This window comes from Pseudomonas sp. IT-196MI5 (assembly GCF_949767415.1).
Classification (GTDB): domain Bacteria; phylum Pseudomonadota; class Gammaproteobacteria; order Pseudomonadales; family Pseudomonadaceae; genus Aquipseudomonas.
Genome location: NZ_CATKPZ010000033.1, coordinates 225325 through 280723 on the forward strand (window position 1 = coordinate 225325; position 55399 = coordinate 280723).

The 55399-nt window shown below is 60.2% G+C and carries 55 protein-coding genes and 1 pseudogene (1 of these 56 cut by a window edge); 29 read left to right on the forward strand and 27 right to left on the reverse strand.

The window, feature by feature from the left end; translation table 11 throughout:
* Positions 1-1416, forward strand: partial view of a phospholipase D family protein gene (locus tag ACM6IK_RS19450; RefSeq protein WP_414875630.1) — the 3' portion only. The gene continues 159 nt to the left of window position 1, outside the view; the window shows 1416 of its 1575 coding nt (coding positions 160-1575); its start codon lies beyond the left edge, outside the window; it ends in the stop codon at positions 1414-1416.
* Positions 1417-1508: 92 nt separating this feature from the next.
* Here ACM6IK_RS19450 and ACM6IK_RS19455 read toward each other — a convergent pair whose 3' ends face one another.
* Both ACM6IK_RS19455 and ACM6IK_RS19460 read right to left on the reverse strand, forming a co-directional pair.
* Entirely contained in the window at positions 1509-2651 is a 1143-nt protein-coding gene (locus ACM6IK_RS19455; protein ID WP_414875631.1) for an MFS transporter, read from the reverse strand.
* Between the two features lie 187 nt (positions 2652-2838).
* On the reverse strand, positions 2839-4332 hold the full coding sequence (locus tag ACM6IK_RS19460; protein WP_007996504.1) for an aldehyde dehydrogenase: 1494 nt from the start codon (positions 4330-4332) through the stop codon (positions 2839-2841).
* A gap of 234 nt (positions 4333-4566) precedes the next feature.
* Here ACM6IK_RS19460 and ACM6IK_RS19465 point away from each other — a divergent pair, with 234 nt between their 5' ends.
* Together ACM6IK_RS19465 and ACM6IK_RS19470 are read left to right on the forward strand one after the other, a co-directional pair.
* Entirely contained in the window at positions 4567-4929 is a 363-nt protein-coding gene (locus ACM6IK_RS19465) for a cupin domain-containing protein (RefSeq protein WP_223544733.1), read from the forward strand.
* A gap of 152 nt (positions 4930-5081) precedes the next feature.
* Entirely contained in the window at positions 5082-5300 is a 219-nt protein-coding gene (locus tag ACM6IK_RS19470; RefSeq protein ID WP_414875632.1) for a peptidase inhibitor, read from the forward strand.
* Positions 5301-5374: 74 nt separating this feature from the next.
* On the opposite strand, the gene rpmG is transcribed toward ACM6IK_RS19470, so the two are convergent.
* Together rpmG and rpmB are read right to left on the reverse strand one after the other, a co-directional pair.
* A complete protein-coding gene (gene rpmG, locus ACM6IK_RS19475) occupies positions 5375-5530 on the reverse strand; it encodes a 50S ribosomal protein L33 (RefSeq protein ID WP_003177274.1) in 156 nt (51 codons plus the stop codon).
* Between the two features lie 11 nt (positions 5531-5541).
* Positions 5542-5775: a 50S ribosomal protein L28 gene (gene rpmB, locus ACM6IK_RS19480; RefSeq protein ID WP_007975166.1), complete on the reverse strand. Its 234-nt coding sequence runs from the start codon at positions 5773-5775 to the stop codon at positions 5542-5544.
* A 446-nt stretch (positions 5776-6221) separates the two neighbouring features.
* Here rpmB and ACM6IK_RS19485 point away from each other — a divergent pair, with 446 nt between their 5' ends.
* Entirely contained in the window at positions 6222-7808 is a 1587-nt protein-coding gene (locus ACM6IK_RS19485) for an ABC transporter substrate-binding protein (RefSeq protein WP_414875633.1), read from the forward strand.
* Between the two features lie 130 nt (positions 7809-7938).
* Here the strand turns inward: ACM6IK_RS19485 and radC are convergent, their stop codons facing one another.
* Positions 7939-8613: a RadC family protein gene (radC, locus tag ACM6IK_RS19490; protein WP_218431783.1), complete on the reverse strand. Its 675-nt coding sequence runs from the start codon at positions 8611-8613 to the stop codon at positions 7939-7941.
* Between the two features lie 135 nt (positions 8614-8748).
* Here radC and coaBC point away from each other — a divergent pair, with 135 nt between their 5' ends.
* The 4 genes and pseudogenes from coaBC (at position 8749) to argB (ending at position 12984) form a co-directional block, all read left to right on the forward strand.
* The gene (gene coaBC / locus ACM6IK_RS19495; RefSeq protein ID WP_414875634.1) at positions 8749-9957 is read left to right on the forward strand and encodes a bifunctional phosphopantothenoylcysteine decarboxylase/phosphopantothenate--cysteine ligase CoaBC; all 1209 of its coding nucleotides are present in this window, start codon (positions 8749-8751) and stop codon (positions 9955-9957) included.
* Between the two features lie 5 nt (positions 9958-9962).
* A complete protein-coding gene (gene dut / locus ACM6IK_RS19500; protein WP_007975171.1) occupies positions 9963-10418 on the forward strand; it encodes a dUTP diphosphatase in 456 nt (151 codons plus the stop codon).
* Between the two features lie 266 nt (positions 10419-10684).
* A pseudogene (locus tag ACM6IK_RS19505) lies at positions 10685-12061 on the forward strand (phosphomannomutase/phosphoglucomutase); the annotation flags it as partial.
* 17 nt (positions 12062-12078) lie between these two features.
* Positions 12079-12984, forward strand: a complete 906-nt coding sequence (argB, locus tag ACM6IK_RS19510; protein WP_008047078.1) for an acetylglutamate kinase — start codon at positions 12079-12081, stop codon at positions 12982-12984.
* Between the two features lie 185 nt (positions 12985-13169).
* Here the strand turns inward: argB and pyrE are convergent, their stop codons facing one another.
* Positions 13170-13814, reverse strand: a complete 645-nt coding sequence (pyrE, locus tag ACM6IK_RS19515; protein ID WP_008047079.1) for an orotate phosphoribosyltransferase — start codon at positions 13812-13814, stop codon at positions 13170-13172.
* Positions 13815-13895: 81 nt separating this feature from the next.
* Here pyrE and ACM6IK_RS19520 point away from each other — a divergent pair, with 81 nt between their 5' ends.
* On the forward strand, positions 13896-14675 hold the full coding sequence (locus ACM6IK_RS19520) for an exodeoxyribonuclease III (protein WP_003176915.1): 780 nt from the start codon (positions 13896-13898) through the stop codon (positions 14673-14675).
* A 107-nt stretch (positions 14676-14782) separates the two neighbouring features.
* Here ACM6IK_RS19520 and gltS read toward each other — a convergent pair whose 3' ends face one another.
* From gltS to rph, 3 genes are all read right to left on the reverse strand, one after another.
* The gene (gene gltS / locus ACM6IK_RS19525; protein ID WP_414875635.1) at positions 14783-15991 is read right to left on the reverse strand and encodes a sodium/glutamate symporter; all 1209 of its coding nucleotides are present in this window, start codon (positions 15989-15991) and stop codon (positions 14783-14785) included.
* Positions 15992-16374: 383 nt separating this feature from the next.
* On the reverse strand, positions 16375-16743 hold the full coding sequence (locus tag ACM6IK_RS19530) for a DUF4870 domain-containing protein (RefSeq protein ID WP_007996522.1): 369 nt from the start codon (positions 16741-16743) through the stop codon (positions 16375-16377).
* 28 nt (positions 16744-16771) lie between these two features.
* Entirely contained in the window at positions 16772-17494 is a 723-nt protein-coding gene (rph, locus tag ACM6IK_RS19535) for a ribonuclease PH (RefSeq protein ID WP_414875636.1), read from the reverse strand.
* A gap of 268 nt (positions 17495-17762) precedes the next feature.
* Between rph and ACM6IK_RS19540 the strand changes: the two genes are divergently transcribed.
* The 6 genes from ACM6IK_RS19540 to ACM6IK_RS19565 all read left to right on the forward strand — a co-directional run bounded on the left by ACM6IK_RS19540 (position 17763) and on the right by ACM6IK_RS19565 (position 23070).
* Complete coding sequence (locus ACM6IK_RS19540; protein WP_115948392.1) at positions 17763-18626, forward strand: YicC/YloC family endoribonuclease; 864 nt, start codon at positions 17763-17765, stop codon at positions 18624-18626.
* Positions 18627-18638: 12 nt separating this feature from the next.
* Complete coding sequence (gene gmk, locus ACM6IK_RS19545; protein WP_414875637.1) at positions 18639-19259, forward strand: guanylate kinase; 621 nt, start codon at positions 18639-18641, stop codon at positions 19257-19259.
* A 167-nt stretch (positions 19260-19426) separates the two neighbouring features.
* A complete protein-coding gene (gene rpoZ, locus ACM6IK_RS19550) occupies positions 19427-19690 on the forward strand; it encodes a DNA-directed RNA polymerase subunit omega (protein ID WP_007921129.1) in 264 nt (87 codons plus the stop codon).
* A 57-nt stretch (positions 19691-19747) separates the two neighbouring features.
* Positions 19748-21853, forward strand: a complete 2106-nt coding sequence (spoT, locus tag ACM6IK_RS19555) for a bifunctional GTP diphosphokinase/guanosine-3',5'-bis pyrophosphate 3'-pyrophosphohydrolase (protein WP_414875638.1) — start codon at positions 19748-19750, stop codon at positions 21851-21853.
* A 28-nt stretch (positions 21854-21881) separates the two neighbouring features.
* Positions 21882-22262 carry a RidA family protein gene (locus tag ACM6IK_RS19560; RefSeq protein ID WP_003229509.1) on the forward strand — a complete coding sequence of 127 codons (381 nt, stop codon included), beginning with the start codon at positions 21882-21884 and terminating at the stop codon, positions 22260-22262.
* A gap of 67 nt (positions 22263-22329) precedes the next feature.
* The gene (locus tag ACM6IK_RS19565) at positions 22330-23070 is read left to right on the forward strand and encodes a hypothetical protein (RefSeq protein WP_414875639.1); all 741 of its coding nucleotides are present in this window, start codon (positions 22330-22332) and stop codon (positions 23068-23070) included.
* Between the two features lie 73 nt (positions 23071-23143).
* On the opposite strand, the gene ACM6IK_RS19570 is transcribed toward ACM6IK_RS19565, so the two are convergent.
* Positions 23144-24001 (reverse strand): SDR family oxidoreductase, encoded by an 858-nt coding sequence (locus ACM6IK_RS19570; RefSeq protein WP_414875640.1) that lies wholly within the window; start codon positions 23999-24001, stop codon positions 23144-23146.
* A 188-nt stretch (positions 24002-24189) separates the two neighbouring features.
* Between ACM6IK_RS19570 and exbB the strand changes: the two genes are divergently transcribed.
* From exbB to ACM6IK_RS19600, 6 genes are all read left to right on the forward strand, one after another.
* A complete protein-coding gene (gene exbB, locus ACM6IK_RS19575) occupies positions 24190-25134 on the forward strand; it encodes a tonB-system energizer ExbB (RefSeq protein WP_414875641.1) in 945 nt (314 codons plus the stop codon).
* 6 nt (positions 25135-25140) lie between these two features.
* Positions 25141-25569, forward strand: coding sequence for a TonB system transport protein ExbD (exbD, locus tag ACM6IK_RS19580; protein WP_108217242.1), 429 nt, complete (start codon positions 25141-25143; stop codon positions 25567-25569).
* Positions 25566-26315, forward strand: a complete 750-nt coding sequence (locus ACM6IK_RS19585) for an energy transducer TonB family protein (protein ID WP_414875642.1) — start codon at positions 25566-25568, stop codon at positions 26313-26315. Before exbD ends, ACM6IK_RS19585 begins: the two co-directional genes overlap by 4 nt.
* A gap of 288 nt (positions 26316-26603) precedes the next feature.
* Positions 26604-27533 carry a hydrogen peroxide-inducible genes activator gene (locus tag ACM6IK_RS19590; RefSeq protein ID WP_108218876.1) on the forward strand — a complete coding sequence of 310 codons (930 nt, stop codon included), beginning with the start codon at positions 26604-26606 and terminating at the stop codon, positions 27531-27533.
* A gap of 9 nt (positions 27534-27542) precedes the next feature.
* A complete protein-coding gene (gene recG / locus ACM6IK_RS19595) occupies positions 27543-29618 on the forward strand; it encodes an ATP-dependent DNA helicase RecG (protein ID WP_414875643.1) in 2076 nt (691 codons plus the stop codon).
* A 78-nt stretch (positions 29619-29696) separates the two neighbouring features.
* Positions 29697-31097: an aminoacyl-tRNA deacylase and HDOD domain-containing protein gene (locus tag ACM6IK_RS19600; RefSeq protein WP_414875644.1), complete on the forward strand. Its 1401-nt coding sequence runs from the start codon at positions 29697-29699 to the stop codon at positions 31095-31097.
* A gap of 83 nt (positions 31098-31180) precedes the next feature.
* Here the strand turns inward: ACM6IK_RS19600 and ACM6IK_RS19605 are convergent, their stop codons facing one another.
* Complete coding sequence (locus tag ACM6IK_RS19605) at positions 31181-31564, reverse strand: helicase (protein WP_414875645.1); 384 nt, start codon at positions 31562-31564, stop codon at positions 31181-31183.
* Between the two features lie 382 nt (positions 31565-31946).
* Between ACM6IK_RS19605 and ACM6IK_RS19610 the strand changes: the two genes are divergently transcribed.
* Entirely contained in the window at positions 31947-32339 is a 393-nt protein-coding gene (locus ACM6IK_RS19610) for a DUF6124 family protein (RefSeq protein WP_414875646.1), read from the forward strand.
* 89 nt (positions 32340-32428) lie between these two features.
* On the opposite strand, the gene ACM6IK_RS19615 is transcribed toward ACM6IK_RS19610, so the two are convergent.
* From ACM6IK_RS19615 to ACM6IK_RS19625, 3 genes are all read right to left on the reverse strand, one after another.
* Positions 32429-32704, reverse strand: coding sequence for an HU family DNA-binding protein (locus tag ACM6IK_RS19615; RefSeq protein ID WP_003195589.1), 276 nt, complete (start codon positions 32702-32704; stop codon positions 32429-32431).
* Between the two features lie 194 nt (positions 32705-32898).
* Positions 32899-34047: an NAD(P)/FAD-dependent oxidoreductase gene (locus ACM6IK_RS19620; protein WP_414875647.1), complete on the reverse strand. Its 1149-nt coding sequence runs from the start codon at positions 34045-34047 to the stop codon at positions 32899-32901.
* A gap of 18 nt (positions 34048-34065) precedes the next feature.
* Positions 34066-34236, reverse strand: coding sequence for a rubredoxin (locus ACM6IK_RS19625; protein WP_007995385.1), 171 nt, complete (start codon positions 34234-34236; stop codon positions 34066-34068).
* Between the two features lie 200 nt (positions 34237-34436).
* Between ACM6IK_RS19625 and ACM6IK_RS19630 the strand changes: the two genes are divergently transcribed.
* Both ACM6IK_RS19630 and ubiA read left to right on the forward strand, forming a co-directional pair.
* The gene (locus ACM6IK_RS19630) at positions 34437-35000 is read left to right on the forward strand and encodes a chorismate--pyruvate lyase family protein (protein WP_108218870.1); all 564 of its coding nucleotides are present in this window, start codon (positions 34437-34439) and stop codon (positions 34998-35000) included.
* A complete protein-coding gene (ubiA, locus tag ACM6IK_RS19635; RefSeq protein ID WP_414875648.1) occupies positions 35000-35890 on the forward strand; it encodes a 4-hydroxybenzoate octaprenyltransferase in 891 nt (296 codons plus the stop codon). The genes ACM6IK_RS19630 and ubiA overlap by 1 nt, the downstream gene beginning before the upstream one ends.
* 60 nt (positions 35891-35950) lie before the next feature.
* On the opposite strand, the gene ACM6IK_RS19640 is transcribed toward ubiA, so the two are convergent.
* Complete coding sequence (locus tag ACM6IK_RS19640; protein ID WP_414875649.1) at positions 35951-36334, reverse strand: hypothetical protein; 384 nt, start codon at positions 36332-36334, stop codon at positions 35951-35953.
* A 155-nt stretch (positions 36335-36489) separates the two neighbouring features.
* Between ACM6IK_RS19640 and phoB the strand changes: the two genes are divergently transcribed.
* From phoB to ACM6IK_RS19655, 3 genes are all read left to right on the forward strand, one after another.
* Positions 36490-37179, forward strand: coding sequence for a phosphate regulon transcriptional regulator PhoB (gene phoB / locus ACM6IK_RS19645; protein ID WP_003229608.1), 690 nt, complete (start codon positions 36490-36492; stop codon positions 37177-37179).
* 75 nt (positions 37180-37254) lie between these two features.
* A complete protein-coding gene (phoR, locus tag ACM6IK_RS19650; RefSeq protein WP_414875786.1) occupies positions 37255-38541 on the forward strand; it encodes a phosphate regulon sensor histidine kinase PhoR in 1287 nt (428 codons plus the stop codon).
* Between the two features lie 123 nt (positions 38542-38664).
* Positions 38665-40005, forward strand: coding sequence for a hemolysin family protein (locus ACM6IK_RS19655; protein WP_218431557.1), 1341 nt, complete (start codon positions 38665-38667; stop codon positions 40003-40005).
* Positions 40006-40115: 110 nt separating this feature from the next.
* Here the strand turns inward: ACM6IK_RS19655 and ACM6IK_RS19660 are convergent, their stop codons facing one another.
* From ACM6IK_RS19660 to ACM6IK_RS19695, 8 genes are all read right to left on the reverse strand, one after another.
* On the reverse strand, positions 40116-41012 hold the full coding sequence (locus ACM6IK_RS19660; protein WP_414875650.1) for a peptidoglycan DD-metalloendopeptidase family protein: 897 nt from the start codon (positions 41010-41012) through the stop codon (positions 40116-40118).
* A gap of 207 nt (positions 41013-41219) precedes the next feature.
* Positions 41220-42122, reverse strand: coding sequence for a response regulator (locus ACM6IK_RS19665; RefSeq protein ID WP_414875651.1), 903 nt, complete (start codon positions 42120-42122; stop codon positions 41220-41222).
* Positions 42123-42289: 167 nt separating this feature from the next.
* A complete protein-coding gene (phoU, locus tag ACM6IK_RS19670; RefSeq protein ID WP_007992846.1) occupies positions 42290-43051 on the reverse strand; it encodes a phosphate signaling complex protein PhoU in 762 nt (253 codons plus the stop codon).
* Positions 43052-43162: 111 nt separating this feature from the next.
* Positions 43163-43996 (reverse strand): phosphate ABC transporter ATP-binding protein PstB, encoded by an 834-nt coding sequence (pstB, locus tag ACM6IK_RS19675; RefSeq protein WP_111283054.1) that lies wholly within the window; start codon positions 43994-43996, stop codon positions 43163-43165.
* 162 nt (positions 43997-44158) lie between these two features.
* Positions 44159-45829, reverse strand: a complete 1671-nt coding sequence (pstA, locus tag ACM6IK_RS19680; RefSeq protein WP_218431554.1) for a phosphate ABC transporter permease PstA — start codon at positions 45827-45829, stop codon at positions 44159-44161.
* Positions 45830-45844: 15 nt separating this feature from the next.
* On the reverse strand, positions 45845-47878 hold the full coding sequence (locus tag ACM6IK_RS19685) for an ABC transporter permease subunit (protein WP_414875787.1): 2034 nt from the start codon (positions 47876-47878) through the stop codon (positions 45845-45847).
* Between the two features lie 411 nt (positions 47879-48289).
* Positions 48290-49291 carry a phosphate ABC transporter substrate-binding protein PstS gene (locus tag ACM6IK_RS19690; RefSeq protein WP_019580399.1) on the reverse strand — a complete coding sequence of 334 codons (1002 nt, stop codon included), beginning with the start codon at positions 49289-49291 and terminating at the stop codon, positions 48290-48292.
* A 243-nt stretch (positions 49292-49534) separates the two neighbouring features.
* Positions 49535-50833: an MFS transporter gene (locus ACM6IK_RS19695; RefSeq protein WP_414875652.1), complete on the reverse strand. Its 1299-nt coding sequence runs from the start codon at positions 50831-50833 to the stop codon at positions 49535-49537.
* Positions 50834-51197: 364 nt separating this feature from the next.
* On the opposite strand from ACM6IK_RS19695, the gene ACM6IK_RS19700 reads away from it, so the two are divergent.
* Positions 51198-51602, forward strand: coding sequence for an acyl-CoA thioesterase (locus ACM6IK_RS19700; RefSeq protein WP_007942704.1), 405 nt, complete (start codon positions 51198-51200; stop codon positions 51600-51602).
* Positions 51603-51659: 57 nt separating this feature from the next.
* On the forward strand, positions 51660-52559 hold the full coding sequence (locus ACM6IK_RS19705) for a D-hexose-6-phosphate mutarotase (RefSeq protein ID WP_414875653.1): 900 nt from the start codon (positions 51660-51662) through the stop codon (positions 52557-52559).
* Positions 52560-52622: 63 nt separating this feature from the next.
* On the opposite strand, the gene ACM6IK_RS19710 is transcribed toward ACM6IK_RS19705, so the two are convergent.
* The 4 genes from ACM6IK_RS19710 to purE form a co-directional block, all read right to left on the reverse strand.
* Complete coding sequence (locus ACM6IK_RS19710; protein ID WP_414875654.1) at positions 52623-53159, reverse strand: DUF3299 domain-containing protein; 537 nt, start codon at positions 53157-53159, stop codon at positions 52623-52625.
* An 87-nt stretch (positions 53160-53246) separates the two neighbouring features.
* The gene (locus ACM6IK_RS19715; protein WP_008018299.1) at positions 53247-53492 is read right to left on the reverse strand and encodes a GlsB/YeaQ/YmgE family stress response membrane protein; all 246 of its coding nucleotides are present in this window, start codon (positions 53490-53492) and stop codon (positions 53247-53249) included.
* A gap of 106 nt (positions 53493-53598) precedes the next feature.
* Complete coding sequence (locus ACM6IK_RS19720) at positions 53599-54681, reverse strand: 5-(carboxyamino)imidazole ribonucleotide synthase (protein ID WP_108218858.1); 1083 nt, start codon at positions 54679-54681, stop codon at positions 53599-53601.
* Positions 54682-54692: 11 nt separating this feature from the next.
* The gene (gene purE, locus ACM6IK_RS19725; protein WP_046038893.1) at positions 54693-55184 is read right to left on the reverse strand and encodes a 5-(carboxyamino)imidazole ribonucleotide mutase; all 492 of its coding nucleotides are present in this window, start codon (positions 55182-55184) and stop codon (positions 54693-54695) included.
* Between the last annotated feature and the right edge of the window lie 215 nt (positions 55185-55399).

Here is a 55399-nt window from a genome sequence, read left to right on the forward strand (position 1 = left end):
CAATCGGGTTTTCGCCTGCTATCGGACAGCACCGAGGCCTTCACCGCCCGTGCCGAACTGATCCGCAACGCCCAAAGCAGCCTCGACTTGCAGTACTACATCGTGCACGACGGCATCAGCACGCGCATGTTGATCGAGGAATTGCTAAAGGCCGCCGACCGGGGCGTGCGGGTGCGGGTACTGCTCGACGATACCGCCAGCGACGGCCTGGACCGCGTCATCGCCACCCTCGCCGCGCACCCGAAAATTCAGATCCGCGTGTTCAATCCGCTGAATCTTGGTCGCAGCACCGGCGTGACCCGTACCGTGGGCCGGCTGTTCAATCTGTCGCAACAACATCGACGCATGCACAACAAGCTGTTGCTGGCGGACAACAGCATGGCCATCGTCGGCGGACGCAATCTGGGTGACGAGTATTACGATGCCAAGCCCAACATGAATTTCACTGACATCGACATGCTCAGTGTCGGTCCGGTTGCCGAGCAACTCGGGCACAGTTTCGACCAGTACTGGAACAGCGCCCTGAGTAAACCGATCGACGAATTCCTGTCGCGCAAACCTACCCCCCAGGACCTGGAAAACACCCGCGCCCGACTGGAAGAGTCCCTGGCGCAAGCACGCAAACAGAATCACGCGCTGTACAAACACTTGATGACCTTCACCACGCACCCGCGCCTGGACATCTGGCGCCGCGAACTGATCTGGGCCTGGAACCAGGCATTGTGGGACGCGCCGAGCAAGGTACTGGCCAAGGGCGAGCCCGATCCGCAGTTGCTCCTGACCACGCAACTTGCACCTGAACTCAATAACGTCAGCAAAGAGCTGATCTTGATCTCAGCCTACTTCGTTCCCGGCCAACCGGGGCTGGTGTACCTGACCGGGCGCGCCGACGCTGGCGTTTCGGTGAGTTTGCTGACCAATTCACTGGAAGCCACGGACGTACCCGCTGTACACGGTGGTTACGCACCCTATCGCAGGGCGCTGCTGGAGCACGGCGTGAAGCTGTACGAATTGCGTCGCCAACCGGGCGAGGAAGGCGGCAGCGGTAGCGGGCCGCATCTGTTTTCCAGCAACGCCCATTACGGCTCTGAATCCAGTCTGCACAGCAAGGCGATGATCTTCGACCAGCAGAAATCCTTTATCGGCTCATTCAATTTCGACCCGCGCTCGGTACTGTGGAACACCGAAGTCGGCGTGCTGGTGGACAGTCCGGAGTTAGCCGTACGGGTCCGTGAACTGGCGCTGCAGGGTATGGCGCCGCCCCTGAGTTATCAGGTGGCGCTGGAAAACGGTCAGATCGTCTGGACCACCGAAGACGATGGAAAAATGCACACCCTGACCAAGGAGCCAGGGAGTTCGTGGCGGCGATTCAATGCGTGGCTGAGCAATACGGTTGGGCTGGAGCGGATGCTGTAGAACCCTCAAAAGATCGCAGCCTTCGGCAGCTCTTACATTGAATTGCGATCCCCTGTGAGCTGCCGAAGGCTGCGATCTTTTTATCTTTTGAGCTATGCCGGTTGCGCGACACCAAACGCCCCTTGCCGCGACACCACAATCAGCACGCCCAGGGCCCCCACCGCCATCAGCAATGGCAACGCATGACCGCTGATCCACTGGCTGCCGGCGCCCGCCAACAGCGGCCCGACCAGACAACCAATCCCCCACAGCTGGGCGATGTGGGCGTTAGCCCGCACCAGCGCATCGTCGCGATAACGCTCGCCGATCAGGATCAACGACAAGGTGAATAACCCGCCAGCGCTGGCGCCGAACAACACCCACAGCGGCCAGATCAGCAGCGTGTCGATCAGCATCGGAATCGCCAGACTCGACAGCAGCAAAACGACTGCGCAGCCGGTAAACAATGCACGGCGCGACAAGCGATCGGCCAACGCACCAATCGGCAATTGCAGCACTGCATCGCCGACCACCACCGTACTGACCATCGCCAGGGCGATCTCCGTGGTGAAGCCCTGGCGCAGGCAATAGACCGGCAACAGCGTCAGAATCATCGCCTCGAACGCGGCGAACAGCGACACCGCCCAGGCGATCGCCGGCAGGCCACGGCAGAACTCAAGCAAATCACGCAGGGTCACGCTGCTGGCCTCGCTGCTCGGCGCACCACTGCGCCCCAGCAACAGAAACGGAGCAGCCATCAGCAAACCGACGCCGACCCAAAAACCATAATCGTGCTCAGTGCCAAGCAAGCCCAGCAACACCGGCCCGGCCAGCTGACTCAGTGCGTAGCTGCTGCCATACAGCGCCACCAGCCGCCCGCGCCATTGCTCGACCACCAGTTGATTGATCCAGCTTTCACCGATGATGAATACGAGGGTCAGGATCACCCCGATCATCAGCCGCAGCACCAACCAGATCGGATAGCTCGGCAACAGCGCCAGCAAGCCGATCGAAACCGCCCCGGCCCACAGGCACAGGCGCATCAGATTGGCCGTGCCGAATCGCGCCGCCAGATGGCTGGAGATTTTCGCCCCCAGCAGGACACCGATGGCCGGCATCGCCGCCATCACGCCAATGGCAAACGAGCCATAGCCCCAGTTCTCCAGACGAAACGACACCAGCGGCATGCTGACACCCAGGGCCAGGCCGACACTCAGGACAGATGCCAAAACGGCGAAATAAGTCGCCCAACGCATGTTCCACACTCCTGTGGATATTTTTATGTACAACACAAAATACTGTGGGAGCGAGCTTGCTCGCGATGGCGGTACAACATTCAACATTGAAGTCGACTGTTACACCGCTATCGCGAGCAAGCTCGCTCCCACAGGGGATCTGCATCGTTAAGGAGCCCGGCTTAAACCTCCGAGCTCCCTCACCGACTTACAACTTGATCCAGGTCGCCTTCAGCTCGGTGTACTTGTCGAAAGCATGCAGCGATTTGTCGCGACCGTTGCCGGACTGCTTGAAGCCACCGAACGGTGCGGTCATATCGCCGCCATCGTACTGGTTGACCCACACGCTACCGGCACGCAGTGCGCGGGCAGTGAGGTGGGCCTTGGAAATGTCGGCCGTCCAGACCGCAGCGGCCAGGCCGTACGGCGTGTCGTTGGCGATCGCGATGGCTTCTTCGGCGCTGTCGAATGCGATGACCGACAGTACCGGGCCGAAGATTTCTTCCTGGGCGATTTTCATCGCATTGCTCACACCGTCGAAAATCGTCGGCTCAACGTAAGTGCCGCCGGTTTCCTGGAGCGTACGCTTGCCACCGGCCACCAGCTTGGCGCCGTCGGCATGACCGGACTCGATGTAAGAGAGCACGGTGTTCATCTGCTGGGTATCGACCAGCGCGCCAACATTGGTCGCCGGGTCCAGCGGATTGCCCGGCTTCCAGGTTTTCAGCGCTTCGATCACCAGCGGCAGGAATTTATCCTTGATCGAACGCTCCACCAGCAGCCGCGAACCGGCCGTGCAAACTTCGCCCTGGTTAAAGGCAATGGCACCGGCAGCCGCTTCGGCAGCGTCTTGCAGGTTCGGCGCATCGGCGAACACGATGTTCGGGCTCTTGCCGCCCGCTTCGAGCCAGACGCGCTTCATGTTCGACTCGCCGGAGTAGATCAACAGCTGCTTGGCAATCTTGGTCGAACCGGTGAACACCAGGGTGTCGACGTCGTTGTGCAGGGCCAGGGCCTTGCCGACGGTGTGACCGTAACCCGGCAATACGTTCAGCACGCCTTTCGGGATGCCGGCTTCGACGGCCAGCTCAGCGATGCGAATCGCCGTCAGCGGCGATTTTTCCGACGGTTTGAGGATCACCGAGTTACCGGTGGACAGCGCAGGACCGAGTTTCCAACACGCCATCATCAGCGGGAAGTTCCACGGCACGATGGCGCCGACCACGCCAACCGGCTCACGGGTCACCAGGCCCAGTTGATCATGCGGGGTTGCAGCGACTTCGTCGTAGATCTTGTCGATGGCTTCGCCGCTCCAGCTCAGGGCTTGCGCCGCGCCGGGAACGTCGATGTACAGGGAATCGCTGATTGGCTTGCCCATGTCCAAAGTTTCAAGCAGGGCCAGCTCTTCGGCGTGCTGCTTGAGCAGGCCGGCGAAACGGATCATGGTGGATTTGCGTTTGGTCGGCGCCAGGCGCGACCAGACACCGGAATTGAAGGTGGCGCGGGCGTTTTCCACGGCGCGCTGGGCGTCGGCGGCATCACAGCTGGCAATCTTGCCCAGCAGACGGCCATCGACCGGGCTGATGCACTCGAAGGTCTCGCCGGAAACAGCGTCGGTGTATTCGCCATTGATATAGGCGCGGCCTTCGATTTTCAGGTCGCGGGCACGTTGCTCCCAGTCGGCACGGGTCAGGGTGGTCATGCGAGTGTCCTCCTCTTATTGATACGACACCCGCGTTCTTCGCGGGCGCTGTCAGGAATTCTGCCCGGCAGCCTGCTTATCGGCCCAAGGCATCCACCACCCTAAACCAGCCGCCCATGAAGTTTCAATATATTTGACATAACGCTAGCAAACGGCCTTGCGATGTTCATTTTAATAAACATAGACTTTGGGCTGACCAACCACTCGCGCCGTAAACACGGAGGGATAACAACAATGAACATCCAGAACGTCGTCGACTTCAGCCAGGCCACTACCGAGCCTGAACGCTACCGCCCTGACCCAACCAAAGTGCTCAAGGGCGATCCCGAGCAAGCGGTATACAACCATTACAACAGCCCCTGCGGCCAGTTGAACGCTGGTGTGTGGGAAGGGGCTGTCGGCCAGTGGACGGTGAACTTCACCGAACATGAATACTGCGAAATCGTGCAGGGCGTCTCCGTGCTGCGTGACCTCGATGGCAATGCCAAGACCCTGCGTGTAGGCGATCGCTTCGTGATCCCCGCCGGCTTTCGCGGCACATGGGAAGTGCTGGAGCCGTGCCGCAAGATCTATGTGGCGTTTGAGCAAAAGGCCTGATTCGACACAGCTGGTCACGGTCTCGGTCAGACATGGGTAGTTCGGATGGGCGAAACTTTCGCTGGCACTGCGTTACTTCAGTGTCGATAGTGGCAGCACAGGAAGTGCTGTGCAGCCAGACGTAATCCACCGATATACAGCAAGGAGGCACCATGCCTGACACGACAGATCAATGCGACATTTCGGTCGCTCAATACACCATTGGCCAGCTATACACCCCTGAATTGCTCGAAGAGGTACGTGCCAAGGCCGATGGCGCCCCGGTCCGGGTGACCGGGCCCAAGTTTGCATCCGACCGCAAGCGGGTCCCAGGCCGCATCAGCCTGCTGACCAATGCCGACAAAATCATCGTCAGCATCCAGTGCGGCTAAAAACCTGAAGTTTTTTCCACAAAAAAGGCCCGTATCTCGCGATACGGGCCTTTTTCGTAAGAGGGAAAAATCAATTACTTGATTTTGCCTTCTTTGTAGATCACGTGCTTGCGAACAACCGGATCATATTTCTTGATCTCGATTTTGTCCGGGGTAGTACGCTTGTTCTTGTCGGTAGTGTAGAAGTGACCAGTACCGGCGCTCGAAATCAAACGAATCAATTCACGCATGATTAGCTCCCTTAAACCTTGCCATCGCGGCGAAGTTCGGCCAGCACGACAGTGATGCCACGCTTGTCGATGATACGCATGCCTTTGGCAGATACGCGCAGACGCACAAAACGTTTCTCTTCTTCAACCCAGAAGCGGTGATGCTGCAGGTTCGGCAGGAAACGACGACGGGTTTTGTTGTTTGCGTGGGAAATGTTATTCCCGGTTACCGGACCCTTACCGGTAACTTGACATACTCTAGACATGCCTCAGCCCTCTAAAACCACATGCCCAACCCGGCATGGGTTGGCCGCTTAATCTCTCAGTCATTTGGCGCCAGGCGCCGCGTTTCTTTAGAGGTCTTACCGGCTACACCTACAGTGAAGGAACCGGGCCCCTAGAAAAGAGCGCTGCTTTATACCAGAAAGACTGAAGAGCAACAACATTCAGTGTGCGTTGAAATCACAAAAACCCCGTTTTCCGGGCTCCGAGCCTCTTGGACAAAGGCTATCGTCGATGGCGACCGCTCGTCGCTGAGTATCGCTCACCGAGCCAACCAGGGAGTTTGCTCAACTGCTGCACAGCAAAATCTGGTGCCTATAGTCCCCTTAAAATGAAAAAGGGGATAGTCATTTACAAAAGAGCCCACTAGGGTAAGCCTTTTCCAGACTGCACTTGCAGATGGGCCTTCGATCTGTAAAGGAAGCCGACCATGCGCCTCGCTGCCCTACCGCTATTGCTCGCCCCGCTTCTGCTGAGCCCACAGGCCTTTGCCGCCGCCCTGAGCGTCTGCACCGAGGCCAGCCCTGAAGGGTTCGACGTGGTGCAGTACAACTCGCTGACCACCACCAACGCCTCGGCCGATGTGCTGATGAACCGCCTGGTGGACTTCGACACAGCCAGTGGCAAAGTGGTCGCCAGCCTCGCCGACAGCTGGGAAGTCAGCACCGACGGCCTGACCTACGTCTTCAAGTTGCACCCGCAGGTGAAGTTCCATCGAACGGAGTACTTCACCCCAACGCGTGACCTGAGCGCCGAAGACGTGATTTTCAGCTTCGACCGCATGCTCGACCCGGCCAATGAGTGGCACAAAGTCGCCCAGAGCGGCTTCCCGCATGCGCAATCGATGCAGTTGCCTGCACTGATCAAGAAGATCGACGCCCTTGATCCGCAGACCGTGCGCTTCACCCTCGACCACCCGGATTCGACCTTCCTGGCGACCCTGAGCATGGGCTTCGCCTCGATCTATTCGGCCGAATACGCCGATAAACTGATGAAGGCCGGCACGCCGGAGAAGCTCAACAGCCAGCCGATCGGCACGGGGCCGTTCGTATTCACGCGCTTCCAGAAGGACGCCTCGGTTCGCTACAAAGCCAACCCCGAATACTTCGGCGGCAAACCGTCCGTAGACCCGCTGATCTTCGCCATCACCCCGGATGCCAACGTGCGCCTGCAGAAATTGCGCCGTAACGAATGCCAGATCGCCCTGTCGCCCAAGCCTCTGGACGTACAGGAAGCGCTGAAAGAACCGGCCCTGAAAGTCGTAAAGACTGACGCGTTCATGACCGCATTCGTCGGCATCAACAGCCAGCATCCGCCGCTGGACAAACCAGAAGTGCGTCAGGCCATCAACCTTGCCTTCGACAAGGCCAGCTATGTCAAAGCCGTGTTCGAAGACACCGCCGAGGCGGCCAACGGTCCGTACCCGCCCAACACCTGGAGTTACGCGAAAAACCTGCCGGGCTACCCCCACGACATCGAAAAGGCCAAAGCCTTGATGGCCAAGGCCGGGTTCAAGGACGGCTTCCAGACCACCATCTGGACCCGCCCTTCCGGCAGCCTGCTCAACCCCAACCCGAGCCTCGGTGCGCAACTGCTGCAGTCTGACCTCGCGGAAATCGGCATTCAGGCAGAAATACGTGTGATCGAATGGGGCGAGTTGATCCGCCGCGCCAAGGCCGGTGAACACGACTTGCTGTTCATGGGGTGGGCTGGCGACAACGGCGATCCGGACAACTTCCTCACGCCGCAGTTTTCCTGCGCCGCGGTCAAGTCCGGGACCAACTTCGCCCGTTACTGCAACCAGGATCTGGACAAGCTGATCAGCGCTGGCAAGACCACTGGCGAGCAAGGTGTGCGCAGCAAGCTCTACGAACAGGCGCAGGCGCAGATCCAGCAACAGGCGCTGTGGCTGCCCCTGGCTCACCCGACGGCCTTCGCGCTGACGCGCAAGGATGTCGAGGGGTACTCGGTCAGCCCGTTCGGGCGGCAGGACTACTCCAAGGTCAACATCAAATAACCCGCCATACACAAAACCCTGTAGGAGCGAGCTTGCTCGCGATAAACCCGAGAACGCTGCAGGGTGCCTGACTACCCGCGTTATCGTTCACGACCATCGCGGGCAAGCTCGCTCCTACGGGGGCCATGCACTACATCCACCCATACTCCGCCATCGACAGAGGATCGCCGTCGCCGATGATGAAATGGTCAAGCACCCGCACGTCAATCAACTCCAGCGCCTTTTGCAGGCGCTTGGTCAGCACCCGGTCGGACTGACTGGGGTCAGTGTTGCCCGAAGGATGGTTGTGGCAGAGGATCAATGCCGCTGCGTTGTTGGCCAAGGCGCGCTTGACCACCTCTCGCGGATGAACACTGGTGTTGTCGATGGAGCCGCGAAACAGCGTCTCAAACGTCAGCACCTGATGCTTGGAATCGAGAAACAGGCAGCCAAATACCTCGTGCGGCTCGTGTCGCAGCATCGATTTCAGGTACTCGCGAACCGCGTGAGGATTCTCCAGTGCCGATTTTTGGCGCGCACGCTCGGCCAGATGACGCCTGCTCATTTCTTGCGCAGCCTGCAACTGTGCAAATTTCGCCGGTCCAAGCCCCAATTGCTTGCTGAACGTTTCCTGATCGGCCTCAAGCAGCAAACGCAGGCTGCCAAACTGATTCAACAGGTGTCTTGCCAAATCTACGGCACTTTTACCTACCACGCCTGTGCGTAAAAAGATCGCCAGCAGTTCGGCATCCGAAAGGCTTCCCGCGCCCTGTTCAAGCAACCTCTCCCGCGGCCGTTCCGCCGCCGGCCAATCGCGAATACTCATAGCACCTCCCTGTCTGTGGGCGCCGCTGTTCCGTAGCGGTCGCTGTGATATCGTAGCCCATCTTTTTTGCGGGCGAATTCACTCTGGGGAGGGGGTTTCGCCACGTATGTCACCAACGAATTGAAAGGCAGGCCTATGCAGCGGCTGTATCGGAAACGCATTGTTCTGGGCGTCGGCGGCGGTATCGCTGCCTACAAGAGCGCCGACCTGGTTCGCCGCCTGATCGATCAGGGCGCCGAAGTGCGCGTGGTCATGACCCGTGGCGGCGCAGAGTTCATCACCCCGCTGACCATGCAGGCCCTGTCCGGGCACCCGGTCCACCTGGACCTGCTGGACCCTGCGGCCGAAGCGGCCATGGGCCACATCGAGCTGGCCAAATGGGCCGACCTCGTGCTGATCGCCCCCGCCACGGCGGACCTGATCGCCCGCCTGGCCCAAGGCATTGCCGATGACCTGCTGACCACGCTGGTGCTGGCCACCGACGCGGTGGTCGCCGTTGCGCCGGCAATGAACCAGGCGATGTGGCGCGACCCGGCGACCCAGGCCAACCTGCAAACCCTCGAAAGTCGCGACATCAAGGTCTTTGGTCCGGCATCCGGCAGCCAGGCCTGTGGCGACGTTGGCCTGGGGCGCATGCTCGAAGCCCTTGACCTGGCCCAGTGCGCTGCCGACTGCTTCCAGCGCCAGGCGCTGACCGGTAAACACGTGCTGATCACGGCCGGCCCGACCCAGGAAAACATCGACCCGGTGCGCTATATCACCAACCACAGCTCCGGGAAAATGGGCTTTGCCCTGGCCGAAGCCGCCGTGGAAGCCGGCGCCCGCGTAACCCTGATTACCGGCCCGGTGCATCTGCCGACCCCGGATCGCGTCACTCGCATCGATGTAGTCAGCGCCCGCGACATGCTCGCGGCCTGCGAAGCGGCGATCCCTTGTGACCTGTTCATCGCCTCGGCAGCCGTTGCGGACTACCGCCCGGAAGTCGTCGCCCCACAGAAACTCAAGAAAGATCCTACGAACGGCGACGGCTTGTTGCTACAGATGGTGCGTAACCCGGACATCCTGGCCACCATCGCCACCCGCCTCGACCGCCCGTTCAGTGTCGGTTTCGCCGCCGAAACCGAACACCTGCTCGATTACGCTGCGCGCAAGCTGAAAGACAAGAACCTCGATTTGATCGTCGCCAACGACGTCGCCAACCCGAGCATTGGCTTCAACAGCGAAGAAAACGCCTGCAGCGTCATCGACCGCGAGCTTCACGCCACACTTTTCGCCCAGACCAGCAAGAGCAAGATTGCTCGCCAACTGATCACTTTTATCGCCGAACGTCTGAACCAGGTTTAATTTACATGCACGCTTTGCAAGCCAAGATCCTCGACCCCCGCATCGGTACCGAATTCCCGCTGCCGCAATACGCCACACCGGGCTCCGCCGGCCTCGACCTGCGCGCCATGCTGGAACAGGACACCGTGATCAAGCCGGGTGAAACCGTGCTGATCCCCACGGGCCTGTCGGTCTATATCGGCGACCCGAACCTGGCGGCGCTGATTCTGCCGCGCTCGGGGATGGGCCATAAACACGGCATCGTGCTGGGCAATCTGGTCGGCCTGATCGACTCCGACTACCAAGGCCCATTAATGGTTTCCTGCTGGAACCGTGGCCAGACCGAATTCACCATGCCGGTTGGCGAGCGCCTGGCACAATTGGTGCTGGTGCCAGTGGTGCAGGCTCACTTCGAAATGGTTGAAGAGTTTGTTGAAACCGAGCGCGGTACTGGCGGTTTCGGCCATACCGGTACCCGTTGATCCGGTCACGCTCTTCTTGCGGCGGGGGAACGGACTCCCTCGCCACAAATTTCAAATTGTCATCTGCAAGGTTTAGCGCCGAAAATCAAGGCATTGCCTGGTCAAACCCGTGCCGTCAGGGGCGTCATGGCCCTTTCACACCACGAACTCTCTGTGGAAAACGCCGTCATACCCTTCAGTTTGAACCTGCCACCCAATGAATCGGCGGCCTGTCCAGCCACTTTCGAGATGGAGCATTTCCACAGATGAACACCCCGGCCAAAGTCGCACCCAAGTTCCCTGACAGCATCTTCCGTGCCTACGACATTCGCGGCACCGTTCCGGAATTCCTGAACGCTGAAACCGCTTACTGGATCGGCCGCGCCGTCGGCTCCCAAAGCCTGGCCCAGGGCGAGCCAAACGTGTCCGTCGGTCGCGATGGCCGCTTGTCCGGCCCGGAACTGGTCGCGCAACTGATCAAAGGCATCGCCGACAGCGGCTGCCACGTCAGTGATGTCGGCCTGGTTCCGACTCCGGCGCTCTACTACGCCGCCAACGTACTGGCCGGCAAATCCGGCGTGATGCTCACCGGCAGCCACAACCCGTCGAACTACAACGGCTTCAAGATCGTCATCGCTGGCGACACCCTGGCCAACGAACAGATCCAGGCCCTGCACGACCGCCTCAAGACCAACAACCTGAGCTGCGGCCAGGGCAGCATCACCCAGGTCGAGATCCTCGACCGCTACACCACCGAAATCGTCCAGGACATCAAGCTGGCCCGGCGCCTGAAAGTGGTCGTCGACTGCGGTAACGGCGCGGCCGGCGTGATCGCCCCGCAACTGATCGAAGCGCTGAACTGCGAAGTCATCCCGCTGTTCTGCGAAGTGGACGGCAACTTCCCGAACCACCATCCGGACCCGGGCAAGCCTGAAAACCTCGTGGACCTGATCGCCAAGGTCAAGGAAACCAACGCTGACATCGGCCTGGCCTTCGACGGCGATGGCGACCGCGTCGGCGTGGTGACCAACACCGGCAGCATCGTCTACCCGGACCGCCTGCTGATGCTGTTCGCCCGCGACGTCGTGGCGCGCAACCCGGGCGCCGAAATCATCTTCGACGTCAAATGCACCCGCCGCCTGATTCCGCTGATCAAGGAATACGGCGGCCGGTCGTTAATGTGGAAGACCGGTCACTCGTTGATCAAAAAGAAAATGAAACAATCCGGCGCCCTGCTGGCTGGCGAAATGAGCGGGCACATCTTTTTCAAGGAGCGCTGGTTCGGTTTCGACGACGGCATTTACAGCGCCGCACGCTTGCTGGAGATCCTCAGCAAGGAAAAATCCTCGGCCGAAGAGTTGTTCGCGACCTTCCCGAACGATATTTCTACGCCGGAAATCAATATCCATGTGACCGAAGAGAGCAAATTCAGCATCATTGATGCATTGCACGATGCGCAGTGGGGCGAAGGCGCTGACCTGACCACCATTGACGGCGTGCGAGTCGACTATGCCAAAGGCTGGGGCCTGGTACGCGCATCCAACACCACACCGGTGCTGGTGCTGCGTTTCGAGGCCGATGACGAGGCTGAACTGCAACGCATCAAGGATGTGTTCCGCATCCAGCTCAAGCGCGTTGCACCTGATCTCCAACTACCGTTCTGATTCACCCGGAGCCCTGAATGACCCTCGAACGCGAAGCCGCCGCCAACACCGCCAAGGTCCTGTCCGAAGCGCTGCCTTACATCCGCCGTTATGTCGGCAAGACACTGGTGATCAAATACGGCGGCAACGCGATGGAAAGCGAGGAGCTGAAAACCGGCTTCGCCCGCGACATCGTGCTGATGAAGGCCGTGGGCATCAACCCGGTGGTAGTTCACGGTGGCGGCCCGCAAATCGGTGACCTGCTCAAGCGCCTGTCGATCGAGAGCCATTTCGTCGACGGCATGCGCGTCACCGACGCTGCGACCATGGACGTGGTGGAAATGGTCCTCGGCGGCCAGGTCAACAAGGACATCGTCAACCTGATCAACCGTCATGGCGGCAGCGCCATCGGCCTGACCGGTAAAGATGCCGAGCTGATTCGCGCGAAGAAGCTCACCGTCACCCGCCAGACCCCAGAGATGACCACCCCGGAAATCATCGACATTGGCCATGTGGGCGAAGTGGTCGGGATCAATACCGATCTGCTGAACCTGCTGGTCAAGGGCGATTTCATTCCGGTGATCGCGCCAATCGGCGTCGGCGCCAACGGCGAGTCGTACAACATCAACGCCGACCTGGTGGCCGGTAAAGTCGCCGAAGCGTTGAAAGCCGAGAAGCTGATGCTGCTGACCAACATCGCTGGCCTGATGGACAAGTCGGGCACGGTCCTGACCGGCCTGACAACCCAGCAAGTCGACGACCTGATCGCCGACGGCACCATCTACGGCGGCATGCTGCCGAAGATCCGTTGCGCACTGGAAGCGGTCCAGGGTGGCGTGGGCAGCTCGCTGATCATCGACGGGCGCGTGCCGAACGCGATCCTGCTGGAAATCTTCACCGATACCGGCGTGGGCACCCTGATCAGCAATCGCAAGCGTCCTTAAGCGATAGCGCAAACAAGAAGACCCCGCTCGGCCTGGCTGAGCGGGGTCTTTTTCATACGGCGACAAACTTGTGGGAGCGGCGGTGCGGCGAGCCGACTTGCCCGCGATAGCAATCTATCAGCCAACATCCCTGTCGACTGACACTACGTCATCGCGGGCAAGCCCGCTCCCACAGGGATTTGTGGTCAGACACCAAACTGCGCGCGGTAGGCTTCCACGGCCGGCAGATGCTGCTTGAGCTGCGGATCATCCGCCAGGAATTCCAGCACCTGGTTCAGTGAAACGATGCTGATCACCGGAATGCCGAAGTCACGCTCGACTTCCTGGATCGCCGACAACTCGCCGTTGCCACGTTCCTGACGGTTCAGGGCGATCAGCACGCCGGCAGCCTTGGCGCCATCCTGGGAGGCGATGATCTGCATCACCTCACGGATCGCGGTGCCAGCGGTGATTACGTCATCGATGATCAGCACATCGCCGGTCAACGGTGCGCCGACCAGGCTGCCGCCTTCGCCATGGGCCTTGGCTTCCTTGCGGTTGAAGCACCATGGCAGGTCACGGTTGTGATGCTCGGCCAGTGCCACGGCGGTGGTCGCGGCCAACGGGATGCCTTTGTAGGCCGGTCCAAACAGCACGTCGAACGCAATGCCGCTCTCGGCAATGGCAGCGGCGTAGAAACGCCCCAGCTGCGCCAGGGCCGAACCCGAGTTGAACAGGCCCGCATTGAAGAAGTATGGACTGGTGCGCCCGGACTTCAGGGTGAACTCACCGAAGCGCAAAACGCCGCGATCGATGGCAAAACGGATGAAATCGCGCTGATACGCTTGCATGAAAAAACCCCAAATACCACGGATTTAGCTAATTAGCTTGACGCCGTGTATCATACACGCACGCGATTTTTGGGGCCATTTATGCGGATCATCAGTGTGAACGTCAATGGTATTCAGGCTGCAGTCGAGCGTGGTTTGCTCAGTTGGCTGCAGGCACAGAATGCCGACGTCATCTGCCTGCAGGACACCCGTGCCTCCGCCTTTGAACTGGATGACCCAGCCTTCCAACTGGATGGCTACTTCCTTTATGCCTGCGATGCTGAAGTCCCTGCCCAAGGCGGTGTGGCTTTGTATTCGCGGTTGCAACCGAAGGCTGTCATCAGCGGTCTCGGTTTCGAGACGGCCGACCGCTACGGGCGCTACCTGCAAGCCGATTTCGACAAGGTCAGCATCGCGACCTTGCTGCTCCCTTCGGGGCAGAACGGCGATGAAGACTTGAACCAGAAGTTCAAGCTAATGGACGACTTCGCCCGTTATCTGGATAAACAGCGACGCAAACGTCGCGAGTACATTTATTGTGGCTCGCTGTACGTGGCGCAACAGAAGCTGGATATCAAGAACTGGCGCGACAGCCAGCAATCTCCGGGCTTCCTGGCACCTGAACGTGCCTGGATGGACGAGATTGTCGGCAACATGGGTTATGTCGACGCCCTGCGCGAAGTCAGCCGTGAAGGTGACCAGTACAGCTGGTGGCCGGATAACGAACAGGCGGAGATGCTCAACCTCGGTTGGCGCTTCGACTATCAGCTACTGACCCCGGGCCTGCGCCGCTTCGTGCGTAGCGCACGCTTGCCACGCCAGCCGCGGTTCTCGCAACACGCGCCACTGATCGTGGACTACGACTGGACGCTGACGATCTAAGTGATTTTTCACTGAGCAGCCTGATAGACAGTCAAAGAAAATGCCCGTATCGCAAGATACGGGCATTTTTTATGTGTTCTATCCAGGAATGCCCAGTGATCTGAACCTCAAGCCGCGGCGAAAAACGGCAGTGCAAGGTACAACTTGATCACGATCACATTAATGATGTCGATGAAGAAAGCCCCCACCATTGGCACCACCAGGAACGCTATCTGCGAAGGTCCGTAGCGCTGTGTCACCGCTTGCATGTTAGCGATGGCCGTTGGCGTGGCACCCAGTCCAAAACCGCAGTGCCCTGCCGCCAGTACAGCCGCATCGTAGTTACTGCCCATCACCCTGAACGTCACAAAAATCGCGAACAGTGCCATGACCAGCGTTTGCGCAGCCAGGATGATGAAGATCGGCAATGCCAGTGCAGCCAGATCCCACAGCTTGAGTGACATCAGAGCGATCGCCAGAAACAGCGACAAGCTGACATTCCCCAGTACGGAGACTTCACGCTCAAATACCTGATACAAACCAAGTGCAGAAAGCCCATTGCGTAAAACAACACCCACGAACAAGACGCAAACGAACGTCGGCAACTCAAATGCGCTTCCGAGGAGCAGTCCATTCAGAAGAGTACCCGCCAGTAAGCTGACGGCGATCAGCGCAAGTGTCTCGATAAACGAAAAGGGTGTGATCGAGCGCTCTTTGTTTGGCTGCTCAAACCCCTTTGGCACCCGTGGCTTTTCTTGTTCAAGGCAGCCAGGTACTTGTACACGCGTCATGAGCAGGCGAGCGACCGGCCCACCAATCAAACCGCCCAGCACCAATCCAAACGTCGCAGAGGCCATCGCAAGCTCGGAGGCAGAAGCCAGACCGTACTTCTCACTGAACGTCGCCCCCCACGCGGCGCCCGTACCGTGACCGCCGGCCAAAGTAACCGAGCCTGTCAACAGGCCCATCAAAGGATCGAGCCCCAAGAAACTTGCGAGACCGATACCCATGGCATTCTGGACCAATAGAAGCCCGGTGACTGCCAGTATAAAAACAACCACTACGCGCCCGCCTTTCTTCAAGCTGGCGAAGTCTGCGCTCAAGCCAATGGTGGCGAAGAACGCCAACATCAAGGGAGTCTGCAATGAAGTATCAAATCGGACTTCAACATCAAGGCCGCGCAAAGCCAGGAGAACCAAGGCAACCACCAAGCCGCCTGCTACAGGTTCGGGGATATTGTAGGCGCGTAAAAAGCCGACACGCATGACAAGTCCACGCCCCAGCAAAAGTACTAAAGAGGCGGCGACAAGTGTTCCGTAAAAATCGAGCTGAAGCATTTGGGATATTCTTGCTTTTACATTCAGGGGCGAACTTTTTACCTGGAAACGCCTCTTGAACAGGTTGATCCATCTCAACACTGACTAGTATTGAATTCAGAGGCCGTCAATGGTCCGAATATATCGAAATATTTCTTTATAAATATTACTTGCAGCAACTCTATCAATCGCCAAGTCTCATTGCCAAGCATGCAAGCCGTACTGAGCCTTGCAGTTTGTGACTAAACGTGTAAGAAATTTTATTTGCACGAATGAACTTCGTTTGAATAACGAGCGACCATGTACGCAACATTAGAGATTAATCTGATTGCAAAAATACAAATGCCCCGACATGTCGGGGCATTTGTATTGAACGGCGCTTAAAACAGCACCAGCGTCCTGGCTTACTTGATCAACCGCCAGGTGAACGGATACCGATAAGGCTGCCCTTCATTGGCCTTCACCCCGGCAATGATCGTCAGCACCAGCGCACCGATCGCGATCAGGCCAAACAGGAAGAACCCGATAATCACCACCATCAGCAAGAAGCAAATGGCCGAGGCAATGGCGACGGAGATCTGAAAGTTCAGCGCTTCCTTGCCCTGGGCATCGATGAATGGGTCCATCTCGCGCTTCATCTGCCAGAGAATCAGCGGGCCGATGATCGTGCCAAACGGAATCCAGATCCCCAGCAAGGCGGACAAGTGGCAAAACATGGCCCACTGACGCACCTCTTGGCTCGGCGTGGGCAGTGGCAGTTGCTCGTCACTCATGGCGTCCTCCTTGCCTGGAGCAGTCCGGTCAGTCGGCCAATGCGGCCTTTTGCAGTTCGAAGATCTCGTTCATGCCTTTCTTCGCCAGCTCGAGCATGGCGTTCAACTCTTCAGGCTGGAACGGCGCGCCTTCGGCAGTGCCCTGGACTTCGATGAAACCACCAGTGCTGGTCATCACCACGTTCAGGTCCGTCTCGGCGGCCGAGTCTTCCAGGTAGTCGAGGTCAAGCACAGGCTCACCCTTGTACATGCCCACGGAAACAGCAGCGATCATCTGCTTGACCGGGTCACCACCCTTCAGACCGCCACGCTTCTTGATGACTTTCAAGGCATCGATCAGCGCAACCATGGAGCCGGTGATCGAAGCCGTGCGGGTGCCGCCATCGGCCTGGATCACGTCGCAGTCGACGTACAGGGTGACGTCACCCAGCTTCGACATGTCCAGCGCAGCGCGCAGGGAGCGACCGATCAGACGCTGGATTTCCAGGGTGCGACCGCCTTGCTTGCCACGGCTGGCTTCACGCTGGTTACGCTCGCCGGTAGCGCGCGGCAGCATGCCGTACTCGGCTGTCAACCAACCCTGGCCCTGGCCTTTCAGGAAACGCGGTACGCCCGGTTCAACGCTGACAGTGCAGATGACCTTGGTATCACCGAACTCGACCAGCACAGAACCCTCGGCGTGCTTGGTGTAGTTGCGGGTGATGCGGATCGAGCGGAGCTGATCGGCAGCGCGACCACTTGGACGTATCATAGGGAGTACCTGTACTGGGGACGGAAAACTGCGGAGCATTATAGAGCCGCCGGCCGCCACTGGGCACATCTAAAAAATTCCGCCGACGACCGAGGGCTCTGCACCGCACGTCGGCGAAGGCCTGCCGCTCTTTGTCACACCGTGTGTTTGGGCGCATCCGCGCCACTGCGCTACAATCCTGCGCCTTTGCTGCCAGTCGGCTTTAATTCATTGATATCGGATTCCCGGAACCTCGGTTCTGTGCCGATCTGCCTTGTGAGGTACCGCCATGGTGCACAGCATGACCGCCTTCGCCCGCGTCGAAAACGCCGGCGTCCAGGGCACCCTGAGCTGGGAGCTGCGGTCGGTCAACAGCCGCTACCTGGAACCCCACCTGCGCCTGCCGGAGTCCTTTCGCGACCTCGAGGGCGCTGTTCGTGAAGCCCTGCGCCAAGGTATATCGCGGGGCAAGCTCGAATGCACCCTGCGCTTCACTGAAGAAAACACCGGCAAAGCGCTGCAAATTGATCAGGAGCGTGCCGCGCAACTGGTCGCCGCCGCCGAGACCATCGCCAGCCTGATCAAGAACCCGGCTGCGCTGAACCCGCTGGAAGTCCTGGCCTGGCCCGGCGTACTGGTAGGGGACGCTATCGACCCGCAAGCCTTGAACGCCGAAGCGCTGGCACTGTTCAATCAGGGCCTCAAGGAGCTGAAGGCCGGCCGCGAGCGCGAAGGCGCGGAGTTGGCGCGGCTGATCAACGAGCGTCTGACATCCATCGAAGACGACGTGGTGACTTTGCGCGAACTGGTCCCGCAAATGCTCGCCACCCAGCGCCAGAAAGTCCTCGACCGCTTCGCCGACATGAAGGCCGAGATGGACCCGCAGCGCCTCGAGCAGGAAATGGTCATGCTCGCGCAAAAAAGCGACGTCGCCGAAGAACTGGATCGCCTGAGCACCCACATCATCGAAGTTCGCCGGGTGCTCAAATCCGGCGGCGCAGCCGGTCGGCGCCTGGACTTCCTGATGCAGGAACTCAACCGCGAAGCCAACACACTGGGCTCCAAAGCCTTTGACCCGCGCAGCACCCAGGCTGCGGTCAACCTCAAGGTGTTGATCGAGCAGATGCGCGAACAAGTGCAGAATATTGAGTAAGGCTACCCCGACATGACACACAGCACCGGCACCCTGTACATCATTTCCGCCCCTTCGGGCGCGGGCAAGAGCAGTCTGGTCAAGGCCCTGACCGACGCCGATCCGGAGATCCGCGTCTCGGTCTCCCACACCACCCGCGCCATGCGTCCCGGTGAAGTGAATGGCGTGAACTATCACTTCGTCGACCGTAGCGAGTTCGTGAAGATGATCGAGCACGGGGATTTCCTCGAGCGCGCCGAAGTGTTTGGCAATCTCTACGGAACTTCGCAAAGCCACCTGCAGCAGACTCTGGACGAAGGCCACGACCTGATTCTGGAAATCGACTGGCAAGGTGCCGAGCAAGTGCGCAAGCTGATGCCTCAGGCCCGCTCGATCTTCATTCTGCCGCCGTCATTGCAGGCCCTGCACCAGCGCCTGACCAATCGCGGCCAGGACAGTGACGAGATCATTGACGGCCGGATGCGTGAAGCCGTCAGCGAAATGAGCCACTATGTCGACTACGACTACTTGATCATCAACGACGATTTCGCCCACGCACTGCACGATCTGAAGGCGATTTTTCGCGCCAATCAGCTGATTCAGAAGCGCCAGCAGCAGCGCAACGGCAAATTGCTGGCTGAATTGCTCGGTTAATCAGCTCTTCCCAAAACCGCTGCAAGGGCTTTACATTGGCACTTGCAGCGCGTTGAAGGGCTTGGTCAAAAAATCAGCGCTTCCCTAATCGCTGGTGATTTTTTAAACTGTTGAGTCCGCTCGCCCATCCGGGCAGCGCGCATATTGCATTTGCTACGAGGAAGACCATGGCCCGCGTAACCGTTGAAGACTGCCTAGAACACGTGGATAACCGCTTTGAGCTGGTCATGCTCTCTACCAAGCGTGCCCGTCAACTGGCCACCGGCGGCAAAGAGCCGAAAGTAGCATGGGAAAATGACAAGCCTACCGTCGTCGCCCTGCGCGAAATCGCTGAAGGCCTGATCGACTACGCAGCTATCGCTGAAGCCGAAATTGTTGAAGATGAACCGCTTTTTGCTGCATTCGAGGACGAGTCCAACGAGGCCGTCTAAGCCTATGCCTGGTCGACGTAGCACGGCGCGGGATCACAGCTTGCGGCAGGAGATATCATGCCGAGCATAGACGCCCTCGCCGATCGCTTATCGACCTACCTCGGCAACGACCAGGTCAACCTGGTCCGCCGAGCGTATTTCTACGCCGAACAAGCCCACGACGGCCAACGCCGCCGTAGCGGCGAGGCGTACGTCACGCACCCGCTCGCGGTTGCGAATATTCTTGCCGACATGCACATGGACCATCAGAGCCTGATGGCTGCGATGCTGCATGACGTGATCGAAGACACCGGTATTGCCAAGGAAGCGCTGCAAGCGCAGTTCGGCGAAACCGTGGCCGAACTGGTCGATGGGGTCAGCAAACTGACCCAGATGAATTTCGAGACCAAAGCGGAAGCCCAGGCTGAAAACTTCCAGAAAATGGCCATGGCCATGGCCCGCGACATTCGCGTGATCCTGGTCAAGCTGGCCGACCGCCTGCACAACATGCGCACCCTGGAAGTGTTGTCCGGCGAAAAGCGCCGACGCATCGCCAAGGAAACCCTGGAAATCTATGCGCCCATCGCCAACCGGCTGGGCATGCACGCCATCCGCATAGAGTTCGAAGACCTCGGCTTCAAGGCCATGCACCCGATGCGTTCCGCGCGGATCAACCAGGCGGTCAAACGCGCCCGGGGCAACCGCAAGGAAATCGTCAACAAGATCGAAGAGTCCTTGAGCCACTGCCTGGCCATTGATGGCATCCAGGGCGAGGTCAGCGGCCGGCAGAAACACCTCTACGGCATCTACAAGAAAATGCGCGGCAAGCGTCGGGCCTTCAACGAGATCATGGACGTCTACGCGTTCCGGATCATCGTCGACAAGGTCGATACCTGCTACCGCGTGCTGGGCGCTGTACATAATTTGTACAAGCCACTGCCGGGACGCTTCAAGGATTACATCGCGATCCCCAAGGCAAACGGCTATCAGTCGCTGCACACCACGCTGTTCGGCATGCACGGCGTACCGATCGAGATCCAGATCCGCACCCGCGAAATGGAAGAGATGGCCAACAACGGCATCGCCGCCCATTGGCTGTACAAATCCAGCGGCGACGAGCAGCCCAAAGGCACCCATGCCCGCGCCCGCCAGTGGGTCAAAGGCGTGCTGGAAATGCAGCAACGCGCCGGCAACTCGCTGGAATTCATCGAAAGCGTGAAGATCGACCTGTTCCCGGACGAGGTCTACGTGTTCACGCCCAAAGGCCGGATCATGGAGCTGCCCAAGGGCTCCACGGCAGTCGACTTCGCTTACGCGGTGCACACTGACGTCGGCAACAGCTGCATTGCCTGCCGAATCAATCGCCGTCTCGCGCCGCTGTCCGAACCGCTGCAAAGCGGCTCCACGGTCGAGATTGTCAGCGCTCCCGGCGCCCGCCCAAACCCGGCCTGGCTTAACTTCGTGGTCACCGGCAAGGCGCGCACGCACATCCGCCACGCACTGAAACTGCAACGCCGCTCCGAATCCATCAGCCTCGGCGAACGCCTGCTGAACAAGGTCCTCAACGGTTTCGACAGTGCGCTGGAGAAAATCCCGGCCGAACGCGTCAAGGCCATGCTTATCGAGTACCGTCTCGAACTGATCGAAGATTTGCTCGAAGACATCGGCCTGGGCAATCGCATGGCCTATGTTGTGGCCCGCCGACTGCTGGGCGAAGGCGAACATTTGCCAAGTCCGGAAGGCCCGCTGGCGATTCGCGGCACCGAAGGCCTGGTGCTCAGCTACGCCAAGTGCTGCACGCCGATCCCGGGCGACCCGATTGTCGGCCACCTGTCCGCCGGCAAAGGCATGGTCGTGCACCTGGATAATTGCCGCAACATCAGCGAAATCCGGCACAACCCGGAAAAGTGCATCCAGCTCTCGTGGGCCAAGGATGTCACCGGCGAATTCAACGTCGAGCTGCGCGTCGAGCTGGAGCACCAGCGCGGCCTGATCGCCCTGCTGGCCAGCAGCGTCAACGCAGCCGACGGCAATATCGAGAAAATCAGCATGGACGAACGCGATGGTCGCATCAGCGTGGTCCAGTTGGTGGTCAGCGTGCACGACCGCGTGCACCTGGCCCGCGTGATCAAGAAACTGCGCGCCTTGTCCGGGGTGACTCGCATCACCCGCATGCGTGCATAGCTCGCCAACACATTACAAGGAGTCATACATGACCAAGACTGTTATCACCAGCGACAAGGCCCCGGCCGCCATCGGTACTTACTCCCAGGCGATCAAGGCTGGCAACACCGTTTACATGTCGGGCCAGATTCCTCTGGACCCAAAAACCATGGAACTGGTTGAAGGCTTCGAAGCCCAGACCGTCCAGGTGTTCGAGAACCTCAAGGCCGTGGCTGAAGCCGCTGGCGGTTCGTTCAAGGACATCGTCAAGCTGAACATCTTCCTCACCGATCTGAGCCACTTCGCCAAGGTCAACGAGATCATGGGCAAGTACTTCGACCAGCCTTACCCTGCCCGCGCCGCCATCGGTGTAGCAGCCCTGCCAAAGGGTTCGCAGGTTGAAATGGATGCCATCCTGGTCATCGAGTAATGCGTGCGGCGCAGCCCAAGGCTGCGCCGACTGCTCTGCTGTAAAGAAAGCTTGAAAGGATTCCACCATGCGCAACGCGCTTGCTCTCTCGCTGCTCGCCCTGTTCCTGGGCGGATGTGCCAGCAACCCTGCCGATCGTGATGTCAGCGGCACCTGGATCAACCAGGTGGCGATCGATGCTGCAGCCAAAGGTGTCCCCCTGCGTGAAGCGCTCCAGGCCTATGGCCCGAATCTGGAATGGGACATCAACACCAAGGCCAGTCAGGCCCGCTACACCAACGGCTTTGAAAACGTCGAAGGCAAACTGCTGGGTGAAGAGTCCGGTGCCTGGAAAGTCGACTTTTATGGCAGTTCGGCCAGTGAGCTGACGCGTGACGGCAAGCAACTGAGCCAGTCTGCCAGCGACAACGAGCCCGAACAGGTCTTCGACCGCGCTCAGATCACGGTGCCGGAGGGCGCTCCGATCGGCGCCAGTTTCGAGCGTGCACTGTATTCAGCCTACATGGGCGGCAGCTGGACAATCGTCAACGGTCCCGGCGAAGGCAGTACCGTGCAATTCCAGGCCGATGGCCAGGTGACCGGCCTGCCAGGCAGCGACCGCTATGCGTTGTGCCTGGCCGGCGATTGCGCATCCATGAGCGGCGGCAACGACAATATGTGGCTGCAACAAAATGGCCAGGGCAACGCCTGGATCTTTGCGCGCAAGGGCAAAGAGCTGGAGATTTTCCAGACCGTGAACACGGCGCAGGCGGATGAAATGCCCTCGTTCACCCCGGGTGAGCGCAAGTGGCTGCTCGAGAAGCAATAAGCGCCCGTTGAAAGCACCACAAAACACTGTGGGAGCGAGCTTGCTCCCACAGTTGTTTCAGAGTGCCTGAACGTCAGCAGCGCCCTTCAATGATCGCCGCATACCCCTCGCGGAAACTCGGGTACTTCGGCGTCCAGCCCAATGCCTTGGCCCGCGCATTACTGCAGCGCTTGCTGCCAGTGCGACGCACGCTATCGTCATCGGCCCATTCGGTCACACCCAGATACTCGCGCAACCAGCCCACCACATCCGCCAGCGCTGCCGGTGCGTCATCGACGCCGATGTAGATATCATCCAGCGCCACGCCACGCCGATCCGCCTCAAGCAGGCACGCCATCAACCCCGCGGCATCGTCCGCATGAATCCGGTTGGCATACAACGGTGGTTCGACCGCCACGCGATAACCCCGGCGCACCTGCGTCAGCAGCCATTCACGGCCGGGGCCGTAAATGCCGGTCAAGCGCACGATACTGGCCGGAATGCCGCTTTTAAGGGCAAGTTGCTCGGCTTCGAGCATCACACGTCCGGAATAACCTGCCGCCACGGCTGGCGAAGTTTCGTCGACCCACTCGCCCACTTGTTGCCCGTAAACACTGCTACTGGAAACAAACAACAGGCGATTGGGCATCTGCCCGTAGTCGTTCAGCCACTCCAGCACATGCTCCAGGCCCTGGACATACGCAGCGCGGTAACCGGCTTCGTCGTGATCGGTGGCCGCCGCGCAATACACCAGGTAATCCACGGCACCGATTGGCCAAGTGGCTGGGCAGTCTTTGTTGAACAGGTCACCGGCAACACCGATGACGCCCTTGGGCAGGCGTGAAACGTCGCGACGCAGGCCGTGAACCTCCCACCCGGCCGTCAGCAGTTGTGTGGCCAGGCGGCTGCCGACATCACCGCAGCCGGCGATCAAAACAGTAGGCGCAGACATCAGAAAACTCCCATCGGAAAGCCACAGACTAGCGCCGGCAATAGACAGGCGGCTAGCAATGCAGGAAAAAAAGAGACGCTATTACTTCTGTTAACAAGAATTACTTGCAATAATGCACCCCACTTTTGTTCTCGGCCTTTCGAGGCCTGGAAGAACATCACCCGTTTTTTCTCTCAGGTCCGGCCAGCATGACACGCAATCAATTCCCCGCTTCGCCAACCAAACGACCTCGCGCCTGGAGCGCGGTGGCCGCCCTGCTCCTCAGCCTGATGCTCGCACCAGTCACCGCTTTCGCCGATGCCCAGGTATCCACTACTCCGGCCGCCGCTACAGCACCTGCACCGGCCGCGACCGATCCTGCCCAGGCAGCACCGGCAGAAACCTTGGGTGAAGACGTTCCTGAAGTCCTCGAAGCCGACAACACCCTGGGCATGGCCCATGACCTGTCGCCGTGGGGCATGTACAAGAATGCCGACATCATCGTGAAAATCGTGATGATCGGCCTGGCCATTGCCTCGATCATCACCTGGACCATCTGGATCGCCAAGGGCCTTGAGTTGATGGGCGCCAAACGTCGACTGCGCGGTGAAATCGCCCAACTGAAAAAATCCGCCTCCCTCAAGGAAGCCAGCGCCACTGCGGCGAAGGAAGGCACCCTGGCCAACCTGCTGGTGCATGACGCCCTCGAAGAGATGCGCCTGTCGGTCAACAGCCGCGAGAAAGAAGGCATCAAGGAACGCGTGAGCTTCCGTCTTGAGCGCCTGGTCGCGGCCTGCGGCCGCAACATGAGCAGCGGAACCGGCGTACTGGCGACCATCGGCTCGACTGCGCCGTTCGTCGGCCTGTTCGGTACCGTGTGGGGCATCATGAACAGCTTCATCGGCATCGCCAAGACCCAGACCACCAACCTCGCCGTCGTCGCTCCCGGCATCGCCGAGGCCCTGCTGGCCACCGCGCTGGGCCTGGTTGCAGCGATCCCTGCAGTCGTGATCTACAACGTCTTTGCCCGCTCCATTGCCGGCTACAAGGCCCAGGTGTCCGACGCCTCGGCACAGGTTCTGCTGCTGGTCAGCCGTGACCTCGACCACCAGCCTGAGCGCAGCTCGCAACCGCACATGGTGAAAGTGGGGTAATCGGCCATGGGCCTGCATTTGAAGGAAGGGGCAGACGACGATCTGTCCGAAAACCACGAAATCAATGTCACGCCGTTCATCGACGTGATGCTGGTGCTGTTGATCATCTTCATGGTGGCGGCCCCTCTGGCCACCGTGGACATCAAGGTCGATCTGCCCGCCTCGACCGCCAAGCCGGCACCGCGGCCAGAGAAACCGGTGTTCCTCAGCGTCAAGGCTGACCAGCGCCTGTTCCTCGGCGAAGACGAAGTGAAGGCCGAAGCACTCGGCGCCACGCTCGACGCCAAAACCCAGGGCAAGAAAGACACGACAATCTTCTTCCAGGCCGACAAAGGCGTGGATTACGGCGACCTGATGAGCGTGATGGATAACCTGCGCTCTGCCGGCTACCTGAAGGTGGGTCTTGTCGGTCTCGAGTCGGCAGCCAAAAAATGATCACGACGCGCCATAAGCTGACGCGTTACAGCGGTAGCCTGGCTGTGGTGCTGGGCGTTCACGCGCTGGCCATCGCGCTGGCGCTGAACTGGTCCACCCCTGCGCCCATCGAATTGCCCCCCCAGGCAATGCTGGTCGAACTGGCACCGGTTCCTGCCCCGCCACCGCCTGCTCCGCCGAAGATCGTCACCCCGCCGCAGCCACCGGCTCCGGCTGAAGAACTGCCGATACCCAAGCTCGCTGAAGCGCCGAAAGCTGAAATTGCCGTGCCCAAGCCGGTCAAACCCAAGCCGAAGCCGCAGCCGCCCAAGCCGGTAGAGAAGAAGCCCGAACCGCCGAAGGAAAAGCCGGCCGAAGAGAAACCGGCCGAAACGCAACAGGCTCAGACGCCAACGGTGAAATCCGCCCAGCCTGCGCCCGGCCCTTCGCCGGCTCAACTGGCGGCCAAGGCCAGCTGGCAAGGCACCTTGCTGGCGCACCTGCAGAAGTACAAGAAGTACCCGGCAAGTGCCCAGGCGCGGGGCAAGGAAGGCATGAACCGTCTGCGTTTCGTCGTGGATGCCGAAGGCAATGTGTTGTCGTTTGAGCTGATAGGCGCCTCGGGCACTGCCGATCTGGACCGGGCCACCCTGGAAATGATCCGCCGCGCTCAACCGCTGCCCAAGCCACCGGCCGACATGCTGACCAATGGCTCCATCGAAATCGTTGCACCGTTTGTGTATTCGCTGGAAAAACGCCGGCGGTAGTAAACGCACCACCGCCCCATGTGGGAGCGAGCTTGCTCGCGATAGCGGTCTGACATTCAACGAAAATGTCGAATGTTGGGCCCTCATCGCGAGCAAGCTCGCTCCCACAGAGTTTTCTGCCAGCTGGAAGGTCGCGTTCCAAGCCAAAAAGGCACCGAAAGGTGCCTTTCGCTTATCTGCCAGCGGCAAACCGGCATTGCCCAGTGTCACTCGACGCACTCAGTCTGATAACGTGCGTCTATCGATTGCAGCCGGTATGCTTGGCCCGCAACTTCATGGACGCTTGCTATGACTCTTACAGAATTACGCTACATCGTTACCCTCGCCCAAGAGCAGCACTTCGGCCACGCGGCCGAGCGTTGCCACGTCAGCCAGCCGACCCTTTCGGTGGGCGTGAAAAAGCTTGAAGACGAACTCGGTGTGCTGATTTTCGAGCGCAGCAAAAGCGCCGTGCGCCTGACCCCAGTCGGTGAAGGCATCGTCGCCCAGGCGCAGAAAGTGCTGGAACAAGCCCAGGGCATCCGCGAACTGGCCCAGGCCGGCAAGAATCAACTGACCGCCCCGCTCAAAGTCGGCGCGATCTACACCGTCGGGCCTTACCTGTTTCCGCACCTGATTCCACAACTGCACCGGGTCGCCCCGCAGATGCCGTTGTACATCGAGGAAAACTTCACCCACGTGCTGCGCGACAAACTGCGCAACGGCGAGCTCGATGCAATCATCATCGCCCTGCCGTTCAATGAAGCCGACGTGCTGACCTTGCAACTCTACGACGAGCCCTTCTACGTACTGATGCCGGCCCAGCACCCGTGGACGCAAAAAGAATCCATCGACGCCAACCTGCTCAACGACAAGAGCCTGCTGCTGCTCGGCGAAGGCCACTGCTTCCGCGATCAGGTACTGGAAGCCTGCCCGACCCTGACCAAAGGCAACGACGGCGCCAAGCACACCACGGTGGAATCCAGCTCCCTGGAAACCATTCGCCACATGGTCGCGTCCGGCCTGGGTATATCGATCCTGCCGTTATCGGCAGTCGACAGCCATCACTACGCTCCCGGCGTGATCGAGGTGCGCCCACTCTCGGCACCCGTACCGTTCCGCACCGTGGCCATTGCCTGGCGCGCGAGCTTCCCGCGTCCGAAGGCGATTGAAATCCTCGCCGACTCCATTCGCCTGTGCTCGGTGGCCAAGCCAGCGGCACAAGTCGCTGCGGGCTAAGCAACGGTCATGAGCGAGTTGTCGCAAGTGTCGGTGACGGCACTCAAGGGTGTCGGTGAAGCCATGGCCGAGAAACTGGCCAAGGTCGGCCTGGAAAACCTCCAGGACGTGCTGTTTCACCTGCCGCTGCGCTATCAGGACCGCACCCGCGTCGTCCCGATTGGCGCATTGCGACCCGGACAGGACGCGGTCATCGAAGGCACCGTCAGCGGCGCCGACGTGGTCATGGGCCGGCGACGCAGCCTGGTCGTGCGTTTGCAGGACGGTACCGGCGGACTCAGCCTGCGCTTCTACCATTTCAGCAACGCGCAGAAAGAAGGCCTCAAACGCGGCACGCGGATTCGCTGCTACGGCGAGGCACGGCCCGGTGCTTCGGGGCTGGAGATCTACCACCCGGAATACCGCGCCATCACCGGCGACGAACCGCCGCCGGTGGATGAAACCCTGACCCCGGTCTACCCGCTCACCGAAGGCCTGACCCAACAGCGCTTGCGCCAGTTGTGCATGCAGACCCTCACCCTGCTCGGCCCCAGCAGCCTGCCCGACTGGCTGCCGAACGAACTGGCTCGCGACTACCAATTGGCGCCACTGGCCGATGCGATCCGCTACCTGCACAACCCACCCGCCGATGCCGACGTTGATGAACTGGCCCTCGGTCACCACTGGGCGCAGCACCGTCTGGCCTTCGAAGAACTGCTGACCCATCAATTGTCGCAACAGCGTCTGCGCGAAAGCATGCGCTCCCTGCGTGCGCCAGCGATGCCCAAAGCCACCCGACTGCCGGCCAAATACCTGGCCAACCTCGGCTTCAACCCGACCGGTGCCCAGCAACGGGTCGGCAACGAAATCGCATACGACCTCAGCCAGCACGAACCCATGCTGCGGCTGATCCAGGGCGACGTTGGCGCCGGCAAAACCGTAGTCGCCGCCCTCGCTGCGCTGCAAGCGCTGGAGGCCGGCTATCAGGTCGCGCTGATGGCGCCCACCGAGATTCTCGCCGAGCAGCACTTCATCACGTTCAAGCGCTGGCTCGAACCGCTGGGCATCGAAGTCGCGTGGCTGGCCGGCAAGCTCAAGGGCAAGAACCGCGTGGCTGCGCTGGAGCAAATCGCCAGCGGAACACCGATGGTGGTCGGCACTCACGCGCTGTTCCAGGAGGAAGTGCAGTTCAAGAACCTGGCGCTGGTGATCATCGACGAGCAGCACCGCTTCGGCGTGCAGCAGCGTCTGGCCTTGCGGCAGAAGGGCGTCGGCGGGCGCATGTGCCCGCACCAGTTGATCATGACCGCCACGCCGATTCCGCGCACGCTGGCCATGAGCGCCTACGCTGATCTCGACACCTCGATCCTCGACGAACTGCCGCCCGGCCGAACTCCGGTCAACACCGTACTGATCACCGACACCCGCCGGGTCGAAGTCATCGAGCGGGTACGCAGCGCTTGCGCCGAAGGGCGTCAGGCCTATTGGGTGTGCACGCTGATCGAAGAGTCGGAAGAGCTGACCTGCCAGGCCGCCGAAACCACTTATGAAGATCTCACCGCCGCCCTCGGCGAGTTGAAGGTCGGGCTGATCCACGGCCGCATGAAGCCCGTAGAAAAAGCCGCGGTGATGGCCGAGTTCAAGGCGGGCAACCTGCAACTGCTGGTCGCGACCACGGTGATCGAGGTGGGCGTGGACGTACCCAACGCCAGCCTGATGATCATTGAGAACCCGGAGCGCCTGGGCCTGGCGCAACTGCACCAGTTGCGCGGCCGCGTCGGCCGGGGCAGCGCCGTCAGCCATTGCGTGCTGCTCTACCATCCGCCGCTGTCGCAGATCGGCCGCCAGCGCCTGGGCATCATGCGCGAAACCAACGATGGTTTCGTCATCGCCGAAAGGGATCTGGAACTGCGCGGCCCCGGCGAAATGCTCGGCACCCGGCAAACCGGCCTGCTCCAATTCAAAGTCGCTGACCTGATGCGTGATGCCGATTTGTTGCCCGCCGTACGGGATGCCGCCCAGGCATTGCTCGAGCGCTGGCCAACCCACGTCAGCCCGCTACTCGACCGCTGGCTGCGTCACGGGCAGCAATACGGCCAAGTCTAAGCACCGTCGCAGTTTCCGGGCCATGGGTTTGAGCAAGCTGGTTATACTCCTGCAATTGTTTTGAAACGGATACAGTTCATGACCGAAGTTGCCCAAGCACCCGCCACCCCGCACGCTCCGTCGGTTATTCGGCTGATGCTGGGCAAGTTGGCCATTGCCTACGAAGAAGTGCTGGACCATCACGGCCTCAATGCCGCGCGCAAAGTGCAGGCCGTTCTGCTGGATGACAGCGTCGGCGCGTTGATGGTGTTGTTCCCGCAGAGCCAGTTGCTCGACCTCAATCGCCTGACCGAACTCACCGGTCGCCGCCTCACTGCCGTACCCGTCGAACGCCTGGAAAAAATGCTCGGCAAGCACAACCTGAGCCTGTTGCCCGGCCTGCCCGCGCTCACCAGTTCGCCGTGCCTGTACGAAGAAAGCCTGCTGCGCGAACCAAAGCTGCTGGTCAACTCCGGTGAGCCGGGCGTGCTGCTGGAAATCTCCAGCGAAGACTTCAAGACCATGCTGACCAAGGCCAGCGCCGCCAACTTCGGCGAAAACCTGACCAGCATCCGCCCCAACCTCGACCGCCCCGATGACGACCGCGAGGAAATCACCCAGGCCGTCCAGGCGTTCACCGCGCGGCGTATCCAGCAGCGCCTGGAAGCGACCATCGAGATTCCGCCGCTGGCCGAAACCGCGCAAAAAATCATCAAGCTGCGCGTCGATCCCAATGCCACCATCGACGACATCACCGGCGTGGTCGAAACCGACCCGGCGCTGGCCGCTCAAGTCGTGAGCTGGGCGGCATCGCCGTATTACGCCTCGCCCGGCAAGATCCGCTCGGTGGAAGACGCCATCGTGCGCGTGCTGGGCTTCGACCTGGTGATCAACCTGGCGCTGGGCCTGGCCCTGGGCAAAACCCTGAGCCTGCCCAAGGACCACCCGCAACACTCCACGCCGTACTGGCAGCAATCGATCTACACCGCCGCCGTCATCGAAGGCCTGACCCGCGCCATGCCGCGCGCCCAGCGTCCGGAAGCCGGCCTGACCTACCTGGCCGGCCTGCTGCACAACTTCGGCTACCTGCTGCTGGCCCACGTGTTCCCGCCGCACTTCTCGCTGATCTGCCGCCACCTGGAGGTCAACCCGCACCTGTGCCACAGCTTCGTGGAACAACACCTGCTGGGCATCAGCCGGGAACAGATCGGCACATGGCTGATGCGTTTCTGGGACATGCCTGAAGAACTGGCCACCGCCCTGCGCTTCCAGCACGATCCGCATTACGACGGCGACTTCGCTGAGTACCCGAACCTGGTGTGCCTGTCTGTACGCCTGCTGCGCAGCCATGGCATCGGCTCCGGCCCCGACGAAGGCATCCCCGACGCCCTGCTCGAACGCCTTGGCCTGAGCCGCGAAAAAGCCAACGACGTGGTCAGCAAAGTCCTCGAGGCCGAAGTGTTGCTGCGCGAACTGGCTTCGCAATTCACCCAGGCATAAAAAACCCGCTCCCACCGGATCACCTAAATCCTGTGGGAGCGAGCTTGCTCGCTATGAATCCACCGCGGTCTACCTGAAAGACCTCAAGCCTTGGGCTTGGCCTTCTTCGGCTTCAAATACTTGGTCAGCCCCTGGAACCAGATCACCAGCGCCGGGTTGCCCTTGATCTGAATCGACTTGTCCTGAATCCCCGTCATGAACGCCAGTTGCTTGTTCTTCGCCTGCATCGTGGCAAAGCCGTACGCGGCGTCTTTAAAGGCAATCGCAAACGCAGGCTCGGCATGCACACCCGATTGGCTGGTGATGCGCCGGTCCTTCACGCGAAATTGCCGCGCCACTTTCCCGTCCAGGGTCTGCAGCTGAAACACCAGATCCTTGTCACCCAACTGCTGCTGAAACGCCGGATTGGTCCGGCTGGCCTTACCCATCAACAAACCCAGCATCCACAGCAGAAAACGAAATTTCATGCGCACAGCCTCAAGAGAAAAATGAACGGCCGGGGCAGTTTAGCGGCTTCAGAAGATAACACCAGTATCCTGATGCATTAGAAGAAGATCATTACCATTACCAGCACAATGACCACTAAGTCACATTATCTTTAAAACACTCCGGCCACTCCACACGCCACTTCTGTACCTGAAGAAACACATTCTGAGCTACCGAAGGCTGCGATCTTTTGATCCCCCCACCCTGCAAACCTGTCGGAAACTTCCTTCAAAATGCTGCGCCATACATGAGCTAGGCGAATTTTGAATTCATCGATAACCTCTGATCGTCACCACCAAAACGGCGACCGGATGTGCAAGTCCGAAATCGGGAGCAAAACTTCTTAACCAAGGATTTACACCGATGACTCCGATACCCGATGCATCCGAAAACGAAGCCACATCCCCCTACGAATCCCTCGATTCCAAAAAACTCCACGAAGCCGCCGAACGCGCCCTCGATCACAATCTCGCCCCACCAAAACAAACACCAACAAAACGTAGCGGCCAACTCTTCAGCGTCTATCCGGACGTCAACACCGAAGCACTCCTGGCCAACGCCTCGGAAGATCTGCTGTCCATCAGCGCCATCGCCGCTGACCTGGCCGATGACGTAGACGGCTCGCGCCGCTCAGTAGCCCTGGCGATCAGTCGCGTGGCTGAGGGCGCGCATTTGCTGGTAGAGCGGGCGCTGGATCATCTGGATGAGCCGGAGATGGCGGCGATTCTCGCCAAGCAACAAAGCAGGCTTGACTGACTCGCCACCCACAAAAAATGGGCACCCAACCCTGGTTGGCGTGCCCATTTTTTATTCCACTCCCCCGCGACGCGGGAGGTGAAAACGGATTACGGATTAACGCTGTCTTTCAACGATTTGCCTGGCTTGAACGCAACGGTGTTGCTGGCCTTGATTTTGACGGGCTCACCGGTTTGCGGGTTTTTGCCGGTGCGGGCACCGCGATGGCGTTGCAGGAAGGTGCCGAAGCCCACCAGTGTCACGCTGTCTTTGCGGTGCAGGGCACCGGTGATTTCTTCAAGAACGGCGTTGAGAACGCGGTTGGCTTGTTCTTTGGTGAGGTCTGCCTTTTCAGCAATGGCTGCGGCGAGGTCTGGTTTACGCATGTGAGTGAAGCCCCTTTGACGGTTTGTTGTTGTTATGTCCGTGCTGCTCTCTGTGGAGCAGCGCCAAAAGCGCCGCAGGTGCTCTACTCTGCGGCAGACAGGAGTGAGGATGGCACGCAGTGAGGCCCCGCGCCAGTATCGGCGCGGCCATTGTTAGGGCAAAAGGGGGGTGATTCCGACAGAACGACCGGTATTTACGCCAACAGGGCCGGCAGCTCTTTGTTCAGGGCCAGTTTTTCCATCACGGCGGCGCCGGTGAGGGCATAGCCGAGCAGCTTGCCCGCGGCATCGCGGCATAACACCTTGATGTCGGCGCCCTGCCCTTCGACTGTCCAGATGCCCTCTGCGCCCCGTGGCGGCGGGGATACCACCAACGGGCAGACCGGGGTTTTGACGGTGATCGGCATCGGGCCATAGGTGACGGCGGTCGGATTGCCGGCCAGGGTTTGCGCCAGCGCTCGCGCACAACTCATCAGGGGCATGACGTACAGCAGATTCAACCCGTCGACCTCGGCACAATCGCCCAGCGCGTAGATGTTGGCGTGGGAGGTTTTCAGGTGCCGGTCAACCATGACGCCGCGGCTGACCTGCAGACCAGCCGCTGCCGCGAGGTCGACCCGTGGGCGCAGGCCAATAGCCGAGACCACCACGTCGCACGGGATCACCTGGCCATCGGACAGGTGCGCTTCCAGGCCGTCAGCCACGCGCTGCAGGCGGTTGAGCACCGGCCCGAGATGGAAGCGTGCGCCGAGGCTTTCGAGGCCAGCCTGTACCGCAGCGGCGGCCGCCGGGTGCAACAGGGTCGGCATGACTTGTTCGCAGGGTGCAACCAGTTGCACTTCGTAGCCGCCCAGGGTCAGGTCGTTGGCGAACTCGCAGCCGATCAGGCCGGCACCGAGCAGCAGCACGCGGCGCTTGCCGGCTGCCGCCGCACGGAAGCGTGCGTAGTCTTCCAGGTCGTTGATAGGGAAGACGCAATCCGCCGCGTCGCCTTCGATGGGCACGCGCACGGTTTCGGCGCCCCAGGCCAGGATCAGGTCGCGGTAGATCACCGCTTCTTCACCGATCCACAGCCGTTTGTGGCCCGGGTCGATGCCGCTGATGCGGGTGTGGGTGCGTATTTCCGCTTTGAGTTGTTCGGCCATGGCGCCGGGTTCAGCCATGCTCAGGCCGTCGGCATCCTTGTTTTTGCCGAAGCCGGTGGAGAGCATCGGCTTGGAGTAGGAGCGCCCGTCATCGGCGGTGATCAGCAGCAGCGGGGTTTCGCAATCGAGTTTGCGAAACTCGCGGGCCACGTTGTAGCCCGCCAGGCCGGTACCAATGATGACGACAGGTGCGTTCATTCCTTACTCCTCAAGTATTCAGGCAGCGATTTCGATCATTTCAAAATCCATTTTGCCCACACCGCAGTCCGGGCACAGCCAGTCTGCCGGGACGTCTTCCCAACGGGTGCCGGGCGCAATGCCGTCATCCGGCCAACCGTCGGCTTCGTTGTAGATCAGGCCGCAGACGATACATTGCCACTTTTTCATTCAGGTACTTCCTCAGGGTTCAGGCGTTTTGTCGGCCGGACGGTCGATGGTTGTAGCACTGCCGTCCAACTCAGCGCGTTTTGTACTGATCGGGGCCGCCGGATGCAAGCCTGTTCGGCGCAACGGCAGGCCATTTCAATCGATATCGGCGGCTGACATGTTAAGCTCGCCGCCTCATTTGCTGCCAATAATGACTCATTGTGCATCACACAGAATCCCCCTCTCCAGCTCCGCTCTGGCTTTCGCGCAGCGAACTGGCGCCCCTCCCCGATGCCTCCACCCTCGACTGGCTGTTCGACGAAGGCTCGCTGACCAGACGTCTGATTCATCTGTCGAATGATGCCTTCAGCGTCTCGCCGATGTTCGAAGGCTGGCAACCCCTGCGTGCCGACGAATGCGCAGCGCTGGACCTGGCCGAAGGCAGTGAGGGCTGGGTGCGTGAGGTGTATTTGCGCGGTCACGGCCAGGCGTGGGTGTTTGCGCGCAGCGTGGCGTCACGCAGTGCATTGCAAGGCGACGGCTTGCACATGGACGAATTGGGCAGCCGCTCGCTGGGCGAATTGCTGTTTTGCGATCAGGCGTTCCAGCGCCGGGCCATCGAGGTTTGCCATTATCCGCAAGCGTGGCTGCCCGCCGAGGTGCAATCGCCTGGGCTGTGGGGCCGCCGTTCGCGTTTCGACCGTGGCGCCTTGAGTGTTCTGGTGGCCGAAATTTTCCTGCCTTCCCTGTGGGACGCCACCTGCGCCCAATCGGAGAACCGTTGATGTACCAAAGCCTGCTCAAGTCCTTGAACCGCTTGAACCCTCGGGCCTGGGACTTCATTCAGCTGACACGCATGGACAAGCCGATCGGCATTTACCTGCTGCTGTGGCCGACGCTGTGGGCGCTGTGGATTGCCGGCAAAGGTTCGCCGTCATTGGCCAATATCGTTATTTTCGTCCTCGGCGTGGTGTTGACCCGCGCCGGCGGCTGCGTGATCAACGACTGGGCGGACCGCAAGGTCGATGGCCATGTGAAGCGTACCGAACAGCGGCCGCTGGTGAGCGGCAAGATCAGCTCCAAAGAGGCGTTGGTGTTCTTCGCGTTACTGATGGGCGTGAGTTTCCTGCTGGTGCTGTGCACCAATGCAGCGACCGTTTGGCTGTCATTGGGTGGCCTGGCACTGGCATTCAGTTACCCGTTCATGAAGCGCTACACCTATTACCCGCAAGTGGTGCTGGGCGCGGCGTTTTCCTGGGGCATGCCGATGGCGTTCACCGCGGAAACCGGTGAATTGCCGGCTGTCGCGTGGCTGCTGTGGATCGCCAACCTGATGTGGACGGTGGGTTACGACACCTATTACGCGATGACTGACCGCGATGACGACCTGAAGATCGGCGTGAAGTCCACGGCGATTCTGTTTGGCGATGCAGACCGGGTGATCATCCTGACCTTGCAAGGCTTGGCGCTGGGTTGCCTGTTGCTGGCCGGGTCGAAGTTCGAGCTCGGTGGCTGGTTCCATCTCGGCTTGCTGACGGCGGCGGGCTGTTTTGCGTGGGAATTCTGGTATACCCGAGGCAAGGACCGAATGCGCTGTTTCAAGGCGTTTTTGCACAATCACTGGGCGGGCCTAGCGATTTTCGTCGGGATTGTGCTGGATTACGCGTTGCGTTGACCTTTGAAAAGATCGCAGCCTGCGGCAGCGCCTGCCGAAGGCTGCGATCTTTTTGCGGTATTACATATGCTCGCGAACGACGTGCCAGACGTCTTTTTTCTTGTCACCCGTCATGTCTCCGGGTTTTTTGTCGTCTTCGTAGTAGTACAGCGGCTTGCCGTCATAAGCCCATTGCATCTTGCCATCGTCACGCTTGATGACTGTCCATTTACCTTCGGCCTTGGCACCCGCCGGCGCCATCATTGGCGGCCAGTATTTGGCGCAGTCGCCGTTGCACATCGACTTGCCGCCCGAGTCCTTGTCGAAGGTGTACAGGGTCATCCCTTTTTGGTCGGTCATCATGCCGTCTTTCATCATGCCCGGTCCGGCGGCGAAGGCCATCGATGGCAATGCCAAGGCAGCGGCCAGCAGCAGGGCCTTGAAGGATTGCGAGTGTCGATTCATTTGAAACCTTCCTTTTGTGGTTGTCAGGATTCGGACTTAAAAGCTTAGCCCAGGATCCAGCCAATCGCCGACCGACTAAAATACTGTCACACGACTGCAATAATTCCGTTATCTAATGCGGCGCAAGACAGTTAAATGACAAGAGGAATAAGGGCATGGTTGGCAGGAGCATTCTGATCGTCGACGACGAAGCGCCTATTCGCGAAATGATCGCCGTTGCATTGGAAATGGCCGGCTATGACTGCCTGGAGGCTGAAAACTCCCAGCAGGCCCACGCCATTATCGTCGACCGAAAACCGGACCTGATCCTGCTCGACTGGATGCTGCCCGGCACGTCCGGCATCGAGCTGGCCCGTCGTCTCAAGCGTGATGAACTGACCGGGGACATCCCGATCATCATGCTCACCGCCAAGGGTGAAGAGGACAACAAGATCCAGGGCCTGGAAGTCGGCGCCGACGACTACATCACCAAGCCGTTTTCCCCCCGTGAGCTGGTGGCGCGCCTGAAGGCCGTGCTGCGCCGTGCCGGCCCGACCGATGGCGAAGCGCCTATCGAAGTCGGCGGCCTGCTGCTGGACCCGATCAGCCACCGCGTGACCATCGATGGCCGTCCCGCCGAGATGGGCCCGACCGAATACCGTCTGCTGCAATTTTTCATGACCCACCAGGAGCGCGCCTACACGCGTGGCCAGTTGCTGGATCAGGTCTGGGGTGGCAACGTCTACGTCGAAGAGCGTACGGTCGACGTGCACATTCGACGCCTGCGCAAAGCCCTCGGCGATGCTTACGAAAATCTGGTACAAACCGTGCGCGGCACTGGCTACCGGTTCTCGACCAAGGCCTGATGATCGCAGCGGTTCCACTTTCAAGGACGTATTTTTTTCGTGAACCAAAACTGGCATGGCACCCTGATTCGCCACATGCTGCTGCTGGTCACCGCCTGCCTGGTGATCGGCCTGATCACCGGCTATTACGGCTGGAGCCTCGCCGCAGGCCTGGGCCTTTACCTGGCCTGGACCCTCAAGCAATTGCTGCGTCTGCACGAGTGGCTGCGCCTGCACAAACCCGATGAAGCGCCACCCGACGGCTACGGCCTGTGGGGCGAGGTGTTCGACAGCATCTACCACCTGCAACGCCGCGACCAACGGGTACGCGGACGCCTGCAAGCGGTGATCGACCGGGTTCAGGAATCCACCGCCGCGCTGAAAGATGCGGTGATCATGCTCGACACCGATGGCAACCTGGAATGGTGGAACCGCGCCGCCGAAACCCTGCTGGGCCTCAAGACCCCGCAGGACAGCGGCCAGCCGGTGACCAACCTGGTGCGCCATCCGCGCTTCAAGGAATACTTCGAGCAAGACAGCTACGCCGAGCCGCTGGAAATTCCTTCGCCGACCAACGACCGCGTGCGCATCCAGCTGTACATCACCCGCTACGGCAACAACGAACACTTGATGCTGGTGCGCGATGTGACGCGTATCCATCAGCTTGAGCAAATGCGCAAAGACTTCATCGCCAACGTTTCCCATGAACTGCGTACACCATTGACGGTGATCTGCGGCTACCTGGAAACCTTGCTCGATAACGTCGACGAGGTGAACCCACGCTGGAGCCGTGCCTTGCAGCAGATGCAGCAACAGGGCGGACGCATGCAGACCCTGCTCAATGACCTGTTGTTGCTGGCCAAGCTGGAAGCCACCGATTATCCGTCGGACAACCAGCCAGTGCCGATCGACGGCCTGCTGCAATCGATCAAGAGCGATGCGCAGCAGTTGTCCGGCCAGAAAAACCAGACAATCACCCTGGAAGCCGACCCGACGATTCTGCTCAAGGGCAGCGAGGCGGAGTTGCGCAGCGCGTTTTCCAACCTGGTGTTCAACGCGGTGAAATACACCCCGGCCGAAGGCAATATCCGCATTCGTTGGTGGGGCGATGACCAAGGGGCGCACTTGAGCGTGCAGGATTCCGGGATCGGCATCGATGCCAAACATCTGCCGCGTCTGACCGAACGCTTCTATCGCGTCGACTCCAGCCGCAATTCCAACACCGGTGGCACCGGCCTGGGGCTGGCGATCGTCAAACACGTCTTGTTACGGCATCGGGCGCGGATGGAAATCAGCAGCGTACCGGGCCACGGCAGCACCTTCACCTGCCACTTTGCCCCGGCCCAGGTCACCAAATCCCGGATTATCAGCACCGCCGACTGATACCGGTCAGCACGCACCACTAGGCAACTGGCCGGTCAGCCGCTACATTGGCTGACTTGCGCCTGCCTTTCAGGCGCGATTTTTACTTCCCTCTCGATTATACGGAACCCGCAAAACTCCATCATGGACCCTTCCCCTGGCTTGACCCTCGCTACAATTTTCGCCGACTTCGGCATGATTCTTTTTGCTCTGATCCTGGTTTTGCTCAACGGATTTTTCGTTGCGGCGGAATTTGCCATGGTCAAGCTGCGCTCGACCCGGGTCGAGGCCATCGCTGACAAGAACGGCTGGCGCGGGCACATCCTGCGCACCGTGCACAGTCAGCTCGATGCTTACCTGTCGGCCTGCCAATTGGGTATCACCCTCGCCTCCCTGGGCTTGGGCTGGGTGGGTGAACCTGCGTTTGCGCACCTTCTGGCGCCTGTACTGAGTGCCGTGGGCGTAGATTCCGCTGAAGTGGTCAAGGCGGTTTCGTTCTTCACCGCCTTCTTCATCATCTCCTACCTGCACATCGTGGTCGGCGAGCTGGCCCCGAAATCCTGGGCGATCCGCAAACCCGAGTTGCTGTCGCTGTGGACCGCAGTGCCGCTATACCTGTTCTACTGGACCATGTACCCGGCCATCTACCTGCTCAACGCCAGCGCCAACCAGATCCTGCGCATCGCAGGCCAAGGTGAGCCCGGCCCGCACCACGAACACCATTACAGCCGCGAAGAACTGAAACTGATCCTGCACTCCAGCCGTGGCCAGGATCCGAGCGACCAAGGCATGCGCGTTCTGGCGTCAGCAGTGGAAATGGGCGAGCTGGAAGTGGTCGACTGGGCCAACTCCCGCGAAGACCTGGTCACCCTCGAGTTCAATGCACCGCTCAAGGAAATCCTGGCGCTGTTCCGTCGTCACAAGTTCAGCCGTTATCCGGTGTACGACAGCGAGCGTCAGGAGTTCGTCGGCCTGCTGCACATCAAGGATCTGCTGCTGGAACTGGCGGCGCTGGACCACATTCCCGAGTCGTTCAACCTGGCCGAACTGACCCGCCCGCTGGAGCGTGTATCGCGGCACATGCCGCTGTCGCAGCTGCTGGAGCAGTTCCGCAAGGGCGGCTCGCACTTCGCCGTGGTCGAAGAGGCCGACGGCAACATCATCGGCTACCTGACCATGGAAGACGTGCTGGAAGTGCTTGTGGGCGATATTCAGGACGAACACCGCAAGGCCGAACGCGGGATCCTCGCGTATCAGCCGGGCAAACTGCTGGTGCGGGGCGATACACCGCTGTTCAAGGTTGAACGACTGCTGGGCATCGACCTCGACCACGTCGAAGCCGAAACCCTTGCCGGGCTGGTCTACGAGAGCCTCAAGCGCGTTCCGGAAGAGGAAGAAGTGCTGGAAGTCGAAGGCCTGCGGATCATCATCAAGAAGATGAAAGGGCCGAAGATCGTTCTGGCCAAGGTGCTGATGCTCGATTGAGGCATCCCAGCCTGAACCGCGTTGATGCCTTCGCTGGCAAGCCAGCTCCAGATATGCGCAGTTCCTGTAGGCGCTGGCTTGCCAGCGAAAGCGTCAGTTCAGACACCTCATCACTGCTTGCCCAACGCAAAGTTGGGCAGCGCACCGACCGGTTGATTGAACTGGTACGGAATCGATACCAGCCCCAGCCCGGTATTGCGCTGCACCACGAAGTGCAAATGCGGCCCGGTGCTATTGCCGGTGTTGCCTGACAGCGCCAAGGCGCTGCCCACTATTACCCGTTGACCTTCCCGAACGCAGACCGAGCCTTTCTTCAGGTGCAGGTAAACGCCCATGGTCCCGTCATCGTGCAGCACCCGCACGAAATTGCCGGATGCATCAGTGCCGCGCCCGCTCTGGCGATTTTCGGTTTTCACCACCACGCCGCCCCGTGCCGCAATGATCGGCGTGCCTTCGGGCATCGCAATGTCTATGGCGTAACGGCTCTTGGGCCCGAAGTGGCTGTAGGGGCCATTGGCGCCCTGAGTGATTCGGAATGGCCCGCCACGCCAGGGCAACGGGTACCGATAGCCCACCGTGGGCCCTGAGGGGTCGCCCAGGGAGTATTTGAACGTCGGAACGTATGCGAGGGGCCGTCCAGCTTTAGTCGCCGTGAGCTGCGCCAGGCGAACGCTGCTGCGTAGCGGTATCACGCGCCGAATCGTCCCGCCCGGCACACCGCTGGCGTTCTTCACCCCGGCAAAACTCAATTCGACTTCTACCGGTGCATACAGGTCATTGCGCACGTAAACGCTGTGCACACCATTTTTTTTCATGACGACGAGGCGCACCTGGCGCTCAAGATGCTCGACCATACCATCGCGAAAAACGAACACATGGGCGCCTTTGCTAGGGCGGTCGCTGTAGGAAACCACGCCATAGGCATCTTTGGATTTGTAGATGGTCATGGCCACGGCCGAGGTGGCGACCATGAACAGGCCACATAAAAACAGCAGGCGCGTGAACATGAGCAAGGATTCTGTCGAGTGAGGCCTGGGATTGAGCCTAGCAGCTGCAATGGACCCGGGTAGTCGGCAGATGTTTCAGAAAAGGTGTTCAGCAGATGTGCGGTAACAGTGATGACCCCTTCGCGAGCAGGCTCGCTCCCACATGAGAACGCATTCCAAATGTGGGAGCGAGCCTGCTCGCGAAGGCGGACTGTCAGGCGACGCGCCTCATGCGCCAGGAATGAAGTGCTTCTGCGCCGTACCCCGCGCAATCAGGCGCGAAATGTAATCGAGCTTCTGCGCATCCTGATCGACAAAGCGGAAGGTCAGTTGCAGCCAGTCGCTGTCAGGCTTCGGTTCGTGGGCCACGACGGCGTGCAGGTAGCCGTTGAGGCGGGCGATTTCGGCGTTGTCACCCTGCTCCAGATCCAGCACGGCGCTGTCGAGGATCTGCGGCAGGGCCTCGGTGCGCTTGACCACCAGCAGGGCTTCCTTGAGGCTCAAGGCCTTGATCACACATTGCTGGATGCCGTTCGGCAAACGCAGTTGACCCTGGCCACGGCCGCTGGCAGGTGCCGAAGAAGCCGCAGGCGTCTTGATCGGCAGGTTGTTGAGAAGGCCTTTGGACGGTGCAGGTGCGGCTGCTGGCGTAGCGACGGGCGCCTTGCCACCGGTCAAGGCGGCGAGGGAGTCGTTACCGAACGCCGAGCTTGTTTTGGTCGCAGCTACGTTGATCAAGGCGTCGAGTTTGCCGACCTTGTGCAGCGCCTGCTTGACCTTGGTGATCAGTTGCTCGTTGGTGAACGGCTTGCTGACGTAACCGGATACCCCGGCCTGGATCGCCTGGACAACGTTCTCCTTGTCGCCACGGCTGGTCACCATCACGAAGGGCATGCCTTTGAGGTTGTCTTGCTCACGACACCAGGTCAGCAATTCCAGACCGGACATTTCCGGCATCTCCCAGTCGCACAGGACCAGGTCGAAGGCTTCCTTGGCCAGCATGGCCTGGGCCTTTCTGCCATTGATCGCGTCTTCGATCCGCATGCCCGGGAAATAATTGCGCAGGCACTTCTTCACCAGGTCACGAATGAACGACGCGTCGTCCACGACCAACACACTGACCTTACTCATCCACCACCCCTTTAAAAAATCCCGGCCAGCATACCGCCTGGCTGATGGCACATTGCCAAAAACCTTCAGTCACGCCGGACTTTTCGTTCGCGGGTGCTGCTTTTCGAATTCGTCAGCCACAAACAAAAACGCCCGGCCAAAAGGCCGGGCGCTTTACTTGGGCAACCTTACTTATCGTCAGTTTTGCCCGGAACATTAGCGGTTTCGCCACTGGTTCCTTCAACTTCTTCCTTCATGCGCTTGAGACCCAGGTGCCGCACATCAGTGCCGCGCACCAGGTAAATCACCAGCTCCGAGATATTGCGTGCGTGATCGCCGATACGCTCCAGCGAACGCAGCACCCAGATGATGCTCAGAACCCGCGAGATAGAGCGCGGATCTTCCATCATGTAGGTGGCCAGCTCACGCAGGGCGGTCTTGTATTCGCGGTCGATGATCTTGTCGTACTGCGCCACCGACAATGCCAGCTCGGCGTCGAAACGGGCAAAGGCATCCAGTGCATCGCGGACCATGTTGCGCACCTGGTCACCGATGTGGCGCACCTCGACGTAACCGCGCGGCGCTTCGCCTTCTTCGCACAGCTGGATGGCGCGACGGGCGATCTTGGTCGCTTCGTCACCGATGCGCTCCAGGTCGATCACCGATTTGGAAATGCTGATGATCAAGCGCAGGTCGGACGCTGCCGGCTGACGACGGGCCAGAATGCGCAGGCATTCTTCGTCGATGTTGCGTTCCATCTGGTTGATCTGGTCGTCGATCTCGCGCACCTGCTGGGCCAGGCCGGAGTCGGCCTCGATCAGCGCGGTCACCGCGTCGTTGACCTGTTTCTCGACCAGCCCGCCCATGGCCAGGAGGTGGCTGCGCACTTCCTCCAGTTCGGCGTTGAACTGCTGGGAGATGTGGTGTGTAAGGCCTTCCTTAGAAATCATGTTGTCTGCTCCGCAAAAGCTGTGAGCTGCAAGCTACAAGCTGCAAGCTGATGTGTGTCGTACCCGAACCGCTCTGACCTGCCGCTTGAAGCGTGCGGCTTGTGGCTGCTGCTAGCCGTAGCGACCGGTGATGTAGTCTTCGGTCTGCTTCTTCGCCGGATTGGTGAACAGGGTATCGGTGTCGCCGAATTCCACCAGCTTGCCCATGTACATGAACGCGGTGTAATCAGACACCCGCGCCGCCTGTTGCATGTTGTGAGTCACGATGACGATGGTGAACTTGGATTTCAGTTCGTAGATCAGCTCTTCGACTTTCAGCGTGGAGATCGGGTCGAGTGCCGAGCACGGTTCGTCGAGCAGCAGCACTTCCGGCTCCACGGCGATGGTGCGGGCGATCACCAGACGTTGCTGCTGACCACCGGACAGACCCAGTGCCGACTCGTGCAGACGGTCTTTGACTTCGTCCCACAATGCCGCGCCTTTCAACGCCCACTCGACGGCTTCGTCGAGGACGCGCTTCTTGTTGATGCCCTGGATGCGCAGGCCGTAAACCACATTTTCGTAGATGGTTTTCGGGAACGGGTTCGGCTTCTGGAACACCATGCCGACGCGACGACGCAGCTCGGCCACGTCTTCGCCCTTGCGGTAGATGTTGCTGCCGTACAGGTTGATCGCGCCATCGACACGGCAGCCGTCAACCAGGTCGTTCATGCGGTTGAAGGTACGCAGCAGCGTCGACTTGCCGCAGCCGGACGGGCCGATGAAGGCGGTCACGCGCTGTTTCGGGATGTTCATGCTGACGTCGTACAGTGCTTGTTTTTCGCCGTAGAACAGGCTCAGGCCCGGCACTTCGATAGCCACGGTTTCCTGCTCGAGGTTCAGGCTCTGTTTGTCGCGACCCAGCGCCGACATGTTGATGCCGTGGGTATGTGCTTCGTGCTGCATGGGAGGCTCCCTGTGCTAACAAATTCGGTTCGTTTTCCGCCGGCCTTGGCCTGCGGTTACACAATTCTTTCTGTAGGAGCGAGCTTGCTCGCGATGGTCGTTCAGACACAAAAATGTGTCGGATGTACCTTCTTCGCGAGCAAGCTCGCTCCTACAGGGTTATCAGCTATCCAGCGCCTTGTACTTCTCGCGCAGGTGGTTACGGATGTACACCGCCGACAGGTTCAGCGTGGCGATCACCAGCACCAGCAGCAGCGCCGTGGCATATACCAATGGCCGTGCGGCTTCGACGTTCGGGCTCTGGAAGCCGACGTCATAGATGTGGAAGCCCAGGTGCATGATCTTCTGGTCCAGGTGCAGGTACGGGTAGTTACCGTCCACCGGCAGCGACGGCGCCAGTTTCACCACACCCACCAGCATCAGCGGCGCCACTTCACCCGCGGCGCGGGCCACGGCGAGGATCATGCCGGTCATCATGGCCGGGCTGGCCATCGGCAACACGATCTTCCACAAGGTTTCCGCCTTGGTCGCGCCGAGGGCCAACGAGCCTTCACGCACGGTGCGAGGAATCCGCGCCAGGCCTTCTTCGGTGGCCACGATCACCACCGGCACGGCCAGCAGCGCCAGGGTCAGCGAGGCCCAGAGCAGACCCGGCGTACCGAAAGTCGGTGCCGGCAGCGCTTCAGGGAAGAACAACCGGTCGAGCGAGCCGCCCAACACGTAGACGAAGAAGCCCAGGCCGAACACGCCGTAAACGATGGCCGGAACGCCCGCCAGGTTGTTCACCGCGATGCGGATAATCCGGGTCAGTGCGTTCTGCTTGGCGTATTCACGCAGGTACACCGCCGCCAGTACGCCGAACGGGGTCACGATCATCGCCATGATCAGGGTCATCATCACGGTGCCGAAGATCGCCGGGAAAATCCCGCCTTCGGTGTTCGCTTCACGCGGGTCGTCGCTCAGGAACTCCCAGACCTTGCTGAAGTAGAAACCGATCTTGGTGGTCGTGCTCATGGCGTTCGGCTGATAGGCGTGCACCACTTTGCCGATGCCGATTTCGATTTCCTTACCGTTCGCATCGCGGGCGGTCAGGCTGTCGCGGTTGAACTGCGCGTGCAGGTCGCTCAGGCGCGCTTCAATATCCTGATAGCGAGCATTGAGTTCAGCGCGCTCGGATTCCATGTCCGCTTGTGCGGTGGCGTCGAGCTGGCCATCCAGTTCCAGCTTGCGACCGTGCAAGCGGATGCGCTCGAGACCGGCGTTGATCGCACCGATGTCGGTTTTTTCCAGGTTCTTGAGCTGTGCAGCCAGCTTGTTCACGCGGTCGACACGAGCCTGCAACTCAGGCCATGCCGCTTCGCCTTCAGCGATAACCTTGCCGTCCTGTTTGACGTTGACCAGGTAACCGTAGAAGTTGCCCCACTCACGACGCTCGACGGCCATCAGCTCTGGCGGTGTCGTCTGGTTGGTCAGCCACTCGCCGACGGTCCAGGTGAAGTCGTTGCCGTTCAGGTCACGGTTACCGACCTTGATCAGCTCGCGGGTCATGAACTCAGGGCCTTCGTCAGGCACTGGCAAGCCAGCGCTCTTCAGACGGGCACGTGGCACTTCTTCTTTCTGCACCACTTCGCCAATGACCAGGTGCTGGCCCTGGCCCGGCACGTCGTAGCTGGCGTGGATCAGATCCGCCGGCCAGAAGTGACCCAGGCCGCGCACGGCAATCACTGCCAGCAGGCCAATGGTCATGATGACCGCGATGGACACCGCGCCACCGCTGATCCAGACGCCGGGGGCGCCGCTCTTGAACCATCCTTTCAGGGAGTTCTGTTTCACAGACTTCTACCTTTCTTAAAGCGACGAGTATTTCTTGCGCAGACGCTGACGAATCAGTTCCGCGAGGGTGTTCATGACGAAGGTGAACAACAGCAGCACCAGCGCCGAGAGGAACAGCACGCGGTAGTGGCTGCCGCCGACTTCCGATTCGGGCATTTCCACCGCGACGTTGGCTGCCAGGGTGCGCAGGCCTTCGAACAGGTTCATTTCCATGACCGGGGTGTTACCGGTGGCCATCAACACGATCATGGTTTCACCGACCGCCCGGCCCATGCCGATCATCAGCGCCGAGAAGATGCCCGGGCTGGCGGTGAGGATCACCACGCGGGTCATGGTCTGCCACGGCGTGGCACCGAGGGCCAGGGAGCCCAGGGTCAGGCCGCGAGGCACGCTGAACACGGCGTCTTCGGCGATGGAGTAGATGTTCGGGATAACCGCGAAGCCCATGGCCAAGCCGACTACCAAGGCGTTGCGCTGATCGTAGGTGATACCCAGGTCGTGGGAGATCCACATGCGCATGTCGCCGCCGAAGAACCAGTTTTCCATGAACGGACTCATGTACAGCGACAACCAGCCCACAAACAGGATCACCGGAATCAGCAGCGCACTTTCCCAGCCATCCGGGACTTTCAGGCGGATCGACTCAGGCAGGCGACTGAAGGTAAAACCGGCGACCAGAATGCCGATCGGCAGCAGCATCAGCAGACTGAAGATACCCGGCAAGTGCCCTTCCACATACGGTGCGAGGAACAGACCGGCGAAGAAACCGAGGATCACCGTCGGCATCGCTTCCATCAGCTCGATCACCGGCTTGACCTTGCGGCGCATACCCGGGGCCATGAAGTACGCGGTGTAGATCGCAGCGGCAACGGCCAGTGGAGCGGCCAGCAGCATGGCGTAGAACGCGGCTTTCAGGGTACCGAAGGTCAGCGGCGACAGGCTCAGCTTGGGTTCGAAGTCAGTGTTGGCAGCGGTCGATTGCCAGACGTACTTAGGCTCGTCGTAGTTCTCGTACCAGACCTTGCTCCACAGTGCGCTCCACGATACTTCCGGGTGCGGGTTGTCGAGCAGCAGCGGGTGCAACTTGCCGCCAGCTTCCACGATCACGCGGTTGGCGCGAGGCGACAGGCCGAAAACGCCTTGGCCTTCAGCGACCGGCTCCACCAGCAAGGTGCGGTGGGCGGTGCTGTGAAACACGCCAAGCTTGCCGGAAGCGTCGAGGGCAATGAAGCCCTTGCGGCGTTCTTCGGCAGTGATTTCAACGATCGGCGTGGTGCCCATCTGGAAAGTGCGAATCTGCTTCAGGCGCTGTTCGCCATCCGGATCGCGGGCCATGAACCACTGGGCCAGGCCACCTTTGGAGTCACCGATGATCAGCGAGATACCGCCCACCAGCTGGGTGCTGGCGGTGACTTGAGCTTCACCGTCTTCAAGCAGTTTGTAGCGACCATTGAGGCTCTTGTCGCGCAGGCTGAACACATCGGCCTGGGCACGCCCGTTGATCACGTACAGCCACTGCTGACGCGGGTCGACGAAGATGCTCTTCACCGGCTCGATCATCTGCGGCAGCTCGATGCGTTTCTGCTCGTTGGTGACTTCGCCGGTCATCATGTTCTCTTCGCTGGTCAGCGACAGAACATTGAGTTGCGAACCGGTGGCGCCAACCAGCATCAGGGTCGAGTCGTTGGCGTTGAGGCTGACGTGCTCCAGCGCACCGCCGGCTTCGTTCACCGCGATTGGCGCTTCGCCATACGGGTACTCGACGGCCGGGGTGATGGTTTTCTTGCCTTCCGGGTAGCTGACTTTATAGGTGTGACGGAACACCAGAGCCTGACCGTTGGACAGACCCACGGCCACCAGCGGGTGACCTGGCTGATCTTCTCCGATGGAGGTCACGGTGGTGCCGGCCGGGATCAACAGATCGACGCGCTTCAATTCAGCGCCACTGTCGATGTCGAAGAACAATGCCTGGCCCTTGTCGGACACCCGCATTGCCACCTGGTTTTGCTCTTCCAGAGAGATCATCAGCGGCTTGCCGGCGTCTTGCATCCAGGCGGGCGTAATGGCGTCCTTGGCGGTCAGGCTGGCACCCTGGAACAGGGGCGCGACGACGTAGGCAAGGAAGAAGAAGATCAAGGTGATCGCGCCCAGCACAGCGAGGCCGCCCACGAGGACGTACCAGCGGGTCAGGCGATCCTTGAGCGCGCGAATGCGGCGCTTGCGTTGCAGCTCAGGCGTATTGAAGTCAATTCGCTTGGGGGGATTAGTAGTCATGTTGGAATTGGCCAGATCATTCATGCGCACACCCTAGCGATCCTGTATGACAGAAAGATGACAATGCAGTGACGCAACAAATCCGCCGCTGGCGGTAACCAGCAGTGGATAGAGAATTAGAGGTGTATGGGGGCGGCTCCTGCCGCCCCCATGTGAGTCCAGAGGGGTAACTCTAGACTCAATTTGTTACTTTTTTGCGACTTCAGCGCCGCCTTCCGCCAGACCCAGGTCAGCCAGAGCTTTGGCAGCTACTTTGGCCGGCAGTGGGATGTAACCGTCTTTCACTACGACTTCCTGACCCTGTTTCGACAGAACCAATTTCACGAACTCGGCTTCCAGCGGGGCCAGAGGCTTGTTCGGGGCTTTGTTGACGTACACGTACAGGAAGCGGGACAGCGGGTACTTGCCGTTCAGGGCGTTTTCTTCGGTGTCTTCGATGAACTCGGTGCTGCCCTTCTTGGACAGAGCAACGGTTTTCACGCTAGCGGTCTTGTAGCCGATGCCCGAGTAACCGATACCGTTCAGCGAGGAGCTGATCGACTGCACGACCGAAGCCGAGCCTGGTTGTTCGTTCACGTTAGGCTTGTAGTCGCCTTTGCACAGGGCCTCTTCCTTGAAGTAGCCGTAGGTGCCGGATACCGAGTTACGACCGAACAGTTGAACCGGCTTGTTGGCCAGGTCGCCGGTCACGCCCAGGTCGCCCCAGGTTTTCACGTCGGCTTTAGCGCCGCACAGACGAGTCGACGAGAAGATCGCATCAACTTGTTCCATGGTCAGGTGCTGGATCGGGTTGTCCTTGTGTACGAATACAGCCAGGGCGTCCACGGCAACCGGGATAGCGGTTGGCTTGTAGCCGTACTTCTGCTCGAAGGCAGCCAGTTCGGTGTCCTTCATCTTGCGGCTCATCGGGCCCAGGTTGGAGGTGCCTTCAGTCAGCGCAGGTGGCGCAGTGGCGGAGCCAGCGGCCTGAATCTGGATGTTTACGTTCGGGTATTCTTTTTTGTAGTTCTCAGCCCAGAGGGTCATGAGGTTGGCCAGGGTATCGGAGCCGACGCTGGACAGGTTGCCCGACACACCAGTGGTCTTGGTGTAGCTCGGGATAGCAGGGTCAACAGCGGCAACCGCGTTGGCAGTCGCAACGCCAGCAGCGACAAAAGTCATTGCCGCCATCAAACGCTTCAGTTTCATGCCTTACTCCTAGCAGATAGGGTGTGTTATTCGGGGCCAAGTATCAGCAGGCCGTGTGAACACTCTATGGCTGAAATATGACAATTGGATGAAAGGCCAGTATTCCGCTCTTTGCAGGATGATTTGAGTCGCCTTCAATCGCGAGCAGGCTCGCTCCCACAGGGGTCTGCGTCAAACACAGAACCCGTGTGGGAGCGAGCTTGCTCGCGATGGGGCCAGTACAGGCAACAGAAAAGTCTGCGCTTAGCGACGTTGCTTCCAGAGATAAGCACCCACCAAAATCCCCACCCCGCACAATACCGCCACATAGTAGGCAGGCCCCATCGCACTTTCCTTGAGCAACAGGCTGACGATCATCGGCGTCAGGCCGCCGAAAATGGCGTAGGCGACGTTGTACGAGAACGACAACCCGCTGAAGCGCACCACCGGCGGGAACGCCTTGACCATCACGTACGGCACCGCGCCGATGGTGCCGACCAGCAGACCGGTCAGGGCATACATTGGGAACAGCCAGTCGGGATGGTCAGCCAGGCTGTGGTAGAAAGTCCAGGAGCTGGCCAGCAACGCGGTACAGCCGATCACGAAGACTCGTCCTGCACCGAAGCGATCGGCCAGTGCGCCGGCAATGATGCAGCCAAAGCTCAGAAATACGATCGCCACGCTGTTCGCCTGCAGGGACGTGGTTGGCGAGACGTGATAGACCGTCTGCAACACAGTCGGGGTCATCAGAATCAGCACCACGATGGCGGCAGACAACAACCAGGTCAGCAACATCGAAATGGCGATCGCACCACGATGGTCACGCAGCACCGCCCGTAGCGGCACCTCTTCGGCCAGGGCCTTGCGCAGTTGCAGCTCAGCGAACACCGGGGTTTCGTGCAACCAGCGACGCAGGTACACCGAGAACAGACCAAACACGCCACCCAGCAGGAACGGGATGCGCCAGGCGTAATCCGCTACTTCCACCGCGGTGTAGAGGCTGTTGATCGCCGTGGCGACCAGCGAGCCGAGCAAAATGCCGGCCGTCAGACCGCTGGTCAGGGTGCCGCAGGCGTACCCGACATGCCGTTGCGGAACGTGTTCGGAAACGAAGACCCACGCCCCCGGCACTTCACCGCCAATGGCCGCTCCCTGAATCACCCGCATCAACAGCAACAGGATCGGTGCCCACATGCCGATCTGTGCATAAGTCGGCAGCAGACCCATGATCAAGGTCGGGACGGCCATCATGAAAATGCTCAGGGTGAACATTTTCTTGCGACCCAGCAGGTCGCCGAAGTGCGCCATCACGATGCCACCCAGCGGCCGTGCCAGGTAGCCGGCGGCGAAGATGCCGAAGGTCTGCATCAGGCGTAGCCACTCGGGCATGTCCGCCGGGAAGAACAACTTGCCCACCACCGTGGCGAAGAACACGAAGATGATGAAGTCGTAGAACTCCAGCGCGCCGCCCAAGGCAGACAGCGATAGCGTCTTGTAGTCGTTGCGGGTCAGCGGGCGGGCGGGTTGGTCTGGCTGCGCGATGCTCGAGGGCGCTGTGGTCATGGCAAGGGCTTCTCTTATAGTCGGATCTGCAACCTCAACGACGCTGGCGGAGGTTTGGGCAGGTCCGGCACGATAGCAAATTGATCGAAAAAGCACATAGAGGTGCGTTTTTGACGGTCAAAATGAGAACCGGATGGTCGTCGCGGAGTCTACCGACCGATATACTCGCAGTCTTGCTCCGGTTTTTCAGGGGTTGCTGTGCGAAAACGCCTGTCAGGTTCATAGGCGATTTCGCAGAGTTTCCCTTTAGGCGCCTTATGGAAAACGTGACGAACGTAGTATGTTCGGTGCTGAATCGTTTTTCCCGAAGACGGCTACCACCAGCAATACCAACGAAGAGTCACGGGTCAGAGGCACCCCCGGAATGATAGAGCTCGAACAAGAAGATCCGATCCCGCAAGGCGACCTGGCCCTGCAAATCACCGCGCTTCCTCGCGAAACCAACGGCTTCGGCGATATTTTCGGCGGCTGGCTGGTGGCGCAAATGGATTTGGCGGGCACCGCTATGGCCAGCAAGGTCGCTGGCGGACGTGTTGCCACCGTCGCGATCGACCGCATGGCCTTTCTGGTTCCGGTGGCGGTGGGCGCGCAGCTCTCCTTCTATACCCAGGCCCTGGAAATCGGCCGCAGCTCGATCAAGATGATGGTCGAGGTCTGGAGCGACGATCCGCTGTCCAGCGAGTGGCGTAAAGTAACCGAAGCGGTGTTTGTGTTCGTTGCCATCGACGGCAGCGGTCGCACCCGTTCGGTTCCGCCTCGGGCTCGCTAAACCTGGCAGCCGTTTTGCGGTCGATAGTCGTCCACGTTACTGATCGAGAGCTGTCCCATGAGCACGCCCAATGTTGAAGCCATAAAACTGAATGAACTGAACTGCTGGCGCATCCGCCACGGTCAGGCCGAATTACTGGTGGCCCAGCAAGGCGCGCACATCCTCAGCTATCAATTGGCCGGCCAGCCGCCGCTGATCTGGCTCAACGACGAGGCCGTGTTCAAGACTGGCAAGAGCATCCGTGCCGGCGTGCCGGTGTGCTGGCCGTGGTTCGGCAACTTTGCGCGCAACCCGCAAAGCGTGCAGGCGATGCGCATCAGCAATGAAGCGCCGTCGGCTCACGGCTTCGTGCGAGCGATGGATTGGGAGCTGGGCGGCATAGAAGCTGAAGGCGAAAGCCTGAAGGTCGAATTCCTCTTGCCCTACCCCGAAGGCGGCTTTCCCGGCTGGCCGCACCAGGTGGATTTGACGCTGAGCATTCGCCTCGACGAGCAATTGCACATCCAGCTGACCAGCCACAACCGGGGCGCCGAAACCGTCAGCATCAGCCAGGCTCTGCACAGTTACTTTGCCGTCAGTGATGTGCGCGACGTGCATGTCGAAGGCCTGGATGGCCTCAACTACATCGAAACCCTGGACAACTGGAAAACCGTCCCCCAGACCGGTGATCTGCGTTTTACCGGCGAAACCGATCGCATCTACCTCGACACCCCGCCGCAGTTGAGCATCGTCGATCCTGCCTGGGAGCGACGCATCGTACTGACCAGCACCGGCTCTCGCACGACGGTGATCTGGAACCCGTGGATCGACCGCGCCGCCGCGTTCAGCGACATGGCCGACGACGGCTGGCAGCGCATGCTGTGCATCGAGACGGCGAACGTGATGGGCGATGTGGTGAACCTGGCGCCGGGTGCCAGCCATACGCTTGGCGTGAACGTCGGTAGCCAGCCGCTCTAATCAGCGCCATAACCCCCCGTAGGAGCATCGACCGGCTGCTCCTACAGGGGTTTGGTGCAGTTGTTACAAATCCGACTCTTCCACCACCCGCACCTTCTGCGCATCCAGCGCATACGCCGCATCGGCCAGGTCATTGCTGACCTTCTCGACTTTCAGCGTGCCGGTGACCCACAGCGGCGTGTAGATATCGTTCAGCTTCAGGCCCTTTGGATAGCGCACCAGCACCAGCTGGTTGGGCGGCGGAGGTGGCACATGGATGCACGCGCCCGGGTACGGCACCAGGAAGAACAGCGTACTACGGCCCTTGGCATCGGACTCCAGCGGCACCGGATAACCACCGATGCGGATGTTCTTGTCGTTCATCGACGCAACGGTCTTGGTCGAGTACATCACCGCCGGCAAGCCTTTGGCCTGTTTCATCCCACCTTTGTCGGTGAAAGTGCCATTGGCTTCAGGGGAGTTGTGGTCGATTTCAGGCATGGCCTCGAGGGCCTTCTGGTCCGACTTGGGCATCAATTCAAGCCAGTCGGTTTCCGGCAGTTCGCCGGCATGGGCAAGGCCCGAACCCAGTAAAACAAGAGTCAACAAAAGACGGCGCATGAAGGTGCTCGGCAAAGGGAAGAACAGGAAACCCCGAGCATTCTAGCCCTCCCGGCTTGTGTCGCCGAGAGGACTTTGTCGCTTGGCTCAGTTCTTTTTGACCAAGCCGTAGATCACCAGCAGGATGACCGCGCCAACCAGCGCGCCGATAAAGCCTGCGCCTTGGCCAGCCTGATAAATGCCCAGAGCCTGGCCGCCGTAAGTGGCCGCCAGCGAACCGCCGATACCGAGCAGGATGGTCATGATCCAGCCCATGCTGTCATCGCCCGGTTTCAGGAACCGCGCCAGCAGGCCGACGATCAAGCCGATAAAGATGGTTCCGATGATTCCCATGGCATTTCCCTCTGAATGGTTGGTTATGCGAAAGCCTAGTCAGACTTCAGCATCCTGCCATGAGAGAACGGCGGTCCCTGATTGGTTCCGCCGCTGCCACATGAAACTATTCGGCGATCAGCGCTTCAACCTTGAGGATCTGCGCGGTCAGCGTTTCGCGATCCGCACAACGCAGGTTGGCGTGACCGACCTTGCGGCCGACCTTGAAGGCCTTGCCATAGTGATGCAGATGGCAATCGGCGATAGCCAAGACCTTCTCGGTGTCCGGCACTTTGCCGATGAAGTTGAGCATTGCGCTCTCCCCGACCTTGGCCGTCGAACCCAACGGCAAGCCGGCAACGGCCCGCAGGTGGTTTTCGAACTGGCTGCACTCGGCGCCTTCGGTGGTCCAGTGCCCGGAGTTGTGCACGCGCGGGGCGATTTCGTTGGCCTTGAGGCCACCGTCGACTTCAAAGAACTCGAACGCCATCACGCCAACATAATCCAGCTGCTTGAGCACACGGCTGGAGTAGTCTTCGGCCAAGGCTTGCAACGGGTGATCGGTGCTGGCCACGGACAGCTTGAGGATGCCGCTGTCATGGGTGTTGTGCACCAGCGGATAGAAGCGGGTTTCACCGTCACGGGCGCGCACGGCGATCAGCGAGACTTCACCGGTGAACGGCACGAAGCCTTCCAGCAGACAGGCCACGCTGCCCAGTTCGGCGAAGGTGCCGACCACATCTTCAGGGGTGCGCAGGACTTTCTGGCCCTTGCCGTCGTAACCCAAAGTACGGGTTTTCAGCACCGCCGGCAGACCGATGGAAGCCACGGCGGCGTCCAGGTCGGCCTGGGACTGGATGTCGGCGAACGCCGGGGTAGGAATCCCCAGATCCTTGAACATGCTCTTCTCGAACCAGCGATCGCGGGCGATGCGCAGGGCTTCGGCGCTCGGGTAGACCGGGACGAATTGCGAGAGGAAAGCCACGGTCTCGGCCGGAACGCTTTCGAACTCGAAGGTCACCAGGTCGACTTCATCGGCCAGCTGGCGCAGGTGATCCTGATCGCCGTAATCGGCTCGCAGGTGTTCGCCCAACGCGGCTGCACAGGCATCCGGCGCAGGGTCCAGAAAAGCGAAGTTCATGCCCAGCGGAGTGCCCGCCAGAGCCAACATGCGACCCAGTTGGCCGCCACCGATTACACCGATCTTCATCGTCAACAACCTCAGGCGATGCGTGGGTCTGGATTGTCCAGGACGCTGTCTGTCTGCTCAGCACGGAAGGTTTTCAGCACCGCGTGGAACTGCGGGTGCTTGGCGCCCAGGATACTCGCCGACAACAGCGCCGCGTTGATCGCGCCCGCCTTGCCGATGGCCAGAGTGGCAACCGGAATGCCTGCAGGCATCTGCACAATGGAGAGCAGCGAATCGACGCCCGAAAGCATGGCGGACTGCACGGGTACGCCCAGCACCGGCAAGTGGGTCTTGGCCGCACACATGCCTGGCAAGTGGGCCGCGCCACCGGCACCGGCGATGATCACCTCGATGCCCCGTGCTTCGGCCTCTTCGGCGTACTGAAACAGCAGGTCCGGAGTGCGGTGGGCAGAAACCACTTTCACCTCGTAGGGGATGCCGAGCTTTTCCAGCATATCGGCGGTGTGGCTAAGGGTGGACCAATCGGACTTGGAGCCCATGATCACGCCAACCAGTGCACTCATCGTCGTGCCTCTTCTCTCTGGGCGCCCGCAGGCGCATCAAAAAACAACAAGCCACGCAGAATGCGTGGCTTGATTGTACGAATTATGGCCGGTCGTAACCGGCCGAAGGCCGCGCAGTATACCTCAATGAGGCAGATAAACAGCCCCTGTGGCGACCATCTGTCATGCGGTCTGGAAACACCCCTTTCTTGACTACCGAGTCAGCTGGCCAAGCC

Excerpts from the sequence above, each read along its gene's own strand:
- ACM6IK_RS19455 (WP_414875631.1), bottom strand. The coding sequence starts at position 2,651 with ATGCGTTGGGCGACTTATTTCGCCGTTTTGGCATCTGTCCTGAGTGTC.
- ACM6IK_RS19460 (WP_007996504.1), bottom strand. The coding sequence starts at position 4,332 with ATGACCACCCTGACCCGTGCCGACTGGGAGCAACGTGCCCGCGACCTG.
- ACM6IK_RS19465 (WP_223544733.1), top strand. The coding sequence starts at position 4,567 with ATGAACATCCAGAACGTCGTCGACTTCAGCCAGGCCACTACCGAGCCT.
- ACM6IK_RS19470 (WP_414875632.1), top strand. The coding sequence starts at position 5,082 with ATGCCTGACACGACAGATCAATGCGACATTTCGGTCGCTCAATACACC.
- rpmG (WP_003177274.1), bottom strand. The coding sequence starts at position 5,530 with ATGCGTGAATTGATTCGTTTGATTTCGAGCGCCGGTACTGGTCACTTC.
- rpmB (WP_007975166.1), bottom strand. The coding sequence starts at position 5,775 with ATGTCTAGAGTATGTCAAGTTACCGGTAAGGGTCCGGTAACCGGGAAT.
- ACM6IK_RS19485 (WP_414875633.1), top strand. The coding sequence starts at position 6,222 with ATGCGCCTCGCTGCCCTACCGCTATTGCTCGCCCCGCTTCTGCTGAGC.
- radC (WP_218431783.1), bottom strand. The coding sequence starts at position 8,613 with ATGAGTATTCGCGATTGGCCGGCGGCGGAACGGCCGCGGGAGAGGTTG.
- coaBC (WP_414875634.1), top strand. The coding sequence starts at position 8,749 with ATGCAGCGGCTGTATCGGAAACGCATTGTTCTGGGCGTCGGCGGCGGT.
- dut (WP_007975171.1), top strand. The coding sequence starts at position 9,963 with ATGCACGCTTTGCAAGCCAAGATCCTCGACCCCCGCATCGGTACCGAA.
- argB (WP_008047078.1), top strand. The coding sequence starts at position 12,079 with ATGACCCTCGAACGCGAAGCCGCCGCCAACACCGCCAAGGTCCTGTCC.
- pyrE (WP_008047079.1), bottom strand. The coding sequence starts at position 13,814 with ATGCAAGCGTATCAGCGCGATTTCATCCGTTTTGCCATCGATCGCGGC.
- ACM6IK_RS19520 (WP_003176915.1), top strand. The coding sequence starts at position 13,896 with ATGCGGATCATCAGTGTGAACGTCAATGGTATTCAGGCTGCAGTCGAG.
- gltS (WP_414875635.1), bottom strand. The coding sequence starts at position 15,991 with ATGCTTCAGCTCGATTTTTACGGAACACTTGTCGCCGCCTCTTTAGTA.
- ACM6IK_RS19530 (WP_007996522.1), bottom strand. The coding sequence starts at position 16,743 with ATGAGTGACGAGCAACTGCCACTGCCCACGCCGAGCCAAGAGGTGCGT.
- rph (WP_414875636.1), bottom strand. The coding sequence starts at position 17,494 with ATGATACGTCCAAGTGGTCGCGCTGCCGATCAGCTCCGCTCGATCCGC.
- ACM6IK_RS19540 (WP_115948392.1), top strand. The coding sequence starts at position 17,763 with ATGGTGCACAGCATGACCGCCTTCGCCCGCGTCGAAAACGCCGGCGTC.
- gmk (WP_414875637.1), top strand. The coding sequence starts at position 18,639 with ATGACACACAGCACCGGCACCCTGTACATCATTTCCGCCCCTTCGGGC.
- rpoZ (WP_007921129.1), top strand. The coding sequence starts at position 19,427 with ATGGCCCGCGTAACCGTTGAAGACTGCCTAGAACACGTGGATAACCGC.
- spoT (WP_414875638.1), top strand. The coding sequence starts at position 19,748 with ATGCCGAGCATAGACGCCCTCGCCGATCGCTTATCGACCTACCTCGGC.
- ACM6IK_RS19560 (WP_003229509.1), top strand. The coding sequence starts at position 21,882 with ATGACCAAGACTGTTATCACCAGCGACAAGGCCCCGGCCGCCATCGGT.
- ACM6IK_RS19565 (WP_414875639.1), top strand. The coding sequence starts at position 22,330 with ATGCGCAACGCGCTTGCTCTCTCGCTGCTCGCCCTGTTCCTGGGCGGA.
- ACM6IK_RS19570 (WP_414875640.1), bottom strand. The coding sequence starts at position 24,001 with ATGTCTGCGCCTACTGTTTTGATCGCCGGCTGCGGTGATGTCGGCAGC.
- exbB (WP_414875641.1), top strand. The coding sequence starts at position 24,190 with ATGACACGCAATCAATTCCCCGCTTCGCCAACCAAACGACCTCGCGCC.
- exbD (WP_108217242.1), top strand. The coding sequence starts at position 25,141 with ATGGGCCTGCATTTGAAGGAAGGGGCAGACGACGATCTGTCCGAAAAC.
- ACM6IK_RS19585 (WP_414875642.1), top strand. The coding sequence starts at position 25,566 with ATGATCACGACGCGCCATAAGCTGACGCGTTACAGCGGTAGCCTGGCT.
- ACM6IK_RS19590 (WP_108218876.1), top strand. The coding sequence starts at position 26,604 with ATGACTCTTACAGAATTACGCTACATCGTTACCCTCGCCCAAGAGCAG.
- recG (WP_414875643.1), top strand. The coding sequence starts at position 27,543 with ATGAGCGAGTTGTCGCAAGTGTCGGTGACGGCACTCAAGGGTGTCGGT.
- ACM6IK_RS19600 (WP_414875644.1), top strand. The coding sequence starts at position 29,697 with ATGACCGAAGTTGCCCAAGCACCCGCCACCCCGCACGCTCCGTCGGTT.
- ACM6IK_RS19605 (WP_414875645.1), bottom strand. The coding sequence starts at position 31,564 with ATGAAATTTCGTTTTCTGCTGTGGATGCTGGGTTTGTTGATGGGTAAG.
- ACM6IK_RS19610 (WP_414875646.1), top strand. The coding sequence starts at position 31,947 with ATGACTCCGATACCCGATGCATCCGAAAACGAAGCCACATCCCCCTAC.
- ACM6IK_RS19615 (WP_003195589.1), bottom strand. The coding sequence starts at position 32,704 with ATGCGTAAACCAGACCTCGCCGCAGCCATTGCTGAAAAGGCAGACCTC.
- ACM6IK_RS19620 (WP_414875647.1), bottom strand. The coding sequence starts at position 34,047 with ATGAACGCACCTGTCGTCATCATTGGTACCGGCCTGGCGGGCTACAAC.
- ACM6IK_RS19625 (WP_007995385.1), bottom strand. The coding sequence starts at position 34,236 with ATGAAAAAGTGGCAATGTATCGTCTGCGGCCTGATCTACAACGAAGCC.
- ubiA (WP_414875648.1), top strand. The coding sequence starts at position 35,000 with ATGTACCAAAGCCTGCTCAAGTCCTTGAACCGCTTGAACCCTCGGGCC.
- ACM6IK_RS19640 (WP_414875649.1), bottom strand. The coding sequence starts at position 36,334 with ATGAATCGACACTCGCAATCCTTCAAGGCCCTGCTGCTGGCCGCTGCC.
- phoB (WP_003229608.1), top strand. The coding sequence starts at position 36,490 with ATGGTTGGCAGGAGCATTCTGATCGTCGACGACGAAGCGCCTATTCGC.
- phoR (WP_414875786.1), top strand. The coding sequence starts at position 37,255 with ATGCTGCTGCTGGTCACCGCCTGCCTGGTGATCGGCCTGATCACCGGC.
- ACM6IK_RS19655 (WP_218431557.1), top strand. The coding sequence starts at position 38,665 with ATGGACCCTTCCCCTGGCTTGACCCTCGCTACAATTTTCGCCGACTTC.
- ACM6IK_RS19660 (WP_414875650.1), bottom strand. The coding sequence starts at position 41,012 with ATGTTCACGCGCCTGCTGTTTTTATGTGGCCTGTTCATGGTCGCCACC.
- ACM6IK_RS19665 (WP_414875651.1), bottom strand. The coding sequence starts at position 42,122 with ATGAGTAAGGTCAGTGTGTTGGTCGTGGACGACGCGTCGTTCATTCGT.
- phoU (WP_007992846.1), bottom strand. The coding sequence starts at position 43,051 with ATGATTTCTAAGGAAGGCCTTACACACCACATCTCCCAGCAGTTCAAC.
- pstB (WP_111283054.1), bottom strand. The coding sequence starts at position 43,996 with ATGCAGCACGAAGCACATACCCACGGCATCAACATGTCGGCGCTGGGT.
- ACM6IK_RS19685 (WP_414875787.1), bottom strand. The coding sequence starts at position 47,878 with ATGCAAGACGCCGGCAAGCCGCTGATGATCTCTCTGGAAGAGCAAAAC.
- ACM6IK_RS19690 (WP_019580399.1), bottom strand. The coding sequence starts at position 49,291 with ATGAAACTGAAGCGTTTGATGGCGGCAATGACTTTTGTCGCTGCTGGC.
- ACM6IK_RS19695 (WP_414875652.1), bottom strand. The coding sequence starts at position 50,833 with ATGACCACAGCGCCCTCGAGCATCGCGCAGCCAGACCAACCCGCCCGC.
- ACM6IK_RS19700 (WP_007942704.1), top strand. The coding sequence starts at position 51,198 with ATGATAGAGCTCGAACAAGAAGATCCGATCCCGCAAGGCGACCTGGCC.
- ACM6IK_RS19705 (WP_414875653.1), top strand. The coding sequence starts at position 51,660 with ATGAGCACGCCCAATGTTGAAGCCATAAAACTGAATGAACTGAACTGC.
- ACM6IK_RS19710 (WP_414875654.1), bottom strand. The coding sequence starts at position 53,159 with ATGCGCCGTCTTTTGTTGACTCTTGTTTTACTGGGTTCGGGCCTTGCC.
- ACM6IK_RS19715 (WP_008018299.1), bottom strand. The coding sequence starts at position 53,492 with ATGGGAATCATCGGAACCATCTTTATCGGCTTGATCGTCGGCCTGCTG.
- ACM6IK_RS19720 (WP_108218858.1), bottom strand. The coding sequence starts at position 54,681 with ATGAAGATCGGTGTAATCGGTGGCGGCCAACTGGGTCGCATGTTGGCT.
- purE (WP_046038893.1), bottom strand. The coding sequence starts at position 55,184 with ATGAGTGCACTGGTTGGCGTGATCATGGGCTCCAAGTCCGATTGGTCC.